Source organism: Vibrio makurazakiensis (assembly GCF_050337375.1).
In the GTDB taxonomy this organism is placed as follows: Bacteria; Pseudomonadota; Gammaproteobacteria; order Enterobacterales; family Vibrionaceae; genus Vibrio; species Vibrio makurazakiensis.
Map to the genome: position 1 here is coordinate 1 of NZ_JAKJSW010000028.1, position 41,759 is coordinate 41,759.

The 41,759-nt window shown below is 43.3% G+C and carries 34 protein-coding genes and 1 tRNA gene; 20 read left to right on the forward strand and 15 right to left on the reverse strand.

Going from position 1 to position 41,759, the window contains the following annotated elements; translation table 11 throughout:
- Positions 1 to 1,009: sensor domain-containing diguanylate cyclase (locus L4C33_RS04645; protein ID WP_428811285.1), on the forward strand; the 1,009-nt coding region annotated here is incomplete at its 5' end.
- 562 nt (positions 1,010 to 1,571) lie between these two features.
- On the opposite strand, the gene L4C33_RS04650 is transcribed toward L4C33_RS04645, so the two are convergent.
- Both L4C33_RS04650 and pykF read right to left on the reverse strand, forming a co-directional pair.
- Positions 1,572 to 2,231, reverse strand: coding sequence for a GntR family transcriptional regulator (locus L4C33_RS04650; protein WP_428811286.1), 660 nt, complete (start codon positions 2,229 to 2,231; stop codon positions 1,572 to 1,574).
- A 181-nt stretch (positions 2,232 to 2,412) separates the two neighbouring features.
- Positions 2,413 to 3,825 carry a pyruvate kinase PykF gene (gene pykF / locus L4C33_RS04655; RefSeq protein ID WP_428811287.1) on the reverse strand — a complete coding sequence of 471 codons (1,413 nt, stop codon included), beginning with the start codon at positions 3,823 to 3,825 and terminating at the stop codon, positions 2,413 to 2,415.
- A 428-nt stretch (positions 3,826 to 4,253) separates the two neighbouring features.
- Here pykF and L4C33_RS04660 point away from each other — a divergent pair, with 428 nt between their 5' ends.
- Both L4C33_RS04660 and glmS read left to right on the forward strand, forming a co-directional pair.
- Positions 4,254 to 5,018, forward strand: a complete 765-nt coding sequence (locus tag L4C33_RS04660) for a DeoR/GlpR family DNA-binding transcription regulator (protein WP_428811288.1) — start codon at positions 4,254 to 4,256, stop codon at positions 5,016 to 5,018.
- Positions 5,019 to 5,109: 91 nt separating this feature from the next.
- Positions 5,110 to 6,942 (forward strand): glutamine--fructose-6-phosphate transaminase (isomerizing), encoded by a 1,833-nt coding sequence (glmS, locus tag L4C33_RS04665; RefSeq protein ID WP_428811289.1) that lies wholly within the window; start codon positions 5,110 to 5,112, stop codon positions 6,940 to 6,942.
- Between the two features lie 353 nt (positions 6,943 to 7,295).
- Here the strand turns inward: glmS and L4C33_RS04670 are convergent.
- The 5 genes from L4C33_RS04670 to rpsU form a co-directional block, all read right to left on the reverse strand.
- Positions 7,296 to 7,371 (reverse strand) — tRNA-Ile (locus tag L4C33_RS04670).
- A gap of 172 nt (positions 7,372 to 7,543) precedes the next feature.
- Positions 7,544 to 9,394, reverse strand: a complete 1,851-nt coding sequence (gene rpoD, locus L4C33_RS04675; RefSeq protein WP_428811290.1) for an RNA polymerase sigma factor RpoD — start codon at positions 9,392 to 9,394, stop codon at positions 7,544 to 7,546.
- Positions 9,395 to 9,491: 97 nt separating this feature from the next.
- Positions 9,492 to 11,243: a DNA primase gene (gene dnaG / locus L4C33_RS04680; RefSeq protein WP_428811291.1), complete on the reverse strand. Its 1,752-nt coding sequence runs from the start codon at positions 11,241 to 11,243 to the stop codon at positions 9,492 to 9,494.
- Positions 11,244 to 11,356: 113 nt separating this feature from the next.
- Entirely contained in the window at positions 11,357 to 11,800 is a 444-nt protein-coding gene (locus L4C33_RS04685) for a GatB/YqeY domain-containing protein (RefSeq protein WP_428811292.1), read from the reverse strand.
- A 25-nt stretch (positions 11,801 to 11,825) separates the two neighbouring features.
- A complete protein-coding gene (gene rpsU / locus L4C33_RS04690) occupies positions 11,826 to 12,041 on the reverse strand; it encodes a 30S ribosomal protein S21 (protein WP_004396009.1) in 216 nt (71 codons plus the stop codon).
- A gap of 257 nt (positions 12,042 to 12,298) precedes the next feature.
- Between rpsU and tsaD the strand changes: the two genes are divergently transcribed.
- Positions 12,299 to 13,318: a tRNA (adenosine(37)-N6)-threonylcarbamoyltransferase complex transferase subunit TsaD gene (gene tsaD / locus L4C33_RS04695; protein WP_428811293.1), complete on the forward strand. Its 1,020-nt coding sequence runs from the start codon at positions 12,299 to 12,301 to the stop codon at positions 13,316 to 13,318.
- A gap of 89 nt (positions 13,319 to 13,407) precedes the next feature.
- A complete protein-coding gene (locus L4C33_RS04700) occupies positions 13,408 to 14,223 on the forward strand; it encodes an alpha/beta fold hydrolase (RefSeq protein ID WP_428811294.1) in 816 nt (271 codons plus the stop codon).
- Between the two features lie 97 nt (positions 14,224 to 14,320).
- On the opposite strand, the gene plsY is transcribed toward L4C33_RS04700, so the two are convergent.
- A complete protein-coding gene (plsY, locus tag L4C33_RS04705; protein WP_428811295.1) occupies positions 14,321 to 14,917 on the reverse strand; it encodes a glycerol-3-phosphate 1-O-acyltransferase PlsY in 597 nt (198 codons plus the stop codon).
- Between the two features lie 141 nt (positions 14,918 to 15,058).
- On the opposite strand from plsY, the gene folB reads away from it, so the two are divergent.
- From folB to L4C33_RS04720, 3 genes are read left to right on the forward strand one after another with little or no spacing between them, the layout of a single operon-like run.
- Entirely contained in the window at positions 15,059 to 15,418 is a 360-nt protein-coding gene (folB, locus tag L4C33_RS04710) for a dihydroneopterin aldolase (protein WP_428811296.1), read from the forward strand.
- Positions 15,415 to 15,897: a 2-amino-4-hydroxy-6-hydroxymethyldihydropteridine diphosphokinase gene (folK, locus tag L4C33_RS04715; RefSeq protein WP_428811297.1), complete on the forward strand. Its 483-nt coding sequence runs from the start codon at positions 15,415 to 15,417 to the stop codon at positions 15,895 to 15,897. The genes folB and folK overlap by 4 nt, the downstream gene beginning before the upstream one ends.
- Before the next feature lie 14 nt (positions 15,898 to 15,911).
- Positions 15,912 to 16,715, forward strand: coding sequence for an undecaprenyl-diphosphate phosphatase (locus L4C33_RS04720; protein WP_428811298.1), 804 nt, complete (start codon positions 15,912 to 15,914; stop codon positions 16,713 to 16,715).
- A gap of 124 nt (positions 16,716 to 16,839) precedes the next feature.
- Here L4C33_RS04720 and L4C33_RS04725 read toward each other — a convergent pair whose 3' ends face one another.
- Positions 16,840 to 18,117 carry a multifunctional CCA addition/repair protein gene (locus L4C33_RS04725; protein WP_428811299.1) on the reverse strand — a complete coding sequence of 426 codons (1,278 nt, stop codon included), beginning with the start codon at positions 18,115 to 18,117 and terminating at the stop codon, positions 16,840 to 16,842.
- 48 nt (positions 18,118 to 18,165) lie between these two features.
- Between L4C33_RS04725 and L4C33_RS04730 the strand changes: the two genes are divergently transcribed.
- Both L4C33_RS04730 and L4C33_RS04735 read left to right on the forward strand, forming a co-directional pair.
- Positions 18,166 to 19,821, forward strand: coding sequence for an ExeA family protein (locus tag L4C33_RS04730; RefSeq protein ID WP_428811300.1), 1,656 nt, complete (start codon positions 18,166 to 18,168; stop codon positions 19,819 to 19,821).
- Positions 19,821 to 20,720 carry a general secretion pathway protein GspB gene (locus L4C33_RS04735; RefSeq protein WP_428811301.1) on the forward strand — a complete coding sequence of 300 codons (900 nt, stop codon included), beginning with the start codon at positions 19,821 to 19,823 and terminating at the stop codon, positions 20,718 to 20,720. The genes L4C33_RS04730 and L4C33_RS04735 overlap by 1 nt, the downstream gene beginning before the upstream one ends.
- Before the next feature lie 108 nt (positions 20,721 to 20,828).
- Here L4C33_RS04735 and L4C33_RS04740 read toward each other — a convergent pair whose 3' ends face one another.
- The 3 genes from L4C33_RS04740 to L4C33_RS04750 form a co-directional block, all read right to left on the reverse strand.
- Complete coding sequence (locus tag L4C33_RS04740; RefSeq protein ID WP_428811302.1) at positions 20,829 to 21,440, reverse strand: TIGR04211 family SH3 domain-containing protein; 612 nt, start codon at positions 21,438 to 21,440, stop codon at positions 20,829 to 20,831.
- Positions 21,441 to 21,630: 190 nt separating this feature from the next.
- On the reverse strand, positions 21,631 to 22,893 hold the full coding sequence (locus L4C33_RS04745) for an inorganic phosphate transporter (protein WP_428811303.1): 1,263 nt from the start codon (positions 22,891 to 22,893) through the stop codon (positions 21,631 to 21,633).
- A 128-nt stretch (positions 22,894 to 23,021) separates the two neighbouring features.
- Positions 23,022 to 23,702 carry a TIGR00153 family protein gene (locus tag L4C33_RS04750; RefSeq protein WP_029223984.1) on the reverse strand — a complete coding sequence of 227 codons (681 nt, stop codon included), beginning with the start codon at positions 23,700 to 23,702 and terminating at the stop codon, positions 23,022 to 23,024.
- A gap of 208 nt (positions 23,703 to 23,910) precedes the next feature.
- Here L4C33_RS04750 and L4C33_RS04755 point away from each other — a divergent pair, with 208 nt between their 5' ends.
- Positions 23,911 to 25,428, forward strand: coding sequence for a CYTH and CHAD domain-containing protein (locus L4C33_RS04755; protein ID WP_428811304.1), 1,518 nt, complete (start codon positions 23,911 to 23,913; stop codon positions 25,426 to 25,428).
- 37 nt (positions 25,429 to 25,465) lie between these two features.
- On the opposite strand, the gene L4C33_RS04760 is transcribed toward L4C33_RS04755, so the two are convergent.
- Positions 25,466 to 26,218, reverse strand: a complete 753-nt coding sequence (locus L4C33_RS04760) for a potassium channel family protein (RefSeq protein WP_428811305.1) — start codon at positions 26,216 to 26,218, stop codon at positions 25,466 to 25,468.
- A 92-nt stretch (positions 26,219 to 26,310) separates the two neighbouring features.
- Between L4C33_RS04760 and L4C33_RS04765 the strand changes: the two genes are divergently transcribed.
- The 3 genes from L4C33_RS04765 (at position 26,311) to hldE (ending at position 32,123) form a co-directional block, all read left to right on the forward strand.
- Entirely contained in the window at positions 26,311 to 27,567 is a 1,257-nt protein-coding gene (locus L4C33_RS04765) for a methyl-accepting chemotaxis protein (protein ID WP_428811306.1), read from the forward strand.
- A gap of 173 nt (positions 27,568 to 27,740) precedes the next feature.
- Positions 27,741 to 30,590 carry a bifunctional [glutamate--ammonia ligase]-adenylyl-L-tyrosine phosphorylase/[glutamate--ammonia-ligase] adenylyltransferase gene (glnE, locus tag L4C33_RS04770; RefSeq protein WP_428811307.1) on the forward strand — a complete coding sequence of 950 codons (2,850 nt, stop codon included), beginning with the start codon at positions 27,741 to 27,743 and terminating at the stop codon, positions 30,588 to 30,590.
- A 102-nt stretch (positions 30,591 to 30,692) separates the two neighbouring features.
- A complete protein-coding gene (gene hldE / locus L4C33_RS04775) occupies positions 30,693 to 32,123 on the forward strand; it encodes a bifunctional D-glycero-beta-D-manno-heptose-7-phosphate kinase/D-glycero-beta-D-manno-heptose 1-phosphate adenylyltransferase HldE (RefSeq protein ID WP_428811308.1) in 1,431 nt (476 codons plus the stop codon).
- 76 nt (positions 32,124 to 32,199) lie between these two features.
- Here hldE and tolC read toward each other — a convergent pair whose 3' ends face one another.
- The gene (gene tolC, locus L4C33_RS04780) at positions 32,200 to 33,522 is read right to left on the reverse strand and encodes an outer membrane channel protein TolC (RefSeq protein ID WP_428811309.1); all 1,323 of its coding nucleotides are present in this window, start codon (positions 33,520 to 33,522) and stop codon (positions 32,200 to 32,202) included.
- Positions 33,523 to 33,750: 228 nt separating this feature from the next.
- Here tolC and nudF point away from each other — a divergent pair, with 228 nt between their 5' ends.
- From nudF to parC, 6 genes are all read left to right on the forward strand, one after another.
- Positions 33,751 to 34,398 carry an ADP-ribose diphosphatase gene (gene nudF / locus L4C33_RS04785; protein ID WP_428811310.1) on the forward strand — a complete coding sequence of 216 codons (648 nt, stop codon included), beginning with the start codon at positions 33,751 to 33,753 and terminating at the stop codon, positions 34,396 to 34,398.
- Positions 34,399 to 34,403: 5 nt separating this feature from the next.
- Entirely contained in the window at positions 34,404 to 34,853 is a 450-nt protein-coding gene (locus tag L4C33_RS04790) for a DUF1249 family protein (RefSeq protein ID WP_428811311.1), read from the forward strand.
- 37 nt (positions 34,854 to 34,890) lie between these two features.
- Positions 34,891 to 35,715, forward strand: a complete 825-nt coding sequence (gene cpdA / locus L4C33_RS04795) for a 3',5'-cyclic-AMP phosphodiesterase (RefSeq protein WP_428811312.1) — start codon at positions 34,891 to 34,893, stop codon at positions 35,713 to 35,715.
- Positions 35,716 to 35,717: 2 nt separating this feature from the next.
- Positions 35,718 to 36,305 (forward strand): esterase YqiA, encoded by a 588-nt coding sequence (yqiA, locus tag L4C33_RS04800; RefSeq protein WP_428811313.1) that lies wholly within the window; start codon positions 35,718 to 35,720, stop codon positions 36,303 to 36,305.
- Positions 36,306 to 36,528: 223 nt separating this feature from the next.
- Entirely contained in the window at positions 36,529 to 38,409 is a 1,881-nt protein-coding gene (gene parE / locus L4C33_RS04805) for a DNA topoisomerase IV subunit B (protein ID WP_428811314.1), read from the forward strand.
- A 3-nt stretch (positions 38,410 to 38,412) separates the two neighbouring features.
- The gene (gene parC, locus L4C33_RS04810; protein WP_428811315.1) at positions 38,413 to 40,680 is read left to right on the forward strand and encodes a DNA topoisomerase IV subunit A; all 2,268 of its coding nucleotides are present in this window, start codon (positions 38,413 to 38,415) and stop codon (positions 40,678 to 40,680) included.
- A gap of 74 nt (positions 40,681 to 40,754) precedes the next feature.
- On the opposite strand, the gene degS is transcribed toward parC, so the two are convergent.
- Positions 40,755 to 41,759, reverse strand: a 1,005-nt coding sequence (gene degS / locus L4C33_RS04815) for an outer membrane-stress sensor serine endopeptidase DegS (RefSeq protein WP_428811316.1), incomplete at its 5' end; no start/stop codon positions are given.

Here is a 41,759-nt window from a genome sequence, read left to right on the forward strand (position 1 = left end):
GAATAATAAACAGTTACTCTTACGAGCTGAACGTGATTTGAATGACCTCGGGCAAGAGGCGCTCATAGTTTCTTTTATCGTACTAATATTTGCCTTGCCGTCTGCGTTGTTGGTGATTCATTACCGCCGAAGAAGTATGGAGAGCAAACTGGCACGCGCAGCCTTGAATGGTATGTCAGCGGTCGTGATTTCAGATAAAGCACACCGCACTATCATGATAAACAACAAATTCGAAAGTATGACAGGCTATAGCATTAAACAAGTCGAGGGCAAAAACTCACTAAAAATGCTGTTTAATGATAAAGACGAATTGAACTCGATGATGAGCATTTGGTCTCATCTTGCTGGCGAAGATGTTTGGGAAGGTGAGGTTGCCTGTAAAACCAAGTTAGGTATGCCTTTGACCGTGCTTATGAGAATTCATGCAATGAAGAACTCTGTCGGTAAAGTGAGTTATTACATTAGCTCTATTGTGGATATAACCGAGCGTAAAGAGCTCGAAAATCAATTGCGTCACCTTAGTGAGCGCGATCCGCTAACCCAACTTTGGAACCGTAGAAAGTTCGAAGAGCAATTGGAAAATTATACTCAAATTCAGCAGCGTTACCCGAATAGCCATGATACGTGTCTTGCGCTCATTGATATTGACCATTTTAAACGAATTAATGATGAGCTAGGACATGATGAAGGTGACCGAGTCATTAAAGCGGTTGCTCAAGCTTTAGAGCACTCTTTAAGATCTACGGATATGGTTTCGAGAGTTGGCGGTGAAGAGTTCGCGATATTAATGCCACATACGCCTTTGAGTGAGGCCGAAATCGTACTCAATCGTCTTAGAACTTTTATTGGTACCTCAAAAGGAACGCCTGTGACTATTAGTGTCGGCGTGACCGATCTTTCAGACAATAGTACTCGCTCATATAAATGTGCGGATATTGCTCTTTATGAGTCGAAATCTTCTGGGCGTGATAAAGTTTCTTTATGCTCAAGTAATGACGATATTGCTTAGGTTCTAATTCTCATTTAATCAGATAATTAGTGAATTATTGCTCTGATTTTAAGTTCAGAACTGATTGTCACACTTCCTACAAGGTTAGACTAAAGTCTAATGCGCCTTTTAAATTGAACTACACTCAAAATAGATCGTCGGTTGAGCTATTTTCTGCTGTATGAGTGCAACTGATGATAGATATTGTTAGGAACTGTATAGCTCGCGCTTAAATAACTCGTCAAACAATGCCACTGTTTTATTGTCAGTTACGTAAAGGGTTTACCTAAACCCACAGCTGCTTTGCATAGAAAGTTAGCGGACGGAAAGCTATGCAGTCTCATGGGTGAGGCGCTTATGTTCGTAGGTTTTTTAGTAAGAATAACGATTGGCTGCTTAGCCATACTTGGCTTTCAGCTAAGTGCGATTTATTTCTTGTTATTGGTCGTGCTATTGAATACACACCACAAAGAATTTTTCGGCTGGTAGTGAACGTACAGGTTCTGAAAGGCAGTGTCAGAAATAAAAAAACGGAGCAATGAGCTCCGTTTTTTTGTATTTTTCAGCTTCAATAACTCGCTTGTTATGCAGCTTCAATCACTTCTTCAATGCGCTTCATTGAACCAAGTAAATGTTGGTCAAGCAATTCAGCTGCTTGTTCAGGGTTCTTTGCTAGAACAAGTTTCATGATCATTTCATGTTCATCTATGTTGAATAGGTCATTTGAAATTGAGTCAGACGAAAGAGCAAGGTAGCGGTAGCGCTTCACTTGGTTAATCAAGTCGCTAAAAAACTCAAACATGTTTTTAGATTCTGAACCTTCAAGAAGTGCAACATGGAACTGTTGATGACGTTCTTCCCACTCATTGTAGTCAAACTCGCCAGCAACGTTCTGAGTGCGTGATAGCTTGTGGTATGAAGTTAGAACTTCCAGTTCCCAGCTTTCATCACCAGTGGCAATCGCTTTCTTTAGCAATACAGAAGAAACAACACGCAAGCTTTCATATAGGTCGTTCAGCTCTTCTTTCGAAACAGGAGCAACCCAGCAGCCTTTTTGTGGCTCAAGCTTTACATACTTGCTCCAAGAAAGTTGAACGAGTGCTTCACGAATTGGGGATGCACCAACTTGGTACTTGTCCTTAAGGTCTGCGACTACCAATTTTTGACCTGGACGTAAATCGCCGTTAAGAATGTCTTGGCGAATCATCTTTGATACTTTGTCGGTTAAAGTTGGACTAGACACTGAATATCCTCATGTAACTTAGTTGGTAACAGTTAACTCTAAAATAATGGGTAGAATTAACGGTACGGAATGCTTAATGAGGTGAATAATACAGCGTACTGAATAGGGAGGCAAGTTTTGTTTCATAAAAAAAAGAGGGCCTAAGCCCTCTTTTATAGTTTATGCAAATGTATTCACTTCATTATAGAACGTGAACAGATGCCGTGTTAGTTGTGCCTGAAGCTACTAGAGCACCAGATACCATAACTACGATGTCGCCTTTCTTACCAAAATCAGCGTTAAGAACGTATTCTTTACCGTTTTTGTAGAACTCATCAGTGCTGTCGATTGAATCAACAAGAACTGGACGAACACCTTTAGTAAGAACTAGCTGTGCAGCAGTCTTAGGGTTTGTCGTTAGAGCAACGATGTTTGCAGTTGGGAAGTACTTACGTACAGAGCGAGCTGATTTGCCGCCTTCAGTTGCAACAATGATAAGTGGAGCAGCTAGCTTCTCAGCTGTGTCTACTGCACCTTTACATACTGCTTCAGTAATACGTAGGCGTGGGCTGTCTAGGCGAGAACCTAGTTCAGCTTTAAGTGCGCTGTCAGTACGGTTAGCGATTTGAGCCATGATAGTCACAGCTTCAACTGGGTACTTACCTTTAGCTGTTTCGCCAGAAAGCATTACAGCATCAGTACCATCCATGATTGCGTTTGCAACGTCACCCGCTTCTGCACGAGTTGGACGTGGGTTGCTGATCATAGAATCAAGCATTTGAGTTGCTGTGATAACTGTCTTACGTGCACGGTTACACTTCTCGATCATCATCTTCTGAGCAAAGATTACTTCTTCAGCTGGGATCTCAACACCTAGATCGCCACGAGCAACCATGATGCCGTCAGAAAGCTCAAGAATTTCGTCGAAGTTATCAACGCCTTCTTGGTTTTCGATTTTAGAAATGATGTGAATGTCGTTGCCGCCGTTAGCGTTAAGGATTTCACGGATTTCTTTTACGTCTGCGCCTTTACGGATGAAAGATGCAGCTACGAAATCAACGCCTTGCTCACAACCAAACTTAAGGTCAGCTTTATCTTTTTCTGAAAGAGCTGGAAGTTGAACTGAAACGCCAGGAAGGTTAACACCTTTGTTTTCGCCTAGAGCACCGTTGTTAAGAACTTTACACTTAACTTCAGTTTCAGTAGTTGAGATAACTTCCATTTCAATTAGGCCGTCATCTACTAGGATTGTGTTACCAGCAGAAAGGTCTTTAGCGAAGCCAGCGTAAGTTACTGCTACAACGTCTTTGTTACCTACAACTGCGATATCAGTTGTGAAAGTGAACTCTTGACCAGCAACTAGATCTACGTCGTTACCGCCTTCAAGCTTGATAGTACGGATCTCAGGACCTTTAGTATCAAGTAGGATAGCTAGTTGCTTACCTGCATTTTCCATTACTTTACGGAAGTTCGCGATACGAGTGCCGTGCTCTGCGAAGTCACCGTGAGAGAAGTTCAGGCGCATTACGTTCATGCCTGCGTTCACAAGTTCAGTTAGTTTCTCTACAGATTCAGTTTTAGGGCCAATCGTACATACGATTTTGGTCTTTTTCATGGAAGATACTCTCCGGTAAGTATTGTTACAATTTGAAATTTGTCTGTGTACTGAAGGGGCTACGTTTATCGAGCAACATTTTGTGCCTGTTGTTCAAGATAACGTTACTTCGTTTCTCTTCAGAGTTGTAATTCGCTCATCAAGTTTAGTCATTTTATGACCAACTCAATTTCAATTAACGTCAGTTTTTTGTGACTTACTCCACCATATCAGGTGAAAGTGACCAAAAAATAACGGGTAATTTCGTAATTTTTTTTCTTTTCGGGTGCGGATTCTACCACCTAATGACTTCAATATCACTGCTTAACAATTGTCTTAGGACAAGGTTTTGGTGCTAATTATTAATTTTTTAGATCGAAATAAATGGACGCTATAGTTTCATCTTGATTATAATAACTTTCAAATCGAAACCTTATGGTCTTTAATTAATGTCGAAACGAAACACGCAACTAAGAAGGCACTCAATATCTGTTCTCGTAAATGAAAAAGGCGAGGTAAGTGTTGAAGAGTTATCCGTAAAGTTTGAAACCTCTGAGGTCACGATTAGAAAGGATCTTGCTTCGTTAGAGAAAAATGGTCAACTTTTGCGCCGCTATGGTGGAGCAATTGCGCTACCTAAAGAAGTTGTTAGTGATGAGTTGAGTTATAAGGTTTCGAATCGAAAGGTATCACTAGCTACAGCTGCCGCTTCACTAATCCGCGACCATAATCGCATTGTTATTGATAGCGGAAGTACAACTGGAGCCTTAATTCGACAACTTAATCATAAGAATGGCTTGGTTGTTATGACGAATTCACTGCATGTAGCTAACGCGCTTAACGAGCTTGAAAGTGAACCGACATTATTAATGACAGGCGGCACTTGGGACACGCATTCAGAATCATTCCAAGGTCAAGTTGCTGAGTCGGTGTTACGTGCTTACGATTTTGATCAGTTGTTTATCGGTGCTGACGGTATTGATTTAGAGCGTGGGACAACAACATTCAATGAATTAGTTGGACTGAGCAAGGTCATGGCAGAAGTCTCGAGAGAAGTCATTGTTATGGTCGAATCAGAAAAAATTGGTCGTAGAATTCCAAACTTAGAATTGGGCTGGAAAGATATAGATGTCTTGATCACTGACGGTGACTTAGACCAAGAAACAATATCAATCATAGAATCACACGATGTACGAGTGATCATTAATCAATAGATATGAAATAAGAATCCTATACTTAACTTGACGTTGAAATGGCTTTGCTTGCAGCCAGTAGGAATTTAAAAATTATAATAGGGGTAAAAACATGTGTGGAATTGTTGGTGCAGTAGCACAGCGTGATGTAGCAGAAATTTTAGTAGAAGGTTTACGTCGACTTGAGTATCGCGGTTATGACTCTGCGGGCGTTGCCATTGTTGATTCTGATAAAAACCTAACGCGAGTAAGACGCCTGGGTAAAGTAAACGAATTGGCTGAAGCGGTTGAACAGGAACAGGTTATCGGCGGTACTGGTATCGCTCACACTCGTTGGGCTACACATGGTGAACCCTCAGAAGCTAATGCTCACCCACATATGTCTGGTGATATTGCGGTTGTGCATAATGGCATTATCGAAAACCATGAATCGCTACGTTCTTTACTACAAGAACGTGGGTACACATTCACTTCTCAAACTGATACTGAAGTGATCGCTCATTTAGTTGAGTGGGAATTACGTACATCTTCTTCGCTGGTTGAAGCACTGCAAAAGACGGCAAAACAGCTTGATGGTGCTTATGGTACGGTCGTTGTTGATCGTAAAGATCCTAGTCGCGTTGTTGTTGCGCGTTCAGGCAGCCCAATTGTGATTGGTTTTGGTGTTGGTGAAAACTTCCTAGCTTCTGACCAGTTGGCGCTACTTAGCGTAACTCGCCGTTTCATGTACCTAGAAGAGGGTGATGTCGCTGAAGTGACACGCCGTGAAGTTTCTGTTTTTGATGTACGAGGCGAGCGTGTTGAGCGTGAAGTTGTTGAATCGAATGCTGAACATGATGCTGGTGATAAAGGTGAATACCGTCACTTTATGCAAAAAGAGATTTTTGAGCAGCCAACAGCGTTGATCAACACAATGGAAGGTCGAATCTCTGATACTTCTGTGATCACTAATGCTATTGGTGTTAATGCAGAAGATATTTTGAAAAAAGTCGAACATGTTCAAATCATCGCATGTGGTACATCTTACAATTCAGGTATGGCTGCGCGCTACTGGTTCGAATCGCTGGCTGGTGTAAGTTGTGATGTCGAAATTGCTTCTGAATTCCGCTACCGCGATTTTGTAGTACGCCCTAATAGCTTATTGGTTACTTTATCTCAGTCAGGTGAAACCGCGGATACGCTTGCAGCACTTCGCTTAGCAAAAGAAAAAGGTTACATGTCTGCTATGACAATTTGTAACGTCGCTGGTTCTTCTCTTGTTCGTGAGTCCGATTTTGCCTTTATGACTCGTGCTGGTACTGAAATCGGTGTTGCATCAACTAAAGCGTTCACTACTCAACTAGCCGCTATGTTAATGATGGTGACTTCAATTGGCCGCCTTCAAGGGCGTGTAAATGAAGAGAAAGAAGCTGAGATCGTTCAAGCTCTTCATGATCTGCCTGCTGATATCGAGAAAGCCCTAGCATTTGATAAAGAGATAGAAGCACTGGCACCTGACTTTGCTGATAAACACCACACACTATTTTTAGGACGTGGTGAGTTTTACCCTATCGCGATGGAAGCATCTCTTAAGCTTAAAGAGATATCTTACATTCATGCAGAGGCATACGCCGCTGGTGAGCTTAAGCATGGTCCATTGGCACTGATTGATGCGGATATGCCAGTTGTCGTTATTGCCCCAAGTAACGAGCTACTTGAGAAATTGAAATCTAATGTCGAAGAAGTGCGTGCTCGTGGTGGTCTACTGTATGTATTCGCTGATGAAGACGCTGGCTTTGAAAGTGATGAAAACATGAAGATCATTAAGATGCCTCACGTAAGCGAAGTGACAGCATCAATTTACTACACAGTACCAATGCAGCTGCTTTCGTACCATGTTGCCTTAATCAAAGGGACTGATGTAGATCAACCTCGTAATTTAGCAAAAGCCGTAACGGTAGAGTAAGCCAGGAATGTAATTAAGCAGGTGATGTGATTCCGATAAGGCTATTGGAGTTAGTGAATAATGTAATATTGCTTTTATTCATAAAGCTAAATAATTTATCGCTCACAAGTTATACAAATTTTAAATCAAACATTGTATGAAACTGCTAACTTTAGAAGTGCGGGTAATCAACTAATTATAAAGTCGATACCACCTTTGTTTTGCTGACTGGAATAGACGGGAGCCTTGTGCTCCCGTTGTTTTATCTGCTGTAAGGTAATGTAGGAATTGGCTGTTGATTGTACCAACTTAGATACTTAGCTTTTAGAAAGCAAAAAGCCAGAGCAGTATTAACTGTTCTGGCTTTTTTAATTTGGTGGCCCCTCCCAGATTTGAACTGGGGACCGAACGATTATGAGTCGTGCGCTCTAACCACTGAGCTAAGGGGCCGATAGGGGATAGATTATAGGGGATGCTGTTACTGGTGTCTAGCGCCTATCTAGGGCTTTTACGGGTGATTGTGCTCAGTTCTTAGCCACTTAAATCAAGTAGATACAAAAAAGGTGAGCCATAGCTCACCTTTTCTATTTTATGCTTAAAAGCTAATCACAAATACGTGTGATTACTCGTCTAGGAAGCTGCGCAGAGTTTCTGAGCGACTTGGGTGACGAAGTTTACGTAGTGCTTTAGCTTCGATCTGACGGATACGCTCACGAGTAACGTCAAACTGCTTACCAACTTCTTCTAGAGTGTGGTCAGTGTTCATGTCGATACCAAAACGCATACGCAGTACTTTAGCTTCACGAGGAGTTAAGCCAGCAAGAACGTCTTTAGTTGCCCCGCGTAGGCTTGTTGCCGTTGCAGAGTCTAAAGGCAGTTCTAGAGTCGTATCCTCGATGAAATCACCTAGGTGCGAATCTTCGTCGTCACCGATTGGTGTCTCCATTGAGATTGGCTCTTTAGCGATTTTCAGCACTTTACGGATCTTGTCTTCAGGCATTTGCATGCGCTCAGCCAGTTCTTCCGGAAGTGGTTCACGACCCATCTCTTGTAGCATTTGACGAGAGATACGGTTTAGTTTGTTGATCGTTTCGATCATGTGAACCGGAATACGGATAGTACGAGCTTGGTCGGCAATCGAACGAGTGATTGCTTGACGGATCCACCAAGTAGCGTAAGTAGAGAATTTGTAACCACGACGGTATTCAAACTTATCTACAGCTTTCATCAGACCGATGTTACCTTCTTGGATTAGATCCAGGAATTGTAGACCACGGTTTGTGTACTTCTTAGCAATCGAGATTACTAGACGTAAGTTCGCTTCAACCATCTCTTTCTTCGCACGACGAGCTTTCGCTTCACCGATAGACATACGACGGCTGATATCTTTGATGCTTTGAACCGTAAGTGACGTTTCGCGCTCAATGATGTCTAGTTTTTGAATTGAACGACGAATGTCGTGTTCATTTCGTTTGATTTTTTCTGCGTATGGTTTGTCTGAAGCTAGAACTTCATCTAACCATGCTTCGCTAGATTCGTTGCCTGTGAATAGGGCGATGAAAGATTTCTTCGGCATTTTGCCGTACTCAACAGTTTGGCGCATGATTAGGCGCTCTTGAGTACGTACACGATCCATAGAAGTACGAAGTTCGTTTACTAGGTGATCAAACTGCTTTGGTGTAAGACGGAATTCTTTGAATACGTCTTGCATCATTGTTGTTGCAATAACGGCTTTCGGGCTTTCTGGGCCGTACTCGTTGATCGCTAGTTGACGATTTTGGTAGCTGTTACGAAGTGCAGTGAACTTCTCAAGAGCAAGCTCAGGATCAATACCTGTGTCTTCTTCTTCCTCGTCTTCTTCGTCTTCTTTTTCTGCGTTTTCTTTGTCTTCGTCTTCCAAATCAGTTTCAGCAAGTTCTGAACCGATGTGAGTCGCCGTTGGCGCAGCTGTGCCATCGTCGTCTGGGTCAACAAAGCCATTGATAAGGTCTGTTAAACGAATTTCTTCTGCTTGAACACGGTCAAACTGTTCCAAGATGTATGGAATTGTACCCGGGTATTCAGCAACAGATAATTGAACCGTATTGATACCATCTTCAATACGTTTCGCAATGTCGATTTCGCCTTCACGAGTCAGTAGCTCAACTGTACCCATCTCACGCATGTACATGCGAACTGGGTCAGTAGTACGGCCGATCTCGCTTTCTACGCTTGAAAGCGCAGCAGCAGCAGCTTCAGCTGCATCTTCATCTATATTGGCATCGTCATCGTTCAATGCAAGATCATCAGCATCTGGTGCAGTTTCTACTACTTTGATACCCATGTCGTTGATCATTTGAATGATGTCTTCTACCTGTTCAGAATCCACGATTTCTGCAGGTAGGTGGTCGTTTACTTCGGCGTAGGTCAGATAGCCTTGTTCCTTGCCTTTAATAACAAGTAATTTTAGCTGTGACTGCGGATTTTGATCCATAGATGATATCCAACTTCAGGTCTGGTGAAGGACGTTGCACTATTAATGCAAACCATAAATTCTAACAAATTAACTTATTGCAGGCTAAAGAACAGGGTTACGCTTTTAAATCTAGCATTAAGGCTAGCAGCTCCCTTTTTTCGTCGGCTGATAAGCCGATACTTCTTGCTTTAGCTTGCAGGTTTTCAATTTGTTTTTCTACGCATTGGGCAAGGATATTGTCCAATGAGTCTAAAAATATATCTTCTTGATTGTCTTCATCAAGGGGGATTTCCCAACTCGCGAGACGAGACAGAAGTGCCTCATTTTTGCTATTTCGCCAATGCTCTAATAATTGGCCTGTGTTGATATGGGGATGCTCCCGGCATTTTTCAAGGACCTCAACTAATAAACTTAGTCCAGGAAGAGTGAGTTCTCTCACACTTGAAATATCCGGTACCATATCAGCATAGCTTGGATTTTGGATAAGCAAAGCAATAACTTCACGCATCGGTGTGCGCTTAAGCTCTTTATGTGGCTGAGGTTGCGAGTTATTTGTATGAACTCTTGCTCGCCTTAATTGATTATCAAATCCGGTTCTTTCATCCAACAACTTTTCGAGCAATTCTTGAAAATAGCTGTCTGGAATTTTATTTATCATGCTGCTTGCATGAGCACGCAATGCAGACTTACCTTCGTTAGTACCCAAGTTTAGCTGATGTAGTTCAATGAGGTTTTCAAACAAGTAAGTTGATAACGGGGTCGCATTTTGTACTAGTCGCTCAAAAGCATCTTTTCCGTTTTCACGGATATAGCTATCTGGGTCTTCGCCATCAGGTAAGAACAAGAACTTTAACGTGTTACCTGTTTTTAAATACTCTAATGAGTTTTCTAATGCTCGCCAAGCGGCTTCTTTACCAGCTCGGTCACCATCGTAACAACATACAACAGTGTTGGTTTGGCGAAACAGCAGTTGAACGTGATCGCCTGTTGTAGACGTACCTAGTGAAGCCACTGAATAATCGACGCCATATTGCGCTAGGGCAACCACATCCATGTAACCTTCAACCACTAATATTTGTGGTGGTTCACGGTACGCTTGCATTACCTCATAAAGGCCGTATAGCTCTTTACCTTTATGGAATATTGGTGTTTCAGGTGAGTTTAGGTATTTAGGTGTACCTTCACCTAATAYTCGCCCGCCAAAACCAATAACGCGGCCACGWCGATCGCGAATCGGGAACATGACTCGACCGCGAAAGCGATCATAGCGATTGCCTTTGTCGTTCTCTATCAGCATACCGCCAGTGACGAGCATGTCTTGGGCTTCTTTCTGTTGGCCAAAGTTCTTGCGAACTAAATCCCATTCATCGGCCACAAAGCCGATACCAAACTTTTGAACGACTTCACCTGATAAACCACGGTTTTTAAGGTATTCAATTGCTGGCTTATTGGCTGACAGTTTTAGCTGAGAGCGGTAAAACTGACTGATGCCGCCCATAAGGTCGTAAAGGTTGCGCTTTTGTTCTGTGTTGGCTCTTGGAGCTGTTGATATCTCACCGCTGCGTTGTTCGCGAGGAACATCTAAGCCAAGAAAAGAGGCCAGCTCTTCAATTGCTTCCACAAACTCTAAACGTTCGAACTCCATCATGAAGTCGATGGCATTACCATGAACGCCACAGCCAAAGCAGTGATAAAACTGCTTTTCTTGACTCACACTGAAAGAGGGCGTTTTTTCGTTGTGGAAAGGGCAACAAGCGCCGTAGTTTTTGCCTTTTTTCTTAAGTTTCACACGTGCGTCAACGATGTCGACAATGTCAAGACGCGCTAGGAGATCATCAATGAAACTACGAGGGATGTGTCCGGCCATAAAACCTTAAGAAAAATGCACTAACTGGTGGTGATAATAAAATGGATAAGCTGCAGATACAAACAAGCCGTGCGTTCCAAAGGATTGCACGGCTTGTAGCAACTTTTATGGGGTTAAGCGAGTTTAGAACGAACTAAACCACTAACTTTACCCATATCTGCACGCCCTTGAATTTGTGGTTTCAAGATAGCCATTACTTTACCCATGTCTTGCATGCCCGCTGGTTGAGCTTCTGCAATTGCGCTATCAAGTAGAGCAACAACTTCTTCATCAGTTAGCGGTTGAGGCATAAAGCCTTCAAGTACAGTAATTTCTGTCTTTTCCACATCTGCTAGATCTTGACGATTAGCAGCTTCATATTGAGCAACAGAATCGCGACGTTGTTTAACCATTTTTACCAGCACAGCAAGAATGTCGTCATCGTTAAGAGTGATCTTCTCGTCGACTTCACGTTGCTTGATTGCTGAAAGGGCTAAACGAATAGTGCCAAGGCGCGGTTTGTCCTTGGCTTTCATCGCTAATTTTTGCTCTTCTTTGAGTTGTTCAATCAGAGCCATAACTCAGTCCTTATGGATTAAGTTATTAGTACAGGCGAACGCGACGTGCGTTTTCGCGAGCTAGCTTCTTAGCGTGACGCTTTTGAGCTGCTGCTTTAGCGCGTTTGCGAACTGTAGTTGGCTTTTCGTAATGCTCACGACGACGCACTTCAGAAAGGATACCTGCTTTTTCACAAGAGCGCTTGAAACGACGTAGTGCAACGTCGAACGGTTCGTTTTCACGTACTTTAACTATTGGCATATGCCTTTCACCTCAGGGGTTATTCATTATCGCTGATTACTGATGACCAAATCAGAAAAGTTACCTAATAAGATAACTCTCGTTTAAGTTTGGTCTCTAACCAGCTTGATCAAAAATGGTGCGGAATTTTAATCCGATCACAGTGGCTTTGTAAAGCACTTTGTCGATTATAGTCTGTACAATATTTGTTTGAGAAGCTAAGGCGAGGTAATATTGCGCCAATTTCCCATTTTAAATGAAAGCGTGCCGAGAAAATTATGCGCATTATTGGTATTGAAACTTCTTGTGATGAAACAGGAATCGCGATTTATGATGATGAGAAGGGCTTACTTTCTCATCAGCTTTATAGCCAAGTAAAACTGCACGCCGACTACGGTGGTGTGGTTCCTGAGCTAGCATCGCGTGACCATGTAAAGAAAACTATTCCGTTGATTAAAGCGGCACTGGCTGAAGCTAACTTAACATCAAAAGACATTGATGGTGTGGCTTACACCGCAGGCCCAGGTCTAGTAGGTGCATTGCTTGTTGGTGCAACAATTGGTCGTAGCGTTGCCTACGCGTGGGGAGTACCTGCCGTGCCAGTTCACCATATGGAAGGTCACCTTTTAGCACCAATGCTTGAAGATAACCCACCGCCTTTCCCATTTGTAGCTCTGCTGGTTTCTGGCGGACATACAATGATGGTGGAAGTAAAAGGTATTGGTGAATACAAGATCCTTGGTGAGTCAATTGATGATGCAGCTGGTGAAGCATTTGATAAAACCGCTAAGTTAATGGGACTAGATTATCCTGGTGGTCCATTACTTTCTCGTTTAGCAGAAAAAGGCACACCTGGTCGTTTTAAATTCCCACGCCCAATGACAGACCGCCCTGGTTTAGATATGAGCTTTTCTGGTTTAAAAACGTTTGCTGCGAACACTATTCGTGACAACGACAATGATGACCAAACTCGTGCTGATATCGCATACGCATTCCAAGAGGCGGTTTGTGGCACTCTTGTAATTAAGTGTAAGCGTGCATTGGCACAAACGGGTATGAAGCGTATCGTAATTGCGGGTGGTGTTAGTGCCAACAAACAACTGCGTGTGGAGCTTGAAGCTTTAGCGAAGAAAATTGGTGGTGAGGTTTATTACCCACGTACTGAGTTCTGTACTGATAACGGTGCCATGATCGCTTATGCTGGTATGCAGCGTTTGAAAAATGGTGAAACGGCTGATTTGGCTGTACATGCAACACCGCGTTGGCCGATTGACCAATTAGAGCCAATTGCTGACTAATTAATAGAATATCGATAAACGGTCGCTTGGTTGCGGCCGTTTTTGTATGTCGTCAATGTTTTGCATGTCGAAAGACATTAGGGAAGAAAATGAATAAGTTTACTGTAGATAACCAAACCATGACTTACCTTGACCAAGGTGAAGGCCCTGTACTGGTTTTAGGCCATAGTTACTTGTGGGACAGCAAAATGTGGCTTCCACAAATTGAGCACTTGAGTCAGTCGTATCGCTGTATCGTTCCTGATTTATGGGCTCATGGTCAGTCTGATTTTGCTCCGGCAGCAATGCGTAATTTAAAAGATTATGCAGAGCACATCCTCGCTTTGATGGACCATTTGAATATTGATGAGTTTTCAATCATAGGTTTGTCAGTTGGTGGTATGTGGGGGACTGAAGTGGCTGCACTGGCACCAGGTCGAGTTAAATCATTGGTGTTAATGGATACCTTTGTAGGCCTTGAGCCAGAAGTTGCTCACGTAAAATATTTCGGAATGTTAGATACCATTAACAACGTACAGCATGTCCCACAGCCTATTGTAGAAGCTGTTGTTCCGCTTTTCTTTGCTAATAATGCCGTAGATGAATCTCCTGAGCTAGTTGCTAGCTTTACTCGTCACTTGAACGAGATAAAAGGTGAACAGGCTTCTGAAGTTGCTCGTATTGGACGTATGGTGTTTGGTCGTCGTGACCTGATTGAGACTGTAGAACAGTTTGCATTACCAGTATTAGTGGCTGCTGGCCAAGAAGATAAGCCAAGGCCGGTGCTAGAGTCATACTTGATGCATGATTGTATTACAGGCAGTGAATTAGTGCAGATCCCTAAAGCTGGGCATATTAGTAACTTAGAACAGCCAGAGTTTGTGAACTCTATGCTGAGTCGCTTCTTAGAGAGGGTTTACGGCTAGTTAAACAAGAGAAAAGGTGTGAAAGAAGTTTGTTTTAAGTGATTCTGTTTTTCGTTAGAGCTATGTGTAAGAGCTAGACGTAAGGTCTAAGGAGATTTTAAGCGGACTTCTTTTCACCGATTTTAGGTTCACTACCATCTAATAATCGACGAATATTCTGGTGGTGACGTAAGACAATCAGGCAGCACAGCATAGCGACAGGTAAGGTGTATTGAGGCTTTACCATCCAAGTATAAAACGGGGCTATCAATACTGTAATAATGGCCGCCAGAGATGAATAACGAAACAAAAACGCCACGCAAAGCCAAGTAGCCATTATCATGCCTGTTAGGTCTAATCCAATCGGAGCTATGGCTCCAAGCGCTGTCGCGACTCCTTTCCCACCCTTAAAATGAAAAAACAGCGGGTACATATGTCCTAGGCAAGCTGCTATAGCTATCACACCTAAAATAACTGAGTCTATTCCTAACAAGTAACCTAGCCAGACTGGGATCGTCCCTTTAAGCATGTCACACAACAGAACTGAAGCTGCTGCATATTTTCCGCCAATACGTAATACATTAGTCGCTCCTGGGTTATTTGAACCCACTGAGCGAGGATCTGGCAATTTAGCAATACGGCAGATCAAGACAGCACTAGAGATTGAACCTAATAAATAGGCCACAATAATCATAATTAGTGCTAAAGGGGTCATGTTTGTCCTTAAACGCTTACTAAGCCTTAACGGTGGGAAAATAATGCTCTATCCGAGAGTAATTGATATCATATCCCGAATTTTGAAAATAATACGTTTTTTTCCCCTCTTTGGGTATCCGACCTCTAATAAGGACAAGTCATGGCACTGGATAAAGTTTTCATTGAGCAGCTAGAAGTAATCACAACTATCGGCGTTTACGATTGGGAACAAGAGATTAAGCAAAAGCTTGTTTTGGATATCGAGATGGCGCATGACAATCGCCCAGCAGGAAAAAGTGATGATGTTGTTGATGCTTTGGATTACTCGAAAGTTAGCACTTTAGTTTTAAACCATATTCAGAATGGTCGGTTCTTATTGGTTGAACGTGTTGCAGAAGAAGTTGCAGAACTGATCATGGCAGAGTTCTCGGTACCTTGGATTAAGATCCGTTTAGCGAAACCTGGTGCCGTTCCTCAGGCGAAAGCCGTTGGTGTTGTAATCGAAAGAGGCAACGCATGAACACCGTCTATGTTGGTGTAGGTACCAACATAGAACGTGATAAGCACGCTAGAGCTGCATGGGAAGAGTTACTGACTTGTGGCTCTAACTTAAGATGTTCGAAGATTTATCATTGCGATCCAGTTGGTTTTGATAGCCACCCATTTTATAACTTCGTCGTCGAGTTAGTAACGGATCTGCCATTGACTGAATTTTCACAACGGCTCCGTACAATAGAGTTTAAGTGGGGGCGCTCGGAAAACGCACATAAACTTGAGGATCGTACTTTGGATCTTGATATTGTGCTGTTTGGGAACATTGTCTCGGATAAGAGCCCTGAGCTTCCTCGCAGTGATATTTTTAAGTTTCCTTTTGTAACTCAACCTCTTTATGACCTTTGCCCTGATCTTGTTATCCCACAAGATGGACGCACCGTCAGGGAAATATGGCACAAGATGGAGCGGTTAGAATCGCTCTCGGTCGTTGAATTACAACTATAATTTTAAGGTAAGTAATGAGTTATTTTGAAGCGTTTATCTTGGCGTTAGTGCAAGGGTTTACTGAGTTTTTGCCTATCTCAAGTTCAGCACACTTGATCCTGCCTTCTGCTGTTCTTGGATGGGAAGACCAGGGCTTAGCTTTCGACGTAGCGGTACACGTAGGTACTTTGGCCGCGGTCATTATTTATTTCAGGCAAGAAGTTGTTTCGTTGTTGAGCGCTTTCTTTGGCTCTATTTTTAAGGGCGAGCGAAGTAAAGAAGCGAAACTAGCTTGGATGATCATCCTTGCTACGATCCCTGCCTGTGTATTTGGCTTGCTGATGAAAGATTTCATCGAACTGTACTTACGAAGTGCGTGGGTTATTGCAACCACCACCATTATTTTTGGTTTGTTATTGTGGTGGGTTGATAAGAACTCAGCATTAAAAGACGACGAATACCAAACTGGGTGGAAAAAAGCCTTATTTATTGGTGTTGCGCAAGCAATGGCAATGATCCCTGGTACTTCTCGTTCAGGTGCCACGATCACTGCAGCGCTGTATTTAGGTTTTACTCGTGAAGCTGCCGCTCGTTTCTCATTCTTAATGTCGATTCCCATTATAGCTTTAGCAGGTGGTTACCTTGGATTGAAGTTGGTGACCAGCGGCGATCCTATTCATGTTGGTGTGTTGCTGACAGGTGTGGTGACTTCGTTTATTAGTGCTTACATTTGTATTTATTTCTTCTTGAAGCTAATTTCTCGAATGGGTATGACGCCATTTGTGATCTATCGCTTGATCCTCGGGTTCGGTTTGTTTGCCTTTCTTTTAATGCAGTAGCACCTGAGAAGCAGATAAATTGGCTGATGATAGTCAGACATTAGAAACGAAAAGCCCGTTTGGTTCACACCAAACGGGCTTTTTATTGATGCTTAAAAAATTGCTCACTTGAGCGTCATATCATTTAATGACGAATTGAGGTCAATACTAATTCGATCGCACCTACGCGACGTTTATCTTGCTCATCTCGAATATCTTTACCTTTGAATCCATCAGCTAAAATATCTTTCACTTCAATAGATAACGCAGCTTGATAGCACTCTTCGAACATTGGTTTTTGCGGGTAAGGGGCTGATTCAAGTCCTTTACGTCCGGCGTGATCTGCCTGGCAGCACAGCAGTACGTCATGTAACCGTTCAGGTTTTCGCCAAACATCCAGTTTATTGAGCACTTTCAAGTAAGTTGCTGATTTGAGTTCATTCGCACGATGGATGTTACTGTGTTGCTCGCAAACTAATAGTGCGAGTTCCTTGAACTCATTCGGAACTCGTACACGTTCACACAGCGCTTTTATGATCTTTATGCCTGTCTGACAATGCAATTTATGGCTAGGCCATTCCGATGGTGGTGTGACGCCTTTGCCTAAGTCATGAACTTGTGCTGCAAAACGTACAGGTAAAGAATCACTCAGCAGTGCTGCTTGTTGAGCAACCATCAAGGTGTGGATCCCGGTATCAACTTCCGGATGCCATTTTTCTGGCTGGGGTACACCAAATAGAGCCGCTAATTCGGGTAAAACCACCTCAAGCGCACCGCACTCATGAAGAGTGGAGATAAACACTTCAGGGTTCAAAGTACTCAGAGATTTATGCCACTCTTGCCACACTCTTTCTGCCGTCAGGTGAGAGAGTTCTCCCGAGTTTACTATTTCAGACATGAGCGTCATGGTTTCTGGCGCGACAGTAAACCCTAGGTGTTTTAGTTTGGCTGCAAAACGGGCTACGCGTAGAACACGGAGTGGGTCTTCAATAAAGGCGTCTGATACATGACGTAGGACACGATCATTGAGATCCTTTTGGCCATTGTATGGGTCGAATAGCTTACCTGAGTCATCTTGAGCGATGGCATTGATGGTAAGGTCTCGTCGCATCAAGTCTTCTTCAAGAGTGACGTCTGGAGCAAAGTGACATTCAAAACCAGTATAGCCAGAGCCTGACTTGCGCTCAGTTCGAGCGAGGGCATGTTCTTGCTTGGTTTTTGGGTGCAAGAATACAGGGAAGTCTTTGCCAACCGCAGTGAACCCAAGTTGCAACATTTTCTCAGGGGTGCTGCCTACAACGACCCAATCTTTGTCATAACTATTAATATCGAGCAGTTGATCGCGAACAGCCCCGCCTACTAAAAATATTTGCAATGTTTTACCTCGAAACTTTACTACCGTAGAGGTATCTCTACTGGACATTCTTATAAGCAATGGTACTTTCCCATAGTCATCATTATAGGATTGCTCATGTATAAGGAATATTTTGGCTTCGTCGAAATGCCATTTTCGATTGTACCAAATTCTCGCTATTTGTTTTTAAGTCAACGCCACCAAGAAGCGATGCAGAACTTGCAAGCTGGTTTGGGTGAAGGCGGCGGCTTCGCTATGCTGACTGGAGAAGTAGGCACAGGTAAAACAACCGTAGCAAAAGCTATGATGGCAGAGCTTGATGAGCAAACCATTGCTGGCCTTATCCTTAATCCTACTTTCTCAAGTTCAGATTTACTTGAAGCGATCTGTGATGAGTTTGAAATCGAGTACCCATATCAACCTAGCTTGAAAGAGTTGAATCAGGCTATTTATCAATACCTTTTAGATAAAAATGAGCAAGGTATTCAGACCTTATTGGTTATTGATGAAGCTCAGCACTTAGCCGCCGATGTACTAGAACAACTGAGATTACTGACAAATCTAGAAACCGATAATCGTAAATTATTGAAAGTGCTGCTTGTTGGGCAACCTGAATTGCAGCAACATTTGCAAACCACCCAGTTGCGTCAGCTCGCTCAGCGAATTACGGGCCGTTATCACCTGTTACCGTTAAACGCTTCAGAAACCCGACAGTACATCGACTTCAGGTTAGATACTGCTGGTGGCGCTGTTGGCCTTTTTTCTAACCGTTGTGTAAAGATCATTGCTCAGCAAACTCACGGTATTCCACGCCTTATAAACCTAGTTTGTGATAAAGCATTGCAGCTCAGCTTTCATGAAGGAAAAGCTAAGTTAGATACAGCTATTGTGGCTAGAGCATGCCAACAAGTTATGTCTTTTCAGGCTTCGGTTTATCAGACGGACTCACCATCTTCCTTATTTGGTTCCAAGAGTATCAGTTACGCTATCGCGGGTTGTTTGGGGCTAGGTATCGCGTTGGTAGGTTATTGGTCGATACCGCATTTTTTATCCGACTCTTCAACAAATCCAGTTGTGGTTCAATCCTCAGAGCAGCAACATTCTAACTATCAAACGTCTGCACCAAAGCTGGAAAAATCTCAACTAGACTCTTTCTCTGGGCTTTCTACACAAGCCGTTCAGTTTCTTGAGAATGCAAAGAGTAAAACGACTTCTGTTCAAAACTTATATCAATTATGGGGTTATCAACCCTCTATAAGAGATGGACTCTGTTTAACTGAGCCTCAAAGTATATTTGCCTGCGATAGTTCATATTCGACTTTATCTGAGCTCATTCAAAGGGATATGCCTGTTGTTATGCACCTAAACATTCAGGGGGAATCTTCCTACGTTGTACTTTATAGCGCGAATGACACAGAAGTCGAGCTGTTAGCTAATGGGCGTTTGCTGCGTTTGCCGCGCGAGCAAGTAGAGCATTTGTGGAAAGGCGAATACTACTCAATCTGGCAGCAACCTCTAAGGGAAACGCTGAAACAAGGCGTTCAAGGTGAAGCAGTGGTTATGCTGGATATTTTATTGTCAGAAGTACTTAATGAGAATGTGCTAGGTAATGATATTTATGATGGTGAAATTAAGTTGAAAGTAGAAGCTTTCCAGAGTTGGCAGGGAATGTCAGTTGATGGGATCGCGGGGCAAAACACATTAACGCGATTACAAAAGTTAGCTCAGCTTGATGCACCTAAATTACAACCGTTACTTGAGGAGAGTTACTAATGTCTCAAGTAATGAAAGCCCTAAGAAGAGGCGAGAAAGGTGCTTTGAACTCATCTTTATCTGGAATGTACTCTTTGCCACAACCAGCAATAAATCAGAGAAAGTCGGTTTCTATTATCACTATAGTGATGCTGATGACTCTGCCTGCTTTGGTTGCTGTTAGTACTCAGTTAGTCCCTTTACTTAAACCTGTGGCTAGTGAAGAGACAACTGTCATAGAAATGAACGTCAACGATTCTGCCTCACTGCAAGCTGCTTCGCAGATAGTGAAAGAGCAAGTTCGTAGTGCGCCAAGTTTTGGTGAGTTAAAGCCTTTAGTGCGTAAGGATAACTATCTTAGTGCGGTAGAAATTAAGAGTGAGCTTACAGCACCACCTAGTTTAACAAAAAGCTCACCAGAGGCTGTTCAGGTGAAGAGTAGTCAGCCTGATACTCCTACTATACAAACGGAAACCGCTAGCAATACGCTCTCTAATCAGGAGTCTTTGATTGGGGAAGCCTCAACCATAGAACCTTCAGGAAACGATAAAAATCTCGCTTTGAAGAATCTTGATATGAGTGAGTTTTCTCCTGAGCTAGCACTGACGATTGAATCTATCTTGCAAGGCTCTAATGATGGAGAGCCAGAGCCAAACGAAACACAGACTAGTGGTGGTGTATTAGATATCGAAAAAGATTCAGGCCAGTTACAAGGGTGGTTACCAAAACTTAATTTCCAAACTCACATGTATTCGAGTGACGACCGTAAGCGTTGGATTAAAGTGAATGATCAGGAAGTTAGTGCAGGTGAGTGGCTGAAAGAAGAGGTACAGATTTTAAGTATTTCCCCTCAGTTTGTAACGATAGAATATCAAGGTTTGAATATTAGAGTACCGGCGCTTTATGAATGGCAGGGCTAGCTTTGTCGCAATGAATGAGCGATAGCAGAAATGAAAAAGGCCACGTTAAGTGGCCTTTTTACTATTCGTCGTTTCTTACATAGCTTTTTAGTTATTCACTAATAAGTCTTACGCCCAGCCATTTGGAGCTTTTTTACGGCGAGGAATAATGTGTGGCAGGATCAGACCAAGTAGCAAGCCAATACCCGCAACACCGCCACCATACATAAAGTATTTAAGTAGCAGGTCATCTTTTTGCGTATCTAGCTTCGCACGTAGTTCACGGTTCTCTGTTTGAGAAGCAGTAAGCTGTTGGCTAATGTCACTGTAGTTTTGCTCTAGTTCAGCGATTTGCTTGTTACGAGAATCTAGTGAGCTCGCAAGGCCTGCTTTTTCGCTGTCTGCGCTTTGACGAGCATTTGCTAGCTTACTTTTTACTTCAACTAACTCTTTTTCAAGTTTAGGAAGACGAAGAGCCATGCTTTCAGTGCGGCTAACGAACTTTGTTTCTACCCAGCCTTTACGACCACGGGTATCAAGAACCTCACTGTAGCCAGTCTGTTTGTTGGCTTGCAGTAATTTGATTTTCTCGCCCGCATCTACGCTACCAATAATTCGGTAAGTGTTGTTTGGTCCAGAGTGCATGTAGGTAAATAGTTTATCGGCGATGTAACGGTCTTGAGCAAATGCTGCAGGAGCCGCTAGCATTGCGAATAAAACCATGCAGATCAGTTTTTTCACAGTAAATCCCTTAACGATTCTAATTGGGAGACGAAGAGTCAGCCTAGTTACCAAATAGTATTTAGTTTTTTTATTTGGTGCAACAAAGAAGGGAGGCTAAGCCTCCCTTTCTGTGCGTTCGAGTCAATAATGACATGGTCTTTACATATGAATGTGTCGACTCACATATTTTTGACTTAGTAGACTCTCACTAAAGAGTAAACATCGCTTGAATCATGTAGAAGAATACCACTGCAAGTAATGCACCTGCAGGTAGGGTTACAATCCACGAAGCAACGATGTTACGAACGACACCTAAGTTTAGAGCTGCAATACCACGAGCAAAACCAACACCTAATACAGCACCAACAAGTGTCTGTGTTGTAGAGATTGGAAGGCCAGTACCAGACGCAAGAACAACAGTACATGCTGTAGCAAGTTGAGCTGCGAAGCCACGGCTTGGTGTTAGTTCTGTAATACCAGTACCAACAGTAGCCATTACTTTATGACCCATAGTCGCAAGACCAACAACGATACCAATACCACCTAGTGGAAGAATCCACCATGCGATTGTGCTCTTACCTGAAATTTCACCCATGTGCTCAACTGTTGAAACAACCGCTGATAGTGGACCAATCGCGTTTGCAACGTCGTTTGAACCGTGTGCGAATGCCATTGCACAGGCTGTGATAACCATAAGTACGCTGAAGATACCTTCTACGCCAGCAAAACCGTGGTCTTCTTCGCGGTTAGCAAATTTCTTCTGGATGTACAGGTAACCGCCGATCATGACAACAGCAGAAACGCCTGCAGCCCAAACCCACGCTTCAGTGTTGCTTAAGTGAAGACCAACGTGCTTAAGGCCTTTCTTGATGGTTACAAGTGCGATTACCATTGTAGTAATGAACATGTATACCGGTACAAAGCGTTTCGCATTGAATAGCGGGTTTTCTGTATCGAATATCAGTCGTTGCGCACTAACAAATATTAGATAGGCGAAGATACCGGAAATCAACGGTGTGACAATCCAACTTCCCACAATGCCTTGAACACTGTTCCAGTCTACTGCTTCAGTACCTACTGACACACAAGCAAAACCGATGATTGCACCGATGATTGAGTGAGTCGTTGATACAGGCCAGCCCATATATGACGCTAGAAGTAGCCATGTACCAGCCGCTAGTAGCGCAGACATCATGCCGTACACAAGTACGTCAGGTTGGTCTGCAAACAGAGATGTTTCGATAACACCTTTACGGATCGTGTCAGTTACTTCGCCGCCCGCAAGATAAGCACCTGCGAATTCAAAGATCATCGCGATAATGATCGCTTGTTTTACGGTTAGAGCTTTAGAGCCTACTGAGGTGCCCATTGCGTTCGCAACGTCATTTGCACCAATACCAATAGCCATCAAGAAACCGAAAGCTGCTGCAACAATAATCAGGACAGTGCCGTAGTTAGCAAGGATATCCATCGTAATACCTAGTTGTTTGATAACAAGCGGAACAAATTTAGACGCAAAAAACCGCTCAGCGAGAGAAATACTCAACGCATAAGTGGTTTGGTTAAAAAGTGCTCTTCGTTATATGGTTAACGTATGATTTAAGATCGAGAAAGCATAACTTCAAGACGAGCGCCTACACGCTGTGCTTGATCTGCAATGCCACCGACCCATTCAAGAATCTTGTATAAGAACATGATATCAACTGGATTCAGACCGTCTTCGATTGCCATTAATTGTTGGCGTAGTTCGATCTGCATCGCATCCGTGTCATCTTCAATTACATCTAATTGATGAATCATTTCAGCAACGAGTGTTACTTCACGGCCTTTAAAGCCCGTTTCAAGTAATTCGTCTAGTTCATTGATTACGTTTTGTGCTTGGTTCGCTGCATCTAGACAACGTTTAACGTAAGCGATGAAGTTTTCTTGCATTGGAGCAGGAATGACAAGTTGACGACCATATACACGGCCAGCAATGTCTTTCGCTAGGTTTGCTAGTTTGTCTTGTTGCGTTAATAGCTCCAACATATCGGTGCGATCAACTGGCATAAACAAACCGCGAGGAAGCTTAAGGCGGATTTCACGTTTAAGAACGTCAGCTTCTTTCTCAAGGTGAGAAATTTGAGCTCGAATTTCAGAAGCCTTTTCCCAGTCACCTTTTGAACTTACTTCAAAAAAGTTAACTAAGTGAGAGCAACATTCATTTACGCACACTACGTGGCGCTGCAAAGGCTTAATTGGGGACTTTGCAAATAACCCCATAATTGTATTTACTGGCATGGTCATCCAACCTAATAAATAATAACCTTGAAACAACATACACCATTATTCAAGGTGAAATGTTAAGCGATGGCTACAAAGTCGCGCATGTTAACCCAATCAATCTCTCATTAAAACTGTTTTAGATCATCATTACGGCGATATTTCTTTCTTGCCCGTATAGGAAATTGGCAATATCCTGTTCCTATCTTCACTGAAAGGCATAACTATGGAAACCGAGATAGAACTTAAGTTTTTTGTTTCTCCTGATTTTTCAGAGACTTTACGCAATAAAATTGCTGAAACTAAAGTCCTTCAGCACAGTTGTCGTGAGCTAGGTAACATCTATTTTGATACCCCTGATAACTGGCTACGTAAGCACGATACTGGCTTACGCATTCGACGTTTTGATGACGTATTTGTACAAACGGTAAAAACCGCTGGTCGAGTTGTGGCTGGCCTACACCAAAGACCGGAATACAACGCTGAACATAATAGCAATGAGCCTGATCTCTCACTTCACCCAGCCGATATTTGGCCTGAGGGGAAAGATGTAGCGACAGTACAGTCTGAGTTATATCCGCTATTTTCGACTAACTTTACTCGTGAACAATGGTTGATTGGTATGCCTGATGGTAGCCAAATTGAAGTTGCTTTCGACCAAGGTTTTGTTATCTCGGGTGACAAACAAGATCCTATCTGTGAAGTTGAACTCGAACTTAAATCTGGCCAAGCTGACGCACTCTTTACTCTGTCTCGTCAATTCAGTGATGAAGGTGGTATGCGCTTAGGTAATCTTAGCAAAGCCGCTAAAGGTTATCGACTTGCACAAGGTTATACTGGCGATGAAGTTAAAGAGCTTTCATTAGTAAAGACAGATCGTTCTGACACTGTTGAATCGTGCTTTATTCAATCACTAGAGCATGCATTGTCGCATTGGCATCGGCATGAGCAAATTTTCACGGAGCGTCAGTCTATTGAAGCTTTGCATGAAATTAGCCACGCGATTAGCTTCATTCGTCAAACCTTTACCATCTATGGTGGCATTGTACCAAGACGAGCAAGTGCGATATTACGCCAAGAACTTAAGTGGTTAGAGCAAGAGTTAATGTGGCTTAAAAGCTACGACTACCTTGAAGACCTACTGGAAGATAAAGGCCATGTATTACGTAAATTGGATGCGCGTAAGTTTTTAGTCGGTGAGCTAAAGGAGCTACAAGCTAAGCTTCCAGAACGTGAAGAGTTACTAACTTTGCTGAGCTCTGCTCGCTATACAGGTTTACTACTAGATTTGAGTCGTTGGATTCTATCCCGAGGATGGCAGCCTTTCTTAGATGATAAAGCGCGTGAACAAATGGCTCGCGGAATTGAGTGGTTTTCAGTTAAGCAGTTGGATCGAACGTGGGCTGWGTTAATGGAAGCTTTTCCACCTGAGCGCATTATGTCGAGTGACGCGTATGTCGAACAGCAATATCGATTAATGCGGAACTTGTATTCTGGAGTGGGTTTTGCCAGCCTGTACGATGCTGAAGAGCGTAATAGCTTCCGTCTACCTTGGGCTGATTTGATTCAGGGGATTGATGATCTGTTAATGCTGCGAACTCTTTCGCCACTAACCGATAAGTTGGAAGGTGATGAGAAAGACCAATTAGAACGTTGGTTGGCTCGCCAAGAAGTATCAATACTGCACGCTATGGAACAAACTCGCCAAATTAGTATTGAAGTTGAGCCATATTGGCAAGACTAACAGCTAAAGAATTTTAGAAATAGAGCTCATTGGAGCTCTATTTTTTTGTCTTGGATTCGAGGGCGTCGAGCCTTTCTATAATCTTCTGTTGCTGCTCTATTATCTGTAGGAGCAGCCTTTCTTTGTTTTCAGAGCGTTGGTCTTGCTGCTTGGTAGGCGAAGTGATCAACGAAGTGATTAGCCCCGAGATCATACCGAATATCCCGACACCACAAATGATCACCACGGAAGCGAGTAGTTTTCCTGCCATTGTTACTGGATAATGGTCACCATAACCGACCGTCGAAATCGTCACAAATGCCCACCACAAAGCATCTTGAGCAGTAGTAATGTTGGCGTTTGGAGCATCACTTTCAATGACTAATACACTTCCTGCACCAATCGTCAGTAAAACCACAAGTAATAAAATGATGGATGCCAAGGTGGCTTCTTTACGGTTTCTCAAAAGCTGGTCGAAAATGAACTTGCTCGATCGAATAACCAAAACAACACGCAAAATATGAAAAATACGCGCATAGCGTAGTGGCTCGATCATCGGAATGCTGGCAACAAAATCTATCCAATGAATTTTTAAAAACTGCGAGCGATTTGGTGATCTTATAAGATCGACCGTGAGCTGGAAAAGAAAAATGCYACAGATAATAAAATCTAAGCCGATAAGTACTTGTCGAGATTCTTGATCTATTGGTGCGAACAATAAGCCAGAGATCACAAATAACGCTAAGAAAGAGAGTATTAGTGACATTAAGCTCATTGGCTTAGTAATGACTTTGGTATCATTGAAATTCATACGAAGCTCGAAATAAATAGCGAAGCTCTGAGATTGCGAGATCGCAGCTAGTATTAAAACCTTAATATATAAGACTTACTGGAGAACTGACAATGACAAAACTGGCATTTAAGCCGTGGGAAAGGATTATCTCTGATATTCGTCTCGTTCCTAAAATGATCATGTTAATGGTATTCAGCACGATTTTGATAATCGCTAAGCAGTTGTGGGATGCAAGCACATTCCATGGCGCTTTATTATCAGCAACGAATGATGCGGTTGTTGCTCAGCAGCATTACGAAGCTTACCTAGTCCAAGTTGCTTGGCAAACAGCGGTCATGATTGTTGTTTTTGTTGTCCTACTACTTGCTGCTGCAAGAGTGATGCTGCGCCAAACCCAGTACCTGAGTGAGTCGATCAAGTGTATGGCAAGTAAAGATCTTTCTGTGCCAATTGGTATGGACTGTAAAGATGAGTACGGTGATGTCGCGCGTGAACTAGAAAAGACGCGAGTTCAACTCCACGACATGATTTCAATGCAGGTAGCATCGTCAGAAGAGCTTTCGACATTAACCGAAGTCATGACTTTGAGCATGTCTGAAACGAAAGAATCTGCTCAAGAAGAGTTTCAAGAGATTGACCAACTGGCGACAGCTATGAGTGAGATGACCTCGACTGTTCAAACCGTTGCTGAGCATGCTCAAAATGCATCGGCGCTGACAGAACAAGCTTCTGGTAAGGCGGGAACAGGTCAACGTTTTGTACAAGGTACGGTCACTAAGATGAGCGAACTATCGACTGATATCTCGGCATCGGCAGCAGCGGTGAACCAAGTTGAAGAGCGTGTTGATTCAATTGGTAGTGTTGTTGGTACTATCCAAGGCATTTCTGAGCAAACTAACTTGTTAGCACTGAATGCAGCGATTGAAGCTGCACGTGCTGGTGAAGCTGGCCGCGGTTTTGCTGTGGTTGCTGATGAAGTACGTAACCTAGCGCAACGTACTCAACAAGCCACTGTTGAAATTCAAGAAATGATCAGCCACCTACAGAGTAGCGCTAACTCAGCGGTAGAGCTGATGGAAAAGAGCGTTGTCGAAGCCGCGGAAGGTGTAGAGCTTGTGACTAACGCAGGAAGCGAACTCGATGGCATTGTTGACCAAGTGAATCAGATCAATGACATGAACTTCCAGATAGCAACAGCAGCAGGTCAACAAAGCAGTGTCGCTGAAGAGATGAACCAAAACCTAACTAATGTACGAGAGCTTGTTCAAGCTTCAGTTGTGGTGGTTGGTGAACTATTAGAAACGTCTGAAATCATGCAAAACAATGCTGAAGAGCTAGACGGTAAGATTAAATCTTTCAAAATTTAGTGCTTTTCTACGGGTCTATTGTCCGTAAGGATTATCGTTCCATGAGTGTTTAAGATAGTTAGCGCCCACAAACTTATTTGTGGGCGTTTTTTATTGGCTCAAGTTTGATATAAATGAGCCTAGATATAGTGAACTGAGTGCTTGGTGCATCTCAGTTAATACAAGGAATAATCATGCAGTTACCACAAGAACTTACTTCTTATTCTCAATCGTCACTCGACCATTTGCTTGAGCATCAGGCTGAATCGATAACGCAATGGTCTTCACCAGTACGTGAGCAGCTGGATTACGTTTTGGGTTTAAGTTCGTTTGTGAGTGATTGCTTACAGCGTGACAGTGAACTGTGTCAGCAGCTTCCTGAAATGCTAAAAGAAGAGAGTCGTTCAGAAAATTACCGCCAGCGCCTCGCGAGCTTACTTGGTGAGTGTAGTGATGAAATGAGCGGTCAGCGTGTGCTACGTAAATTCCGCAACCGTGAAATGACCTATATCGCCTGGCGTGATTTTACAGCCAGTTGGCCGTTAGAGCAGAGCCTAGAACACTTATCTATGCTCGCGGAAGCTATGATCTTCGAAACTTACCAATGGCAATACGATGCATGCTGTAAGGAGTGGGGTACGCCATGTAATAGTGATGGTGTTGCTCAACCGATGCTGGTTATTGGTATGGGAAAGCTCGGTGGTGGTGAACTGAATTTTTCTTCTGATATCGATCTTATTTTTACTTACCCAGAAAATGGCGAGACTCAAGGTGCGAGACGAAGCATTGCGAACGCGCAATTTTTCACGCGTTTAGGGCAACGAATAATCAAAGCGTTAGACCAACAAACGTTTGATGGTTTCTGTTATAGAGTCGACATGCGTTTGCGTCCATTTGGAGAGAGTGGCCCGTTAGTCATGAGCTACGCAGCTCTGGAAGATTATTACCAAGAACAAGGCCGTGACTGGGAACGCTACGCCATGGTGAAGGCACGCGTGATGGGTAGTGAAATGTACCCTGAATATCAGGAGCTTCGCCAAATGCTGCGCCCTTTTGTTTTCCGTCGCTATATCGATTTCAGTGCCATTCAATCATTGCGTCGTATGAAATCGATGATCAGCAGTGAAGTGCGCCGTCGAGGCTTATCTAACAACATCAAACTTGGTCCTGGTGGCATTCGTGAAATTGAGTTTATAGCCCAGGTATTCCAGCTTATTCGCGGTGGCCGTGAGCCAAGTTTGCGTGGACGAGGTTTACAAGAAACCTTATCTGCTATTGATACTCTTAAACTGCTAGAAAGTGATGAAGTCGGGCATTTACAGTCTGCGTATCGATTCTTACGCCGCTTAGAAAACTTATTGCAAGCAATGGGTGATAAGCAAACCCAGACTTTGCCAGATGGTGAGCAAGAACAGTTACAACTGGCGGTTGCTATGGGGTTCCTGAAGTGGGACGAACTAGTAGAAAGTACTCGCCAACATATGGAAGCGGTACACGTTATCTTTGAAGACCTTATTGGTGTTGATGACGAAGATGCGACTCCTGTGGAAAGCCACTTTGCTGAGCTGTGGGATATGGTACATTCGCCCGAAGTACTTCAGGATGTTCTGGAAAATGATATCCAGGCTGACAACCCTGAAGAGGTGGTAAAAACCATCATTCAATTTAAAACCGATCTGGCGAAGAAAACGCTAGGCCCACGTGGCCGTGAAGTCCTTAATCGCCTTATGCCTAAAGTCTTTCAGGCGTTATACACGAATAAAGATTCTAAATTCGGTCTAACTCGCGTACTACATTTATTGCATCGTATCGTAACTCGAACCACTTACCTTGAGCTACTTGATGAACACCCAGCAGCTTTGACTCAGTTAGTACGTTTATGTACTGCAAGCCCGATGATTTCTGAGCAGCTTGGCCGCTATCCAATTCTCCTTGATGAGCTTATCGATCCTCAACAGCTATATAACCCAGTGCCACTGGAGTCGTATAAAACAGAGCTGCGTGATTATTTAGCGAGAATTCCAGAAGACGACATGGAGCAGCAGATGGAAGGTCTGCGCCAATTTAAACAGACGTGTATTTTACGTATCGCTGCGGCTGATATCGCTGGCGTGCTACCTGTAATGAAAGTGAGTGACCACTTAACTTACCTTGCTGAAGCGATTGTAGAGGCAGGTGTGAACCAAGCCTGGTTGCAGGTGTCTGAAAAGTTCGGTGAACCGACCCATGTAAAAGATCGTGAAGGTCGTGGTTTTGCTGTTGTAGGTTACGGAAAAGTGGGTGGCTGGGAGTTAGGCTATAACTCCGACCTCGATATTGTGTTTATGCATGACTGTCCAGTTCATATAAACACTGATGGCAAAAAAGAGATTGATGGTCGCCAGTTCTATTTAAGGTTGGCGCAGCGGATCATCCATATATTCTCGACTCGTACGGCCTCGGGCATTTTGTATGAAGTTGATACTCGTTTACGTCCGTCTGGAGCGTCAGGTTTGTTGGTTAGCCCAACGGATGCATTTGATGAATATCAGCATCAAGATGCATGGACATGGGAGCATCAAGCCTTAACTCGCGCTCGCATGATCTATGGTGATGAACCATTGGCGGCTGCTTTCAATAAAACGCGACATGAAGTGCTTTGTTTAGATCGTGATGAAGAAAAGCTAAAGAAAGATGTGGTTGATATGCGTGAGAAAATGCGTGACCACTTAGGTGGTAAAAAACCGGGGCGCTTCATGTTGAAGCAAGATGCTGGGGGCATTACCGATGTTGAATTCTTAGCGCAGTACCTTGTTCTTAGATTTAGTAAAGAGAAACCTAAGCTGACTCGCTGGTGTGACAATGTACGCGTGTTTGAGTCGATGCTTTCTCAGGGCATAATGTCTGAAGAACAGGCGCAAGTTCTTACTCATGCCTATACGACCCTGCGTGATGATATTCATCATCGAAATTTACTGAACTTAGATGCGGATGTCGCAGACGATAAGTTTAAAGCAGAAAGAGAGCACGTGATTGCTGCATGGCAGCAGTGGATGATGAGTTAGTTTTAACTGGCTTTACGTGTAACTTTATCAAATTTTTCTATGGTTTAGCCGCTGTAATCAGTGTGCTAAACTCTATCCAGATTCGATTTTTGGAGATCCATAATGAAACCAATTCTACCTGACTACAGCCAATCAGGCGTTCTTATTGTCGGTGATGTTATGTTAGACCGTTACTGGCACGGTCCAACAGGACGTATCTCACCAGAAGCTCCTGTTCCAGTTGTTAAAGTAGAAAATAACGAAGAGCGTCCAGGTGGTGCAGCTAACGTGGCAATGAACATCGCTTCATTGGGCGGCCATGCTCATATCGTTGGTTTAACAGGGATGGATGAACCCGCTAAGGTTCTAACGGAAACATTAAGCGCATTGAAAGTTAAATGTGACTTTGTGGCACTGCCTGAATACCCAACCATTACTAAACTACGTGTAATGAGCCGTGGTCAGCAGTTACTTCGTTTGGACTTTGAAGACAAGTTTGAAAATACAGATCCAGACTTAGTTCTTTCTCGCATGGAACAGGCGTTACCGAACGTTAAGTCGGTTGTTTTGTCTGATTACGCAAAAGGTGCTTTAGAGCATGTTCAAAGCTTTATTCAAAAAGCGCGTGCTGCAAATGTCCCAGTATTTATTGACCCAAAGGGTGCTGATTTCGAACGTTACCGCGGTGCGACACTGCTAACGCCAAATATGGCTGAGTTCGAATTGGTTGCTGGTAAGATCAAATCTGAAGATGAATTGATCGAAAAGGGCTTAAAACTGATCGAAGAATTCGATTTTGAGGCGTTACTCGTGACTCGTAGTGAGCACGGCATGACACTGCTACGTAAAGGCCAAGAACCTTTCCACCTGCCAACACAAGCAAAAGAAGTGTATGACGTAACGGGTGCTGGCGATACGGTTATCTCTGTACTGGCGGCTTCGGTTGCTGCCGGCAAACCACTTGATGAAGCGTGTGCGTTAGCAAATGCAGCAGCAGGTGTTGTTGTTGGTAAACTGGGTACTTCAACGCTTTCTACCATTGAACTTGCTGAAGCTATTCATGGTAGCCAAGACACCGACTTTGGTGTTATTTCTGAATCTGCATTGGTTGAAGCGGTAAAACGTGCGCGTGCAAAAGGCGAAAAAGTTGTTATGACTAACGGCTGTTTCGACATCCTACACGCCGGACATGTTTCTTATATGAATCATGCAGCTGAACTTGGCGATCGTTTGATTGTTGCTGTAAATACAGATGAGTCAGTGAAACGCTTGAAAGGCCCTGGTCGTCCTGTTAATCCGACTGATCGCCGTATGGCGGTATTGGCTGGTTTAGGCGCGGTTGACTGGGTTGTTCCCTTTGATGAAGATACGCCACAGCGTTTGATCTCTGAAGTATTACCGAGCTTGCTGGTTAAAGGCGGCGATTACAAACCAGAAGAAATTGCTGGTGGTAAAGAGGTAATTGCAGCTGGTGGTGAAGTAAAAGTACTAAACTTTGAAGATGGTTGTTCAACGACAGAAATCATTGAAGCGATTAAAGGCGGCCGAGGCTAACCTTTACGAAGTATTTGATAATAAAAATGCCGCTCACTGAGCGGCATTTTTGTATCTGTAAACTAGCAAATAGCTATTAGCTTGCTGGTCTAAGACCTGCGTTTACGTCCATGATGTCCTGTTCGCTCAGTGTACCCACTGCTTGGCGAAGTTGTAGAACACTTAGAATGTAGTTGTAACGAGCATCAGATAGGTTCTTGTTCGCATCATATAGACGGCGAGTTGAATCAAGAACGTCAACGATAGTACGAGTACCTACATCAAAACCAGCTTCCGTTGCTTCTAGTGCTGACTGTGCAGAAACTACAGACTGCTCATAAGCGCGTAGAGCACCGATAGATGCGCTGATGTTGTTGTTAAATGCACGAACGTCTTTCACTACGCTACGGTAAACTTCTTCTAATTCTTCACTCGCTGCTACGTAGTTGTATTCAGCTTGCTTGGTTAGAGAGGTTGTATTACCACCCGTATATAGAGGAACAACTAAGTTCAAACCAATGTTCAGGTTGTCTTGATCGTAGTCGCTAGTGCTGTTTGATTGATCTGCTAGTGAGTAGCTACCATCTAAAGTTAAGCTTGGTAGGTGACCTGAGCTAGCTAATGAAATGTTGTCTTTCGCTACATCTTGAGAAATACGAGAAGCCAGTAAGCTTAAGTTTTTCTGTTGAGCTTGTTCAACAAGTGCTGACGCTGATTCAGAAGATTTGCTTGCAGAGAAACGGTCAGTGTCTAGAACACTTAAATTTGAATGCTCTTGTCCTGTGATCTCGCGAAGACCTTCGTAGTTGTTCACTAGCGTGTTTTCAGCAAGAACTTCGTCGGCAAGTACGCCATCGTACTGAGCTTGTGCATCATGTACGTCAGTAATCGCTGATAGACCTACTTCAAAACGTTGTTTAGTTTGCTCTAGTTGACGAGCAACTGCTGCTTTTTCGGCGCGAACGAATTCAAGGTTATCTTGAGCTTTCAATACGTCGAAGTACGCCTGAGCAACACGAAGGATTAACCCTTGTTGAACGGCTGCGTAAGCTGAGTCAGCTTGACGAGCGGTTTTCTCAGAAGTTTCTAGAGTGATCCATGAAGAGCGTTGATAAAGCTCTTGTGAAAACCCGATAGCAGCACCCCAGTTGTTGTTATCGACACTAGTGCTACCTGAGCCCGCGGTATCACGGTCACCACGGTTTATATCATAGTTCGCTGTTAAGTTGATTTGTGGTAACAAATCACTGCGACTAGACGTCACTGCTTCAAAAGCGGCATCACGTTGCGCTGCTGAACGTAGAAGTTGTGGATCGTTTTGTTTTGCTTGGTCATAAACTTCAGCTAGCGTATCAGCAAATGCCGATGAACTCAGGCTGCCGATTGCTGCACTGATAAATAGTGGAAGCAGTTTTTTCATTTTCCTATTCCTGCCTTATAAAAGAAGGTTTAACCTCAAGAGTTTAACTCAAGTTGGTGGTAAATCACTCGAAACTTTGCACTTTTTTACACTTAACTGTCCACTTGTGCAATAAATAAATTTCATTACTTAACTTAATTAGTAAGTTTTGTATAAAAAGTTGAAGCATATCCTTGGTAGTTAAGTGCCACAGTGAGTAAACTATAAGATCACTTAGTGAGGTATCGAATGCAACAGTCTGACAGCAAGCAACAAGATTTTACTCCCGAAGATGTGGAAATTATCTCAAAAGAGACACTATTTAGCGGTTTTTTTAAAATGGTTAAATACCGATTCAAGCATAGACGCTTCGAAGGTGGCTGGAGCCAACCTGTCGATAGGGAAATGTTTGAGCGTGGTCATGCTGCTGCAATACTTCCTTACGATCCTATTCGAGACGAAGTTGTCATTATAGAACAAATTCGCGTGGGCGCTTTGGAGCATACTAATCCATGGCAGCTTGAGATAGTCGCAGGGATCATAGATACCGATGAATCAGCAGAAGACGTTGCACGCCGAGAGACACTAGAAGAAGCTGGATTAGAAGTGGGAGAGGTTCTTCCTATTACTTCATATTATCCTTCTTCAGGAGGGTGCTCTGAAAAGTTGGATGTATTTGTAGGCTGTGTAGATGCTTCGAAAGCGGGCGGTGTACACGGCCTTGACTATGAAGACGAAGACATTCGAGTACAGGTCTTGAGCCGAGAGCAAGCATACCAATACGTAAAAGATGGTAAGTTTGAAAACGGCGCTAGCATCATTGCACTACAGTGGTTAGAGCTGAACCATCAAGAGTTGCGCTCAAGTTGGGTAGCGCAGTTAAACGAAGAAGAGTAGAGGATATGCCAAACGTAGCCGCTAAAAAACCATACCACGTCGACTTAGCAGAGTTGATGAGAGTGTATGAAACAAACTATGCAAAATTGAACGCATTGTTGCCGGTTGCGCACGAGGTTGGCGATGTTCGCTGTTACCAAGCCGTTAATCTGATGTATCAATTGAAAGTGAAAGAAGTCACAAAATACACCACTTTAATCGACATATGTCAGAGTGACGAGCTACCAGTATTTCCTTTACCTGAAATGTCTGTCAGGCTGTATCACGACGCTCGAGTAGCAGAAGTGTGCGCAAGTGGACATATTTCACGAGTAAAGGCGCGCTACGATTATCCAAACGCAAAACTTATGCAGAAAGATGAGAAATCTCAACTCAATAAGTTTTTGGGCGAATGGTTAACTTTTTGTTTAAAAAATGGCATTAGCCGAGCTCCAGTCTCATTCTCAAACGACTAGGAAAGTCTTAACAAAGAACGTATTTAGGTTTGTTATTTTGAAATTATCACACACTTCAAAATCTGAATTTGACAGTATTAAGCTGTTACAAATAACGGACACGCATTTGTTCGCGCCAGACAATGGCAGTTTGTTAAGTATTAATACTCAAGACAGCTTTCATGCTGTCGTTGATGCGATCCTTGAGCAAGGCGTAGACTATGAAGCTATCCTAGCAACGGGCGACATATCTCAAGATCACTCACCAGAGTCATATCAGAAATTTGAATCCGGTATCCAGCCTTTAGAGCAACCTTGCTATTGGTTACCTGGAAATCATGATTATAAGCCAAGTATGAGCAGCGTTTTGCCTTCTACTCAAATCCAGTGTGTTGAGCATGTGGTTTTAGGGAAACACTGGCAAATGATCATGTTAGATTCACAAGTTGTCGGTGTACCTCACGGGCGATTAAGCGATCACCAATTGTCTTTGCTTAGTGAGAAACTGGCAGAAAATCCGAATTTACATACATTAGTATTGCTGCATCACCACCCATTGTTGGTTGGTAGTGCTTGGTTAGATCAACATTCATTGAAAGACTCAGAACAGTTTTGGGACATCGTTAGCCAGCATTCTAATGTTCGTGGCATTTTATGCGGACACGTTCATCAAGATATGAATCGGATGCACCTTGGCGCTAAGGTTATGGCGACACCATCTACCTGTGTTCAGTTTAAGCCTAACTCGGATGACTTTGCTTTAGATACTCTGTCTCCAGGTTGGCGAGAATTAGAGTTGAAAGCCGATGGCTCTATTGGTACAGAAGTTAAGCGATTGACTTGCGGACGTTTTTCTCCAGACTTTAACGCTGAAGGCTACTAATTATGGCAGCTAAGCCATCACTACTACTTTATATTCATGGTTTTAACAGTTCTTCCCAATCGCACAAAGCGAATGTGATATTTGATTACTGCCAGCAGCAGCGACCAGATATAAAAGTTATTAGACCCCAGTTACCTAGTTTTCCTCAGCAAGCTGCCGAGTATTTGAAATCTATTGTTGAGCAGTACCAAGATGAGTATCAAATTGGCTTAGTGGGCAGCTCATTAGGTGGTTATTTGTCGACTTGGTTAAACAACCAGTTTGGTTTTAAAGCTGTTGTTGTTAACCCTGCGGTTAAGCCGTTCGAGTTATTGGTGGGCTACTTGGGAGAGCAGACGAACCCTTATACCCACGAAACGTATACGTTAGAACATAAACACATCGATGAGCTAAAAGCTTTAGAAGTTAAAGAGCTTAAGCAGCCGTTGGACTTCTGGTTATTACAGCAAACCGAAGACGAAGTTCTCGATTTTCAGCAAGCCGTCGATAAGTACCAAGGTGGCAAGCAAACGGTTGAGCAAGGTGGTGATCACAGCTTTATAGACTTTGAGCGTTACCCTCAACAAATCTTATCTTTTTTAGAGCTCTAAGTTCAGAACGTCAATTTTGAATGATAATTCGCCTATCAGTTGGGGAAATATCATAGTTTGACGCCATACTTTTTGAACGGGCTTGACATAACTAGCCAGCTTCCAGACTATATTCCCCAATACTTTCGCTAGTTCGCTTGGTGGTGATGGTTCATCACATAAGTACAGGTGTCTACTACCTGATGCAGCGAGCTAATGCAATTTTTTGAGTAAACTCCGTATTATGACTGAACAATATAATGCAAAAGACCTTGAGGTTCTTGAAGGTCTCGACCCGGTGCGACACCGCCCTGGTATGTATACAGAGACAGAAAGGCCAAACCATCTTGCCCAAGAAGTCATTGATAACTCCGTAGATGAAGCTCTAGCTGGACATGCAAAGAAGATTAAAGTCGTTCTGCATGCTGATCAATCGCTAGAAGTAACGGATGACGGCCGTGGTATGCCGGTAGATATCCACCCTGAAAAAGGGATCTCAGGTGTTGAGCTGATTCTAACGAAGCTCCACTCTGGCGGTAAGTTCTCAAACAACAACTATAAGTTTTCTGGTGGTTTACACGGGGTAGGTATCTCGGTAGTAAACGCACTTTCTAAGCGTGTTGAAGTGACGGTTCGTCGTGAAGGGCAAGTGCATGAAATTGCTTTAGAAGGCGGCCATGCCGTGACTGAACTTACCGTTACAGGTACTTGTGGTCATCGAAATAGCGGTACTTCTGTTCACTTTTGGCCTGATCCAAAATACTTCGATAGCTCTAAGTTTTCTGTTCTACGTCTTATCAATAACCTACGCGCAAAAGCGGTACTTTGCCCTGGTTTAGAAATCACATTTATCGACAAAGTCGGTGGTGAAGAGCATAAATGGTTCTATGAGGATGGTCTAAAAGACTACCTTGCCGAAGGCGTAAAAGGTTACACCTTACTGCCTGAAGACCCGTATGTGGGCGAGTTTGTTGCTGAAACTGAAATGGCGAACTGGGCGATTATTTGGCAGCCTGAAGGCGGTGAGATGATCACTGAAAGTTACGTGAACTTAGTACCGACCAAGCAAGGTGGTACTCACGTAAATGGCCTACGCCAAGGTCTATTAGATGCAATGCGTGAGTTCTGTGAATTCCGCAACTTATTACCACGTGGCGTTAAGCTAACGGGTGATGACATTTTCGACCGCTGCTCTTACGTTCTTTCTGTGAAGATGCAAGATCCGCAATTTGCTGGCCAAACGAAAGAGCGCTTATCTTCTCGTCAAACTGCTGCGTTTGTTTCTGGTGTGGTTAAAGATGCTTTCAGCCTTTGGTTGAATGAAAAACCTCAGCTAGCAGAATTACTTGCAGAGGCGTGTATTGCTAATGCCCATCGCCGTATGCGAGCAAGCAAAAAGGTAGTACGTAAAAAGATTGCTTCTGGCCCTGCGCTACCAGGTAAATTGACTGATTGTTCAGTTCAAGATTTAAGCCGAACCGAAATTTTCTTCGTGGAAGGGGACTCGGCTGGCGGTTCTGCGAAACAAGCTCGTGATCGTGAGTTCCAAGCGGTAATGCCACTGCGTGGTAAAATCTTGAATACTTGGGAAGTTTCTGCTGACCAAGTTTTGGCATCTCAAGAGGTTCATGATATCTCGGTTGCTTTGGGCATTGATCCCGACAACGATGACCTTTCAGGTTTACGTTACGGTAAGATTTGTATTCTTGCCGATGCGGACTCGGATGGTCTGCACATTGCTACCTTGTTGTGTGCTTTATTTACTCGTCACTTCAGCGCTCTTGTAGAAGCCGGTCATATCTATGTTGCTATGCCGCCACTGTATCGTATCGATTGTGGTAAAGAGGTGTTTTACGCTCTGGACGATGATGAAAAAGATGGCGTGCTTGAGCGTCTATCTAAGAAGAAAGCCAAAATCAACGTACAACGATTCAAAGGTCTGGGTGAAATGAACCCACTTCAACTTCGTGAAACGACCATGGATCCAAACACTCGTCGCCTTGTTCAGCTAACCATTGATGACAACGAAGCAACTCTCGAGATGATGGACATGCTGCTAGGTAAGAAACGCGCTGATGATCGCCGTGCATGGCTACAAAATAACGGTGATATGGCCGAGGTATAATGGATGTCTAACGAAATTACATATGATGGCGTTGAACAATTGCCAATGCGCAAGTTCACCGAAGATGCCTATTTAAATTACTCAATGTACGTGATCATGGATCGTGCATTGCCATATATTGGAGATGGCTTAAAGCCAGTACAGCGTCGTATCATTTACGCGATGTCTGAGCTTGGTTTATCTGCAGCATCAAAATACAAAAAATCGGCACGTACTGTTGGTGACGTTTTAGGTAAGTATCACCCACACGGTGACTCTGCTTGTTACGAAGCAATGGTGTTGATGGCTCAACCCTTCTCTTACCGTTATCCATTAGTTGATGGTCAAGGTAACTGGGGGGCGCCGGATGATCCTAAGTCATTTGCGGCAATGCGTTATACGGAAGCAAAATTGTCTAAGTTTGCTGAAGTACTACTTGGTGAATTAGGCCAAGGTACAGTTGAGTGGCAACCAAACTTTGATGGCACGATGAAAGAGCCACAAATGTTGCCAGCGCGTCTACCTCATATTCTACTGAACGGTATTACAGGTATCGCAGTTGGTATGGCAACGGACATTCCACCACATAACGTGCGTGAAATCGCTGAAGCAACTATTAAGCTGATTGATAGCCCGAAAGCTGAACTTGCAGATGTGATGGAGCATGTTCAAGGGCCGGATTACCCAACAGAAGCTGAGATTATCTCGCCTAAGTCTGATATTGAAAAAATTTACCGCACAGGTAAAGGCAGTATCAAGATGCGTGCTGTATGGCACAAAGAAGGCTCTGATATCGTAATCACCGCTTTGCCACACCAAGTATCGGGTGCGAAATTATTAGAACAGATTGCTAACCAAATGCGCGCTAAGAAGCTGCCAATGGTTGACGATCTGCGTGACGAGTCGGATCATGAGAACCCAACACGTATTGTGATTGTTCCTCGTTCGAACCGTATTGATTGTGACCAATTGATGAGTCACTTATTTGCCTCTACTGATCTTGAAAAGAACTTCCGTGTAAACTTGAACATGATTGGCTTAGACAATCGTCCTCAAGTGAAAGGCTTAGTTCAGATCCTAAAAGAGTGGATCGAGTTCCGTCGCACGACTGTTCGCCGTCGTCTACAGTACCGCCTAGATAAAGTGCTAGCACGTTTACACATCTTAGAAGGTCTGCTTGCTGCGTACCTTAATATTGATGAAGTTATCGAGATTATTCGTACAGAAGACGAACCATGTCCTGTACTGATGAGCCGCTTCAATATTACAGAGATACAAGCCAATGCAATCTTAGACATTAAACTTCGTAACTTAGCTAAGTTAGAAGAGTTTAAGATTCGAGCTGAGCAAGAAGAGCTTGAAGCTGAGCGCGAGAAGCTAGAGAAGTTACTTGGTTCTGAGCGTCGTTTGAATACTTTGCTGAAGAAAGAGATTCAAGCTGATGCTGAGAAGTACGGTGATGATCGTCGTTCACCATTGATCGAACGTTCAGAAGCCAAAGCACTGACAGAGCGTGATTTAGTACCAAGTGAACCTATTACCGTGGTTCTATCTGAAAAGGGTTGGATTCGTCATGCTAAAGGACATGAAGTGGATGCTGAAGGGCTAAACTACAAGTCTGGCGATAAATTCTTAGCAAGTACTCGTGGTAAGAGTAATCAGCAAGCGGTATTCCTTGGTAGTGATGGTCGAAGCTACTCACTTGAGTCTCATTCATTACCATCTGCACGTAGCCAAGGTGAGCCAATTACAGGCCGCTTGAATATTAGTGCGGGCAGTTCTATTCGCCAGGTTGTTATGGGTGAAGATGATCAGCTGTGGCTGGTGGGTTCTGATGCGGGCTATGGTTTTGTATGTAAAGGCACAGATCTTCTATCGAAGAACAAGAGCGGTAAAGCGCTTGTGAATTTACCTCAAGCTGCTGAAGTGATGATGCCTAGTCCTATCGCGGATCTAGAAACTAATGAAATCTTAGCGATTACCAACCAAGGAAGAATGCTTCTGTTCCCAATTAAGGATCTTCCTCAATTGAGTAAAGGTAAGGGCAATAAGATCATTAATATCCCTTCTGCGAAGGCTAAAGAGCGTGAAGAGTTTGTTTCTCACTTGATGGCTATTCCACAAGGTGCAACTTTAACTTTGTATGCCGGTAAGCGTAAACTTGGCTTGAAACCAGCCGACTTGGATAATTTCCGTGGTGAACGTGGTCGCCGAGGTGGTTTATTACCACGTGGTTTGCAGCGAGTCACTGAGATAGAAATTGATTCAAAAGACGATAATTCACAAGACTAGAGTGAATTAGGATAAATAAAAACCAGCGTAAGCTGGTTTTTTTGTATTTGTCATAAGTAGAATAAATCGGAGGCCTAGCGGATATCTTCTGTGATAGTGACTTCTAATGTCATGTTTTTCCCGTTACGAAGAACCTCAATGCCAACAGTTGTACCAGGACGAAGGTCAGTAACAATATCCATCACGCTTTGTCTGCCAGTTATGGTTTGACCATCAATACTTAAGATAATATCTTGTGCTTCAAAGCCTGCATCAGCAGCGGGACCATTCGGGTCTATGCCCAGAACAACTATCCCACCAATATTTTTATTGCCTAATAGACGTGATGTAACAGAGTTAATGTCTTGTCCATCGATACCAATGTAGCCACGGATCACACGGCCATCAGCAATGATCTTTTGCATGATCTTATCGGCTAGTGGGTATGGGATTGCGAAAGAGATGCCGTACGTATCCATATCTGTCGCTTGTTGGAAAGAAGCGGTATTAATGCCAACCAATTCACCTTGTGTATTGACTAATGCGCCACCTGAGTTGCCTTCATTGATTGCAGCATCGGTTTGGATGAAGGCTTGGTAACCGTCTGCGCTGATTGAGGAGCGCCCTGTAGCTGAAATAATACCAAAGGTTGTGGTTTGCCCTAAGTTGTATGGGTTGCCGATTGCTAGAACAACATCACCAACATTGGCTTGGTAATTTTGATTTAGTGGGATCACAGGCAAGCTGTCGCCTTCCACTCTTAATATAGCAATATCAGTTCGTTTATCGGTACCAACTAGCTGCGCAGCTGCAATTCGGCCATCTTGTAGTGCCACGACTATTTGGTCTGCCTGAGCGACAACGTGATAGTTAGTGATGATATAGCCTTTCTCACTGACAATAACACCAGAACCAAGTCCTTGTGTAGATAGCTTACTACGATCACTTTCAACGTACTTACGGCTATAAATGTTAACAACAGCAGGCGCTGCTTTTCTAACTGCTTGGTTAAATGAGATCTGAAGTGAACTTATATCACTAACTTGATTCTCAATAACTTGTGGAACGATAGCTGGTCTCAGGTTAGGGAAAGCTATAAG

Coding starts and splice junctions, on each gene's coding strand:
- rpoD (WP_428811290.1), bottom strand. CDS start 9,394: ATGGATCAAAATCCGCAGTCACAGCTAAAATTACTTGTTATTAAAGGC.
- L4C33_RS04730 (WP_428811300.1), top strand. CDS start 18,166: ATGTATAAGGAATATTTTGGCTTCGTCGAAATGCCATTTTCGATTGTA.
- yqiA (WP_428811313.1), top strand. CDS start 35,718: ATGGCAGCTAAGCCATCACTACTACTTTATATTCATGGTTTTAACAGT.
- L4C33_RS04700 (WP_428811294.1), top strand. CDS start 13,408: ATGAATAAGTTTACTGTAGATAACCAAACCATGACTTACCTTGACCAA.
- hldE (WP_428811308.1), top strand. CDS start 30,693: ATGAAACCAATTCTACCTGACTACAGCCAATCAGGCGTTCTTATTGTC.
- L4C33_RS04685 (WP_428811292.1), bottom strand. CDS start 11,800: ATGGCTCTGATTGAACAACTCAAAGAAGAGCAAAAATTAGCGATGAAA.
- L4C33_RS04725 (WP_428811299.1), bottom strand. CDS start 18,117: ATGTCCAGTAGAGATACCTCTACGGTAGTAAAGTTTCGAGGTAAAACA.
- tolC (WP_428811309.1), bottom strand. CDS start 33,522: ATGAAAAAACTGCTTCCACTATTTATCAGTGCAGCAATCGGCAGCCTG.
- folK (WP_428811297.1), top strand. CDS start 15,415: ATGAACACCGTCTATGTTGGTGTAGGTACCAACATAGAACGTGATAAG.
- glnE (WP_428811307.1), top strand. CDS start 27,741: ATGCAGTTACCACAAGAACTTACTTCTTATTCTCAATCGTCACTCGAC.
- tsaD (WP_428811293.1), top strand. CDS start 12,299: ATGCGCATTATTGGTATTGAAACTTCTTGTGATGAAACAGGAATCGCG.
- glmS (WP_428811289.1), top strand. CDS start 5,110: ATGTGTGGAATTGTTGGTGCAGTAGCACAGCGTGATGTAGCAGAAATT.
- nudF (WP_428811310.1), top strand. CDS start 33,751: ATGCAACAGTCTGACAGCAAGCAACAAGATTTTACTCCCGAAGATGTG.
- L4C33_RS04765 (WP_428811306.1), top strand. CDS start 26,311: ATGACAAAACTGGCATTTAAGCCGTGGGAAAGGATTATCTCTGATATT.
- folB (WP_428811296.1), top strand. CDS start 15,059: ATGGCACTGGATAAAGTTTTCATTGAGCAGCTAGAAGTAATCACAACT.
- pykF (WP_428811287.1), bottom strand. CDS start 3,825: ATGAAAAAGACCAAAATCGTATGTACGATTGGCCCTAAAACTGAATCT.
- L4C33_RS04750 (WP_029223984.1), bottom strand. CDS start 23,702: ATGCCAGTAAATACAATTATGGGGTTATTTGCAAAGTCCCCAATTAAG.
- parE (WP_428811314.1), top strand. CDS start 36,529: ATGACTGAACAATATAATGCAAAAGACCTTGAGGTTCTTGAAGGTCTC.
- plsY (WP_428811295.1), bottom strand. CDS start 14,917: ATGACCCCTTTAGCACTAATTATGATTATTGTGGCCTATTTATTAGGT.
- L4C33_RS04745 (WP_428811303.1), bottom strand. CDS start 22,893: ATGGATATCCTTGCTAACTACGGCACTGTCCTGATTATTGTTGCAGCA.
- rpsU (WP_004396009.1), bottom strand. CDS start 12,041: ATGCCAATAGTTAAAGTACGTGAAAACGAACCGTTCGACGTTGCACTA.
- L4C33_RS04720 (WP_428811298.1), top strand. CDS start 15,912: ATGAGTTATTTTGAAGCGTTTATCTTGGCGTTAGTGCAAGGGTTTACT.
- L4C33_RS04735 (WP_428811301.1), top strand. CDS start 19,821: ATGTCTCAAGTAATGAAAGCCCTAAGAAGAGGCGAGAAAGGTGCTTTG.
- L4C33_RS04790 (WP_428811311.1), top strand. CDS start 34,404: ATGCCAAACGTAGCCGCTAAAAAACCATACCACGTCGACTTAGCAGAG.
- parC (WP_428811315.1), top strand. CDS start 38,413: ATGTCTAACGAAATTACATATGATGGCGTTGAACAATTGCCAATGCGC.
- L4C33_RS04660 (WP_428811288.1), top strand. CDS start 4,254: ATGTCGAAACGAAACACGCAACTAAGAAGGCACTCAATATCTGTTCTC.